The sequence below is a fragment of the Desulfuromonas acetexigens genome (assembly GCF_900111775.1).
Classification (GTDB): Bacteria; Desulfobacterota; Desulfuromonadia; order Desulfuromonadales; family Trichloromonadaceae; genus Trichloromonas; species Trichloromonas acetexigens.
In genome coordinates this window covers 1-55183 of sequence record NZ_FOJJ01000010.1, presented here as the reverse complement: position 1 = coordinate 55183, position 55183 = coordinate 1, and the positions used below count along the sequence as shown (strand labels likewise).

47 protein-coding genes and 1 tRNA gene are annotated in these 55183 nt (G+C 58.4%); 21 read left to right on the top strand and 27 right to left on the bottom strand.

The features are described 5' to 3' along the window. Positions 1–226: 226 nt before the first annotated feature. On the bottom strand, positions 227–1165 hold the full coding sequence (locus tag BQ4888_RS06360; protein WP_092055209.1) for a phosphate/phosphite/phosphonate ABC transporter substrate-binding protein: 939 nt from the start codon (positions 1163–1165) through the stop codon (positions 227–229). 284 nt (positions 1166–1449) lie between these two features. Between BQ4888_RS06360 and BQ4888_RS17320 the strand changes: the two genes are divergently transcribed. The 15 genes from BQ4888_RS17320 to BQ4888_RS06285 all read left to right on the top strand — a co-directional run bounded on the left by BQ4888_RS17320 (position 1450) and on the right by BQ4888_RS06285 (position 22139). Then, complete coding sequence (locus tag BQ4888_RS17320; protein ID WP_140396606.1) at positions 1450–2268, top strand: cytochrome c3 family protein; 819 nt, start codon at positions 1450–1452, stop codon at positions 2266–2268. 223 nt (positions 2269–2491) lie between these two features. After that, the gene (locus tag BQ4888_RS06350; RefSeq protein WP_140396605.1) at positions 2492–3496 is read left to right on the top strand and encodes an NHL repeat-containing protein; all 1005 of its coding nucleotides are present in this window, start codon (positions 2492–2494) and stop codon (positions 3494–3496) included. 382 nt (positions 3497–3878) lie between these two features. Beyond that, positions 3879–5006, top strand: a complete 1128-nt coding sequence (locus BQ4888_RS06345) for a hypothetical protein (RefSeq protein ID WP_092055201.1) — start codon at positions 3879–3881, stop codon at positions 5004–5006. Between the two features lie 251 nt (positions 5007–5257). Further along, positions 5258–6439 (top strand): cytochrome c3 family protein, encoded by a 1182-nt coding sequence (locus BQ4888_RS06340; protein WP_092055198.1) that lies wholly within the window; start codon positions 5258–5260, stop codon positions 6437–6439. 41 nt (positions 6440–6480) lie between these two features. Further along, complete coding sequence (locus BQ4888_RS06335; protein WP_140396603.1) at positions 6481–7911, top strand: YncE family protein; 1431 nt, start codon at positions 6481–6483, stop codon at positions 7909–7911. A 3-nt stretch (positions 7912–7914) separates the two neighbouring features. Then, on the top strand, positions 7915–10044 hold the full coding sequence (locus BQ4888_RS06330; protein ID WP_092055190.1) for a TonB-dependent receptor: 2130 nt from the start codon (positions 7915–7917) through the stop codon (positions 10042–10044). 91 nt (positions 10045–10135) lie between these two features. Then, on the top strand, positions 10136–10720 hold the full coding sequence (locus tag BQ4888_RS06325) for a GNA1162 family protein (RefSeq protein ID WP_092055188.1): 585 nt from the start codon (positions 10136–10138) through the stop codon (positions 10718–10720). Next, positions 10704–12161 carry a hypothetical protein gene (locus BQ4888_RS06320; RefSeq protein WP_092055183.1) on the top strand — a complete coding sequence of 486 codons (1458 nt, stop codon included), beginning with the start codon at positions 10704–10706 and terminating at the stop codon, positions 12159–12161. Before BQ4888_RS06325 ends, BQ4888_RS06320 begins: the two co-directional genes overlap by 17 nt. Before the next feature lie 46 nt (positions 12162–12207). Continuing rightward, positions 12208–14007 carry a peptidyl-prolyl cis-trans isomerase gene (locus BQ4888_RS06315; RefSeq protein ID WP_092055181.1) on the top strand — a complete coding sequence of 600 codons (1800 nt, stop codon included), beginning with the start codon at positions 12208–12210 and terminating at the stop codon, positions 14005–14007. A gap of 66 nt (positions 14008–14073) precedes the next feature. Next, positions 14074–16062: a cytochrome c3 family protein gene (locus tag BQ4888_RS06310; protein ID WP_092055178.1), complete on the top strand. Its 1989-nt coding sequence runs from the start codon at positions 14074–14076 to the stop codon at positions 16060–16062. A gap of 9 nt (positions 16063–16071) precedes the next feature. After that, a complete protein-coding gene (locus tag BQ4888_RS06305) occupies positions 16072–17346 on the top strand; it encodes a cytochrome c3 family protein (RefSeq protein ID WP_092055174.1) in 1275 nt (424 codons plus the stop codon). Between the two features lie 4 nt (positions 17347–17350). Continuing rightward, positions 17351–18250, top strand: a complete 900-nt coding sequence (locus BQ4888_RS06300; RefSeq protein ID WP_170232981.1) for an NHL repeat-containing protein — start codon at positions 17351–17353, stop codon at positions 18248–18250. Between the two features lie 197 nt (positions 18251–18447). After that, complete coding sequence (locus BQ4888_RS06295) at positions 18448–19281, top strand: cytochrome c3 family protein (protein WP_176374245.1); 834 nt, start codon at positions 18448–18450, stop codon at positions 19279–19281. Positions 19282–19329: 48 nt separating this feature from the next. Next, positions 19330–19890, top strand: coding sequence for a hypothetical protein (locus BQ4888_RS06290; RefSeq protein ID WP_140396602.1), 561 nt, complete (start codon positions 19330–19332; stop codon positions 19888–19890). Beyond that, complete coding sequence (locus BQ4888_RS06285) at positions 19803–22139, top strand: EAL domain-containing response regulator (protein ID WP_140396601.1); 2337 nt, start codon at positions 19803–19805, stop codon at positions 22137–22139. Before BQ4888_RS06290 ends, BQ4888_RS06285 begins: the two co-directional genes overlap by 88 nt. 103 nt (positions 22140–22242) lie before the next feature. Here BQ4888_RS06285 and BQ4888_RS06280 read toward each other — a convergent pair. The 5 genes from BQ4888_RS06280 to BQ4888_RS06260 all read right to left on the bottom strand — a co-directional run bounded on the left by BQ4888_RS06280 (position 22243) and on the right by BQ4888_RS06260 (position 25005). Beyond that, positions 22243–22338 (bottom strand) — tRNA-Sec (locus BQ4888_RS06280). Between the two features lie 54 nt (positions 22339–22392). Continuing rightward, on the bottom strand, positions 22393–23316 hold the full coding sequence (locus BQ4888_RS06275) for a GGDEF domain-containing protein (RefSeq protein WP_092055158.1): 924 nt from the start codon (positions 23314–23316) through the stop codon (positions 22393–22395). Next, positions 23316–23843 (bottom strand): V4R domain-containing protein, encoded by a 528-nt coding sequence (locus BQ4888_RS06270; protein ID WP_240746428.1) that lies wholly within the window; start codon positions 23841–23843, stop codon positions 23316–23318. The genes BQ4888_RS06275 and BQ4888_RS06270 overlap by 1 nt, the downstream gene beginning before the upstream one ends. Beyond that, positions 23840–24688, bottom strand: coding sequence for a DUF3014 domain-containing protein (locus tag BQ4888_RS06265; protein WP_092055153.1), 849 nt, complete (start codon positions 24686–24688; stop codon positions 23840–23842). Before BQ4888_RS06265 ends, BQ4888_RS06270 begins: the two co-directional genes overlap by 4 nt. A gap of 89 nt (positions 24689–24777) precedes the next feature. After that, entirely contained in the window at positions 24778–25005 is a 228-nt protein-coding gene (locus tag BQ4888_RS06260) for a hypothetical protein (RefSeq protein ID WP_092055151.1), read from the bottom strand. A gap of 203 nt (positions 25006–25208) precedes the next feature. On the opposite strand from BQ4888_RS06260, the gene BQ4888_RS06255 reads away from it, so the two are divergent. Further along, complete coding sequence (locus BQ4888_RS06255; protein ID WP_092055150.1) at positions 25209–25412, top strand: hypothetical protein; 204 nt, start codon at positions 25209–25211, stop codon at positions 25410–25412. On the opposite strand, the gene BQ4888_RS06250 is transcribed toward BQ4888_RS06255, so the two are convergent. Further along, complete coding sequence (locus BQ4888_RS06250) at positions 25400–26170, bottom strand: glucose 1-dehydrogenase (protein ID WP_092055147.1); 771 nt, start codon at positions 26168–26170, stop codon at positions 25400–25402. The two genes, BQ4888_RS06255 and BQ4888_RS06250, sit on opposite strands and share 13 nt — an antisense overlap. Before the next feature lie 185 nt (positions 26171–26355). Here BQ4888_RS06250 and BQ4888_RS06245 point away from each other — a divergent pair, with 185 nt between their 5' ends. Both BQ4888_RS06245 and BQ4888_RS06240 read left to right on the top strand, forming a co-directional pair. Next, positions 26356–27645, top strand: coding sequence for a DEAD/DEAH box helicase (locus tag BQ4888_RS06245; RefSeq protein ID WP_092055146.1), 1290 nt, complete (start codon positions 26356–26358; stop codon positions 27643–27645). A 96-nt stretch (positions 27646–27741) separates the two neighbouring features. Then, positions 27742–28185 (top strand): YqaA family protein, encoded by a 444-nt coding sequence (locus tag BQ4888_RS06240; protein ID WP_092055142.1) that lies wholly within the window; start codon positions 27742–27744, stop codon positions 28183–28185. A 10-nt stretch (positions 28186–28195) separates the two neighbouring features. Here BQ4888_RS06240 and BQ4888_RS17505 read toward each other — a convergent pair whose 3' ends face one another. From BQ4888_RS17505 to BQ4888_RS06180, 13 genes are all read right to left on the bottom strand, one after another. Beyond that, on the bottom strand, positions 28196–28342 hold the full coding sequence (locus tag BQ4888_RS17505) for a hypothetical protein (RefSeq protein ID WP_170232980.1): 147 nt from the start codon (positions 28340–28342) through the stop codon (positions 28196–28198). Positions 28343–28450: 108 nt separating this feature from the next. Then, entirely contained in the window at positions 28451–31078 is a 2628-nt protein-coding gene (locus BQ4888_RS06235) for a glycosyltransferase (RefSeq protein WP_092055139.1), read from the bottom strand. A 410-nt stretch (positions 31079–31488) separates the two neighbouring features. Beyond that, positions 31489–31656 carry an FmdB family zinc ribbon protein gene (locus BQ4888_RS06230; protein ID WP_092055135.1) on the bottom strand — a complete coding sequence of 56 codons (168 nt, stop codon included), beginning with the start codon at positions 31654–31656 and terminating at the stop codon, positions 31489–31491. A gap of 75 nt (positions 31657–31731) precedes the next feature. After that, positions 31732–32490 carry an NADH-quinone oxidoreductase subunit B family protein gene (locus BQ4888_RS06225; RefSeq protein WP_092055130.1) on the bottom strand — a complete coding sequence of 253 codons (759 nt, stop codon included), beginning with the start codon at positions 32488–32490 and terminating at the stop codon, positions 31732–31734. 20 nt (positions 32491–32510) lie between these two features. Beyond that, positions 32511–34037: a hydrogenase large subunit gene (locus BQ4888_RS06220; protein WP_092055127.1), complete on the bottom strand. Its 1527-nt coding sequence runs from the start codon at positions 34035–34037 to the stop codon at positions 32511–32513. Further along, positions 34034–35464 (bottom strand): proton-conducting transporter transmembrane domain-containing protein, encoded by a 1431-nt coding sequence (locus BQ4888_RS06215; protein ID WP_092055124.1) that lies wholly within the window; start codon positions 35462–35464, stop codon positions 34034–34036. The genes BQ4888_RS06220 and BQ4888_RS06215 overlap by 4 nt, the downstream gene beginning before the upstream one ends. A 1-nt stretch (position 35465) precedes the next feature. Further along, on the bottom strand, positions 35466–36104 hold the full coding sequence (locus BQ4888_RS06210; protein WP_092055122.1) for a hydrogenase: 639 nt from the start codon (positions 36102–36104) through the stop codon (positions 35466–35468). A 101-nt stretch (positions 36105–36205) separates the two neighbouring features. Continuing rightward, positions 36206–37120, bottom strand: coding sequence for a respiratory chain complex I subunit 1 family protein (locus BQ4888_RS06205; protein WP_176374244.1), 915 nt, complete (start codon positions 37118–37120; stop codon positions 36206–36208). Between the two features lie 2 nt (positions 37121–37122). After that, a complete protein-coding gene (locus tag BQ4888_RS06200; RefSeq protein WP_170232979.1) occupies positions 37123–39105 on the bottom strand; it encodes a proton-conducting transporter transmembrane domain-containing protein in 1983 nt (660 codons plus the stop codon). 2 nt (positions 39106–39107) lie between these two features. After that, positions 39108–41102: a proton-conducting transporter transmembrane domain-containing protein gene (locus BQ4888_RS06195; protein ID WP_092055117.1), complete on the bottom strand. Its 1995-nt coding sequence runs from the start codon at positions 41100–41102 to the stop codon at positions 39108–39110. Then, on the bottom strand, positions 41099–41785 hold the full coding sequence (locus BQ4888_RS06190) for a PTS sugar transporter subunit IIA (RefSeq protein ID WP_092055114.1): 687 nt from the start codon (positions 41783–41785) through the stop codon (positions 41099–41101). Before BQ4888_RS06190 ends, BQ4888_RS06195 begins: the two co-directional genes overlap by 4 nt. Positions 41786–41955: 170 nt before the next feature. Beyond that, a complete protein-coding gene (locus BQ4888_RS06185; RefSeq protein WP_092055112.1) occupies positions 41956–42342 on the bottom strand; it encodes a hypothetical protein in 387 nt (128 codons plus the stop codon). A 215-nt stretch (positions 42343–42557) separates the two neighbouring features. Then, positions 42558–43163 carry an acetate uptake transporter gene (locus BQ4888_RS06180; RefSeq protein ID WP_092055109.1) on the bottom strand — a complete coding sequence of 202 codons (606 nt, stop codon included), beginning with the start codon at positions 43161–43163 and terminating at the stop codon, positions 42558–42560. Positions 43164–43596: 433 nt separating this feature from the next. Here BQ4888_RS06180 and BQ4888_RS17315 point away from each other — a divergent pair, with 433 nt between their 5' ends. Then, positions 43597–43917: a hypothetical protein gene (locus BQ4888_RS17315; RefSeq protein WP_140396600.1), complete on the top strand. Its 321-nt coding sequence runs from the start codon at positions 43597–43599 to the stop codon at positions 43915–43917. Here BQ4888_RS17315 and BQ4888_RS17310 read toward each other — a convergent pair. From BQ4888_RS17310 to BQ4888_RS06165, 3 genes are all read right to left on the bottom strand, one after another. Beyond that, entirely contained in the window at positions 43896–44252 is a 357-nt protein-coding gene (locus tag BQ4888_RS17310) for a DUF5992 family protein (RefSeq protein WP_140396599.1), read from the bottom strand. The two genes, BQ4888_RS17315 and BQ4888_RS17310, sit on opposite strands and share 22 nt — an antisense overlap. Positions 44253–44277: 25 nt before the next feature. Then, on the bottom strand, positions 44278–45225 hold the full coding sequence (locus tag BQ4888_RS17965) for a thrombospondin type 3 repeat-containing protein (RefSeq protein WP_092055101.1): 948 nt from the start codon (positions 45223–45225) through the stop codon (positions 44278–44280). Between the two features lie 913 nt (positions 45226–46138). Further along, positions 46139–47248, bottom strand: a complete 1110-nt coding sequence (locus tag BQ4888_RS06165) for an RHS repeat-associated core domain-containing protein (RefSeq protein WP_240746431.1) — start codon at positions 47246–47248, stop codon at positions 46139–46141. A gap of 187 nt (positions 47249–47435) precedes the next feature. Here BQ4888_RS06165 and BQ4888_RS06160 point away from each other — a divergent pair, with 187 nt between their 5' ends. Further along, positions 47436–48776: an IS1380 family transposase gene (locus BQ4888_RS06160; RefSeq protein WP_092055096.1), complete on the top strand. Its 1341-nt coding sequence runs from the start codon at positions 47436–47438 to the stop codon at positions 48774–48776. Between the two features lie 58 nt (positions 48777–48834). On the opposite strand, the gene BQ4888_RS06155 is transcribed toward BQ4888_RS06160, so the two are convergent. From BQ4888_RS06155 to BQ4888_RS17305, 3 genes are all read right to left on the bottom strand, one after another. Continuing rightward, a protein-coding gene (locus BQ4888_RS06155; protein ID WP_092055094.1) for an IS3 family transposase occupies positions 48835–49994 on the bottom strand; the annotation gives its coding sequence in 2 pieces (ribosomal slippage) (positions 48835–49721 and positions 49721–49994; 1161 coding nt in all). A 450-nt stretch (positions 49995–50444) separates the two neighbouring features. Further along, the gene (locus BQ4888_RS06150) at positions 50445–51545 is read right to left on the bottom strand and encodes an RHS repeat domain-containing protein (protein WP_240746430.1); all 1101 of its coding nucleotides are present in this window, start codon (positions 51543–51545) and stop codon (positions 50445–50447) included. Positions 51546–51621: 76 nt separating this feature from the next. Beyond that, complete coding sequence (locus tag BQ4888_RS17305; RefSeq protein WP_140396598.1) at positions 51622–51963, bottom strand: hypothetical protein; 342 nt, start codon at positions 51961–51963, stop codon at positions 51622–51624. A gap of 452 nt (positions 51964–52415) precedes the next feature. On the opposite strand from BQ4888_RS17305, the gene BQ4888_RS06140 reads away from it, so the two are divergent. After that, positions 52416–53549: an IS4 family transposase gene (locus BQ4888_RS06140; RefSeq protein ID WP_092055084.1), complete on the top strand. Its 1134-nt coding sequence runs from the start codon at positions 52416–52418 to the stop codon at positions 53547–53549. Positions 53550–53880: 331 nt separating this feature from the next. On the opposite strand, the gene BQ4888_RS06135 is transcribed toward BQ4888_RS06140, so the two are convergent. After that, positions 53881–54870 carry an RHS repeat-associated core domain-containing protein gene (locus BQ4888_RS06135; RefSeq protein WP_240746429.1) on the bottom strand — a complete coding sequence of 330 codons (990 nt, stop codon included), beginning with the start codon at positions 54868–54870 and terminating at the stop codon, positions 53881–53883. Between the last annotated feature and the right edge of the window lie 313 nt (positions 54871–55183).

Genomic DNA, 55183 nt, shown 5'->3' with positions numbered 1-55183 from the left:
AAGAGTAAAGCGACACGCTGATGGTCAAAAAACGAATTAATTTGGTTCTGACATGAAACAGTCTCTGCTACACTCTGATCCAAAGCGTCATCTCCTGAGGGTAGATTGGTTGTTTGGCGACAACCCACTCTATTACAGTTGATGGCGCTTTTGTTCAATTATTTCATACATTTATTTGTTGTGCGTGCCTGCGAAAGTTGAGATATTAACACGGTCATGATGATGGTCATTGATTCCTGTAGTCGTATTCAGCCAGATTGATGCCGATGCTTGTCGCGTAATCGAGAACCGGCTGATAATCGGCAACGGTCGTTTCGATAAATTTTGTCGAGTTGATTTCTGCCAGGGCTTTTCTGCCGGCGGCGGACTGGTCCATGGTCAGCAATTTGTTGCGGAGAAGAATTTTGAAGTCGGCCGGGAAGGTGCTTTTCACGAGGAGGGCATTGGAGGGGACGGGCGGAGACGTTGCCAGAATTTCCAGCTTGTCCATGTGATTCAGGTCTTTTAAGACCAGATTCTCATAGACCGTATTCTTGGCGGCGCCGACATCCGCGAGCCCGTTCAGAACATCCATGATCGCATCTTCGTGGGTGCCGCTGAAGTAAAACTTGTCAAACCAATTTTCGTAATCGCTGATGCCGATCTTTTTGAAATACGCTAGGGGTAATAGATAGCCCGCCGTCGTTGCGCGGTCGACAAAGACCATCCGTTTCCCGCGCAGGCTCTCTGCGCTGCCGAGCCCGCTCCCCTTTCTGGCAAAGACCAGCCCGAAATAGGTTGAGGTTCCGTTCACATGTTGGGGCCGAACAAGGGGCTCAACCCCCAGTTTCTGGATCGCCAGCGCCCCGGTGAAACTCCCCATGAACGCCCCGTCCAAACCCAGTTCGTTGAAATTGTCGACAATGTTTCCGTAGCGGGAAAGTATGTGACTTTCAAAGACAACCCCCAATTCGGCGGAGAGATAGTCGAAGAGGGGGGCATAGCGTTTTTTCTGCTCGAACAGGTTCTGTTCGGGGATCAAGCCGATCTTGATTGTTGGACGTTTTATTTCCGGTGTTTCCTGGGCCAGGGCGCTATCCTGTCGGCCGCAGCCATGGAGAAAAAAAACGCACCCAATCACGAGAAGGATCAGATATTTTGCCGAAACATGTAGCTTCTTGTGCATCGATTTGTGCCTCCGTTTGGCTCAAGCCAAAGCGCGAACAATACATGAGGCTAAATAAATATCTAAATTATCGAGTCTTTTTTGCTCGCGATCAAAACCATACTACAGTTTTTTGTCGGATTAAAGGGGTGGTCGCAAAAATAGTTTTTATCAATTAAGCATTTCAAATTCACCCACAATATAATCAAGAACAGGATGTCGGCATTGGGAGGGGGGCAGGAGAGTTGTGGCGTCTGGCATGGTGGTTGCTAGATTTTTCGTTTTTTCCGGACAGGGGCCTTGCTATGAGCCGTTCTCGTTTTTTTGCTGCCGAATGTTTTCAGCCCTTATGCCGCCAGGGGAGAATCCTCCTGCTGGTTGCCTCTTTCTGCGTTTGTGCCATTGCTGCCGATGCGGCCGAACTGGAAAGGGGCGATTGCGGCAAGTGTCACAGTGAAAAAGTGCGGGTGTTAACGGTGGCCGGGGGACCGCATGCGACCGAAGTCGGCTGCCTTGATTGCCATCCCCAGCACCCGCCCCGGTCCGGGACTGCTTTTCGCGCCTGCGACGAATGCCACCAAAGCCGCCCCCATTATGAGATCGGCGGCTGCCGGCACTGCCACACCGATCCCCACCAGCCTTTGGTCTCGCTGCGAGATCCCTTGAAGCCGATGCGCCTGGAATGCCTTTCCTGTCACCCCGAGGTCGGTCGCCAGATGAATGAGAACCCCAGCCGCCATGGAGAACTCTATTGCACCCGCTGCCATAGCCGGCACAAGGAGGTCTCCACCTGCCTCGACTGCCATGAACCCCACCTGGCGAACCAGACCAATCCCGACTGCGGCACCTGTCATCCCACCCATGCGCCTCTGCGGATCGTGCCCGCCGGCCATGTCCCGAGCAGATTCTGTCAGGTATGCCATGCGCAAGCGGCGAGGGACCTTGCCGCCACCAAAACCAACCACGGCGGCATCAACTGCCTTTATTGCCACCAAGGGCCCCACCGGTCGATTCCCGACTGTCAAACCTGCCATGGCCTGCCCCACGCCCCATCGATTCATCGCCAGCATCGCGGCTGCCTCAATTGCCATGGTGGCGCACACCACCTGATCAGCAATCGCTGATCCCACTCATCGCCTTCCCAAGGGGGCTGGCCCGCAGCATGCCGGCTCTTCGAATTTGGGGATTTTCCCAGATCGATTTAGGAAAATTCCCAAATTTCGCACGTCCAGCCTTGCCGCGCATTCGATATGGGCGACTCTAGTCATTGACTTGACAGCAATATTTCACTCTTCGCGCCATGGCATGCTGGTTGCTAATCCCAAGGGCATGAATCGACTTTCTTTCTTGCGACCCCAATGTGCCCGCACCAGTCTTCTTGCCTTTGGCCTCACCCTCATCGCGGCTTTCCCCTGCTCCGCCGAACTGCAAAAAAGCCAGCGTTCCGGAACCAATCTGGACGTCAGTTTCGAGTATCTGCTCTCCAACTTTTCCGGCACGGTTCCTTCTCAATGGGCCCGACTCGATTTTGATTCGACGCAGCAGGAAATCTACACCCTCAACCAAGGCAGTAACGAGGTGCGGATTTTCAATCGCCAGGGGATGGAGATTTTCGCCTTCGGCGCCGATGGCGAGATCGTCTCCGCCGTGGATATTGCCTCCGCCGAAGACGGCCGCCTTTATGTGCTCGCCAGAAATTTCACGCAGCATGCCATCCAAATTCTCAATTACCGGGGCGAACCGGAAGCTGTCATCCGCATTCAGGGCCTTCCCGAAAGCGGGGCCGACTTTGCTCCGGATCGCATCGAAGAACGGGATGGCCGGTTGTATCTGCTCGATTCCTCCGCGGCCCGGGTGGTCGTGATCGACCAGGGCGGACTCATCCTGGCCGAGCACGATCTTTCCGCCGAGTTGGCCGAAGCGGCCAAGGAACTCGATCCGGAAAAGAAGAAGGCGACGGTCCTCGATGTCAGCGGTTTTTGTGTCGGGCCCGACGGCAGCCTCTATTTCACCACGCCGGCACTTTTCAGCGCCTTCCGTCTCGTTCCTGGCGGGGAGCTGGAGCCCTTCGGCATTCCGGGCAGCGGTCCGGGAAAGTTCGGGGTTGTCTCGGGCATCGCCGCGGACGCCCAGGGCAACATCTATGTCGCCGATCGTTTGCGCTCGGTGGTGATGGTCTTCGATCGCAACTTCAGCTTTCTCGGGGAGTTCGGCTATCGCGGTGACCGGCCCGAAGACCTGATCGTGCCGGACGACCTGGCGCTCGATCCGCAGGGCAACCGGCTCTTTGTCGCCCAGGCCGCGAATAAAGGGGTTGGTGTCTACCGCGTCGTTCTGGATGAACCCCGTTGACGACTCCTGCTCCTTGCCGTTTTCTCTGCATTGCCGCGAAAAGTCCCCGGCCCGACAGAACCGGCCGGACCAAAGATCGTTTTTGACGGATTGTCGAAAGGCCTATGGTGATACTTGGTTTTGCCCTCGAAAAGCTGACTGATTCCTGAAGTTGAATGTTGGGGAAATTCCCAAAGTCGTTTTGAGATATTCCCAGATCGCCGGCAGGTAAAAATCAGATCAACGGATGTGATCTTGATAAGTCTGCATAATTATACGGTTTTTTTCTCATTAAAATGTTGGCATGCCCATTGCTATTTCTTCTGGGTAACGAGGGGGAGAGGCTGTTGACGGCTCCGGTAACGTCCGCAGTGGCCCCACAACAACCAACAGGAGGAAGAGAATGAAAGTGAACAAGATGATGTTGGCCATGCTGGCTGGATTTTTCATGATGGGTGGCACGGCCTTCGCTTTCCACGGCGGCGGCGTGGCCCATTGCGATGGCTGCCACTCGATGCACAACTCGGCCGACAACCCACGCGCAGGCTCGGCAACCGCCGCCTCCCTGATGAAAGGTTCCGACGCCAGCTCCACCTGTCTGAACTGCCATAACGGAACGGCCGGTTACCACATCAACAGCGCCAATGGTGCCAACATGAACCAGGGCGGCGACTTTTTCTGGGTGAGCAGCAACGCCGGTCACGACCTTTTGGTGCGCGGTAATGTCGTGACGTTCGATCCAGACAACAAGGGGCATAACGTCATCGCCGCCGACTTCAACCTGGCGGTGGATGGCACCAACACCACCGCGCCGGGCGGGATGATGGCTTCCAATATGCTGAGCTGCACCAGCTGTCACGATCCCCACGGCCAGGTCGACGGTGGCACCTCCAATGGCGCGCTGCCGATTTCCGTCTCCGGTTCGTACCTGAACAAAGCCCAACCGGCCGCCGGCACCATCGCCGGCAACTACCGTCTGCTCGGCGACGCCGGCTTCAAGCAGATCACCGCTCCCGCCCCGGTGGCGACCTCCGACGGTTCTGGCGGCAAATTTGTCAACTACGGCCAGGGCATGTCCGACTGGTGCCTGAGCTGTCACCCGCTGTACAACGACAATGCCAACATGCACCCGACCGACGTTTCGGTTCCGGCGGCTTACAACTCCTACGTCAAGACCGGCGATTTCACCGGCGTTGCGGCCACTGCCTTTGACGCCCTCGTCCCCATCGAGCGCAATGTGGCCGATGGCAGCACGCTCGATCCGGTATCGACCGCAGGGGTTTCTGGGTCTGAGCAGGTCATGTGTCTTTCCTGCCACCGCGCCCATGCCTCGGCTTTCGACAACGCTCTGCGCTGGGATAGTTCCACTTCGGAATTTATCGCCGAATCGGCGATCTTGAATGAGAACTCGACCACTCTCATGGCCAACGGAGCGATCCCCTACTATGCCGGCGGCGTGGCCGTCGATGTCGCGACGAAGTACGGCGAATATCAGCGCCAGCTGTGCAACAAGTGCCACGCCAAAGACTAACTCGCAGCAAAGCCGCAACGGGGTAATTTGACCCGCGGTTGTTTTCAGGAGGCTGACAGTGTTACCGGACACTGTCAGCCTCCGCTATTGTTTTAGTATTTTAATCAAGTATATGGTTTTTTATTTACGGTGGTAGGCTATGGTAATATCTGTCGAATTTTTTGGTTGTCTCGTATGACATGCTCTCCGTTATCAATTCGCACGGCAGGTCGGCACTCAAGTACGGCGAATCCCGCCTGAGGCAGACACGCATGGTCAAGCTGGCAAAATCCTTTTTTTGGGGTAGCGCCCTGTGGTTGCTTCCGGTGGTCGCCATGACGACACCGGCTTTTTGCCTTTCCGGTGATTTTCACGCCGGCGGCGTCGGCAACTGCAGCGGCTGCCATTCCATGCATCAGGCCAACTCTGCCAGTGAATATCTGCTGCTGAACTCCGACCCCAGTTCCATCTGCATCAACTGCCACTCGGGCCTCGGCGGGCCGAACAGCCTCTCGGTCTTCAGTCCCGACGGCTCGGCCCTGACCCCGGGGGGCGATTTCTACTGGCTGACCCGCAGCTTCAGCTGGCTCGACGGCAGCAGCCCCGGCGACAGCCACGGCCATAACGTCGTCGCCCGCGACTTCAATCTCTTTCCCGATCGCCTCAAGACCCATGCCCCCGGCGGCACCTTTCCAAGCGCCCAACTGGGCTGCACCAGCTGTCACGACCCCCATGGCCAGGCCGGGGGGGATCAGCGCTGGCAAAATTATCCGATTTCCGGATCTGGCTCCTACGGCGAACTTCCCGAACCCGGCACCGTTCGCGGCAACTACCGCCTGTTGGGCGACGACAGCTATCGCCCCGCGCACGGGGTGGCCTTCAGCCAGGGCGCGCCCATTGCCCGGCAGAGCAGCATCAGCCCCTTTCAGGAAACGGACACCGCCCATGTCGACTACGGTTCGGGGATGAGCGAATGGTGCGGCAACTGCCATGGCGAACTGCTCCGCGGCAACCATGTCACGCCGGAAGGGTCGTTTGCCCATCCCGCCGGCCGGGATGCGCGCCTGGAGCAAGAGGTGATCGACACCTACAACACCTATCTGCGCACCGGCGATTACACCGGCAGCGCGGCAACCTCCTACCTGCAGTTCGTCCCCTTCGAGCGGGGTACGAGCGATCTCCTCGCCCTTGATCCGCACAGTACCCAGGGGCCCTCGGCCAGCGCCAACGTCATGTGTCTTTCCTGCCATCGTGCCCACGCCTCGGCCTTCTCCGCCGGCGGTCGATGGGATTTCACCGCCGCGCTGCTGGTCGATTCCCATCCCGCCGTCGGCGATACGGGTGCCACCGCCGGCGATGTCTATTTCAGCTATTACGGACGCAACCTGGCCACGGAGTTCGGCAGTGGGCAGGGATCGTTCTGTGAAAAGTGCCACGGCTCACCGATGCCTTGAGGGGGAAAATGCCGGAGTCGGTTTTGTCAAGAAGAGGTTGGTTGAAGCGGAGGAACCTGGCCGAATGCTGCGGGCGGTTGTGGACCGCCTTACTGCTGCTGCTGCTTACGGCGGGCTGTTCCGCCGAGCTGTCGCGCCCACTGCGACCCACCCTCCCTGCCGGCGCGATCTCCCTCTATCTGCAACCCCTGCCACAGGAAGCCCACCGGCTGACTTTCAGCATCGACGAGCTGGTCGCGGTGACCCTCGACGGTCGTGAAATTCCTCTGCTGCTGGCCACGGATTCTTTGTCTGGCGATGACCGGATCGGCCGGCAGCAGCGCCTGGCGCAGGTATCCCTGCCGCCTGGCCGCTACCTGGGAATCGCCCTGCGCATCACCCGGGCCAGCCTGCAAGGGGAAGAAGGGACGACCGATCTGCTGCCGCCAACGGAGCCCCTGCGGATCGAACACCCCTTCGTTGTCGCCGAGAACCAGGCGGATACCTTGCTGCTGAGCCTCTCGGGGGAACGACTGATTACCGATGGAGTCCTCTTCACCCCGCGCTTTTCCCTCTGGCAGGCGGAGCGGATGTTGACGACTTTCAAAGGGTTTGTCAGCGACAGCGAGGCGGGAAGTCTGACGATTTTCAACAAGCGCACGGCGCTGGTGACCGATTCGGTGCATATCGGCAAGTCCCCCCAGGATCTGGTCCTTGACCAGCGGCGGGGCTGGCTCTATGTGGCGCTGGCCAAGGAAGACGCCGTCGTGGTGTTGGAAATCAACAGCGGCGAGATTCTCGGCCGGGTCCGGCTGCGTTTCGGCGACGAACCGACGGAACTGGCCCTGACCGCCAGCGGTGACACCCTGCTGGCCCTCAACAGCGGCAACGATTCGGTCAGTCTCATCGATACCGCTGCCCTCTTTGAGCGGGGACGCATCCGCCTGACGTCCACACCTGCCGAACTCTTCGTCGGCCGGGACGAAAGCCGCGCCTACGTCAGTCAGAGTGATTCCAGCGTCCTCTCCCTTCTCGATCTGAGCGGGGGCGGGCGGGTACTCAGCTCCCGGGTTCTCGACCAGGTTCCGGGTCGGGGGGCGGTCAGTCCTGATGGGCAGCGGATTTATCTGCTCAGCGACTATTCCCCCGATTTGCTTGTCGTCAACGCCTCTTCCCTGGGGACCGAGCGGAAGATTCATGTTGGCCATGGCGCCCGCGACCTTCTCCTCGACGAGACCAGCGGACTGCTCTACATTGCCAAGGAGGACGGCGAGATCGCCGTGGTCGACCCGCGCTCCCTGACGGCCATCGATTTCTTCACTCTCCCCGGGCCGGTGCGGCGGCTGAGTATCGACCGTGAAGAGAATGCGCTCTTTGCCCTGATGCCGCAGAACGGATCCTTGGCCAAAATCAATCTGGTCAGCAAGCGGGTGCTCTCCCAGTTGGATGTGGGCTCGGGCAGCCGTGACCTGGCCGTTATGGGTGAACGATAGCGCATGCGGCGGCCGTTTCTCCATATCGCCTTTGTCCTGGCTCTTTTTGCCGGCGTCAGCTGGGCGCCCCGAGAAGGGCAGGCCGACAGTTTGCGGCTGATGACCGACCTGCAGTATGACCTCGGCGAGACCCGTACAACCGACAAGGCGACGAAGCTTAAAGAGGATGTGGAGCGGCGGGAGTTCTCCCAGATCTACAATCTGGAGATTCTCAAGGAAATTCTGCCGACCTTGTCGCTGAGCGCCGGCGGGCTTTTCGACCAGGAACGCCTCTGGACGGAAACCGATTCGGACGTCACCGTTGACAGCCGCAGCAAAGAGACCGCCATCCGTCCCTATCTGGAGTTGGCCTTTCGTACTCCGCTGCTGCGCCTCACCACGGGCTATCGAAAGAGCGAGGTGAAACAATCCCGCACCGGAATGATCACGGAACAGTTCTTCACCGAAGAATATTCCGCGCGCTTGAACTGGGAACCGGTCGACCTTCCCGAGGTGGATTTCGACTTCACCCGGAATTCTCTTTACGACGAACCTTTGACCAGCGAGGTCCAGACCGATACCTGGCAGTTCCGGAGCCGCTATCGCTATCGGGATTACCAGTTCAACTACGATCACACCACCAGTGACATGGACAATCTGACGACGGATTTCAACACCCTGACCAACTCGGATAACGCGTCGGTGCGTTTCAGTCGTCAATATGCCCAGGGGCGGGTTTCCCTCAACAGCGGTCTCCGTGGCCGGCGGCAGCAGGTGAATTTCTCGGGCACCGGCGTGCGTCTGATCGATGCGGCCTCGCCGGGAACCCCGTTCGGAACCTTGCCGGACGACAGCCCGGAAACCAGTGATCCCGATGCCGGTTTCAACTTGGGCGGGGTTGACCTTTTGCTCGATCTCACGGCGATTGCGCGGACGTTCAGCTTCGGTCTGGACTTCGATCTGCCGACCACCGTCGATACGCTGCTGGTGGAATTTGACGATCTCAACGGTCACGACATCGGTGAATTCCCCTGGCGGGTTCTGGTCCGCGACAACGACACCGATCTCTGGCGGGAGCTTCCTCTGACCCAGCGTCGAACCAACCTGCCGGAAAATCGCTTCGAGCTGTCTTTTCCGCAAACCCGAACGCGCTTTATCAAGGTCGTCACCCGGCAGATATTGGTCGAGGGCGAAGACCTCGTCATCCGTCGATTGACCGCCCAAAGAACCCTGCCCGAAGACGCTGCGGAATTCGTGACGACGGATTGGACGGCCGACACCACGGTGAGCTGGAAGATGAGTGAGCGGACGACGACGGGTTATGACCTTCTGTACCGGGAAGAACGCAGCAAGCCCTTTGACGATTGGCGCTCAGTCTTGAACACCGGCGTCCGACTGCGGCACCAGTTCAACGACGTTTTCACCGGCAACGTGCAGGGGCAACGCAGTGAAATTCGGGAAAACGACGGCGGCGGAAGCCTCGGCTATACCGCTTCGGCATCCCTGGCGGCAAAGTTTCTTGACACCTTCGACCAGAGCCTGACCTACAGCTACAGTCGGCAGAACGATAACGAATCCGGGACGAGTATTACCAATTCCATCTTTTTGCGCAGCAACCTCGATCTTTATCAGGGCTGGAGCCTCTTTCTCGATAACGGTCATAGCTGGCAGAGCCCGGCCCAGGGGGCGGACAGCCAAAGTACCTTTGTGCGGCTGGGCAGCAACATCATCCCCAACCGCTGGATGAACTTCACCCTGACCTATGGCGTCATCTGGGATGACGAGGAGAACGAGCCTCGCTCCCGGGATCAGAACGGACGACTGGTGGCGACCTGGTCCCCCTTCCAGTCCCTGAGCCTTTCCGCCGATCTTTCTTTTACCGATGACGACGGCCGGATCAAGGATTCCACGACGGAACAGCAGTATTTCGTCAACTGGTCGCCCTTTCGCAACGGGACCCTGCAGTTCTCGCTGGCCTACGGGGAATCGAAAACCTCGGAAATGGAATCGGTGCAGGTTTTATCGCCGACCCTGCGCTGGCAAATCAACCGGGTGACGATGTTGACCCTCGACTATTCCCGGGGAAACCGGGAGGACGAAACGGAAATCATCGACTTTGAAAGCGTCGGCCTGGGCCTGCGATTCTTTTTTTGAAAATGCGGCACAGGGGGGACGTACACCGCCCCCCGACATCACGGACAACCGGGGATTGCCTCTGATCCCGCAGATGACGAAGGAAGCGCACATGAAATGGAAAAAAACTTTTCCGGGCATCGTTCTGACCTGTTTTCTGCTGATCTTTCTCGCCAGCTGCGCCTGGTCGCCCGGTCATCCGGACTACACCAATGAGTCCATGGATTTCGGCGCGGTACGCTCGGTGGCCGTCCTTCCGTTCATGAACCTGAGTTCGGATGATCAGGCCGGTGAGCGGGTGCGGGACGCCTTTATGGGGATGCTGCTGGCGACGGAGGCGATCTACGTTCTCCCCCCGGGCGAAGTCGAGCGCGGGATCAGCCGGGTCGGCATCCGCATCCCGCAAACGCCGACGATGGAAGAGGTCACCAAATTGAAAGGTGTTCTTGAGGTTGATGCGGTGATCACCGGGGTGTTGCGGGAGTACGGCGTGGTGCGGTCCGGCTCGGCCGAGGCCAACCTGGTCTCGCTGAGCCTGCAGATGCTGGAGACCCAGACCGGTTCAACGGTCTGGGCGGCCTCCTCGACCAAGGGGGGGATCTCCTTGACGGACCGACTGCTCGGCAGCGGCGGCCGGCCCATGAACGATGTGACGATCCAAGTGATTGACGATCTTCTCGATGAACTTTTCGACTAAATTTCTCGCGGCCCTGCTCTTGCTGCTGGGGGCCTGCGCCGGCGTCCCCCCCGGTCCGGAGCCGCTCAGGATCGAGTCGCTGCAGATCTCCGCGCCGCCCGGGCTTCGGGAAAAAGCCGGGGCAGTGAGGTGGTCGGTGGTCACCACCGGCGGCGACGGGGATCTGGTTTGCGAACTGTACAGCCGGAAATTACGGGTCGCGTCCCTCGAATATGCGGGAACCCTTTTCAGCGGCCAGTGGCACGGGAACAAGCCAGGGCACTATGCCTTCAAAGCCATCGTCCGGGATCGCTCCGGACAGGTGGTCGACAGCGGCTGGACGCCGGAGTATCGGGTTGCCCCCCTGGTTGCGCGGGATGCCCGGTATGCCGTGCTTCCGCTGGAGAACCTCAGTGACAACCAGGCGCCTCTGGCGGAAATCCAGCAAGGGTTGCGGGAAGGTCTTTCCGCCCGGGGCCTTAAGTTGCTCGACAACACGGAGCTCCAAGCGTTCATGACCCGACATCGGCTACGCCACGTCGGCGGGATCACCCATGAGCTCGCCCGGAAGCTGCAAGACGAAACCGGAGTCGACGGGGTCTTCCTGACGGCTCTGGAAAGCTGGCGGGAGGTGCCGAGCCCACGGGTGTCGTTGATCATGCGCTTGGTTTCCGCCGGTGAGCGGGCAGAGATCGCCTGGATCGATAGCGTCGGACTGACCGGCGACGACAAGCCCGGGCTCCTCGGCCTCGGGCTGGTAAAAGATCCCCGCAGACTGCTGGCGAGGGCGACGGATCGTCTGTTCGACTCACTGGAAACCTACCTTCGTGAAGAGGAGCCGGAATTCCGCTACCCGACGACGGACGGCGCGGCGCAAGGGCGTTTGACCAAGGCGAAACTGTTACACCCTGGGCGGCAAACGGCGGATGAGGCCTTGGCGGCGAAAAGCCGCCGCCATCAGCCGCAATCCTTCTACCGGGCGTCGGCATTCGTCCCCTCGGCGCGCCAGACCGTGGCGGTCGTCCCCTTTCTCAACGTCAACGCCCGAAAACATGCGGGGGAACTCGTCGCCCTGCACGCCGTGAAACATCTGCACCGCTACGCCAATCTTCGGGTAATCGAACCCGGCATGGTGCGCGATACCCTGCTCAGCTACCGGATGATCATGCAGTCCGGCCCCTCCCTCGCCGCGGCTGATATTCTGGCCAGCGAGAGCATTCTCGCCGCTGACCTGATCGTCTCCGGCAAGGTCTTTGATTATCAGGGAGAGGTCGGCCAGAGCAAGGTCGACTTCTCCTGGCAGGCCATCGACGGTTCGCACCGGGAGGTTGTCTGGAGTTCCCGCAGCTACGGGGCGGGCAACGACGGTGTCTATTTCTTCGATTTCGGACGGGTGCCCTCGGCTCACGGCCTGGTCAACAGCATGATGCGGAGCTCCCTCGCCCGCATCGAAGAACCTTGACTCTGAACTCTAACCGCCCCCCCAACGTTTTATAACGAGGAGTGACATGAAAAAGATTCTTGCCCTGTTCGCAGCCGTTCTTCTGTTCCCCGTTATCGTCCCGCCGGTTTTCGGATTCGCCGGCGGTGGTGCGGCAACCGCCCCTGCGGCACCGGTCATCACGGAACCGATGAAGGAATTGACCATCCCTCTTCGGCAGGAAGGGTCGAAGGAGATCCTTCAGGTTCCGCTCTTCTCGGCAGAACACGCCAACCTCCCTGTCGCTACCGTCGATGGCGAAGCGATCAGCCTGCAGGAATTCGCCCTGGAGCTCGCCGCTATGCACACCGACATGGGCGGCGGCGAAAAACCCGGCAAACAGAGCTTCACCTCCCTGCTCGATCGGTTGATCTCGATCAAGCTGGCGGGGAAGGAAGCCATGAATATCGGCTTTGACCGGACTCCGGAGGTGCAAAACCAACTGGAGAACTTTGCCCTGAAAGCGATGATTCAGCAGTTGCTGGCGGCTCAGATCAAGGATCTTGAGGTTTCTCCGGAAGAGGTCGAAGAAATGTATCGGCAGATGGCCCTTGAAGCCAAGTTGCTGACCTATCGTTTCTTCGATGAGGCGGAGGCCGCAGCCCTGCTGACCACCTACCGTGAGGGCGGCGACTTCAAGAAGCTGGCGGACAAGGCGGTCGCCGCCGGCAAGGCCGAAGGGGGAGAAAAACCCGAATATACCCGTCTTAACGACCTCTTTCCGGCGGTGGCCAAAGCGGTTTTCGCGATGGAAAAGGGGGATGTCAGCGAAGTATTCAAGGCCGAAAAAGGGTTTCTGGTTTTTCGTCTGGAGGACCAGAGGGTTTTTGAAGATGCCGAAATCCGGACTCTGGCGGCGGAGCGTGTTTATCAGCGATTGTCGCAGAAGACGCAGATGGACTATCTGAAGTCCCTGGAAGAGAAGTATGTCGTCTTTTATCCGCAAGGGCAGGACGCGTTGAACTTCGCCCACATCGCCGAGGAAAAGCCCAACGCCAAGGGTACCGAGATTTTTGCTGTTCTGACCAAAGATCAAAGTCCGGTGGCCACCTTGAACGACGGCAAGGAAACGGTGACGATCACCGTCGGCGAGATCGCCAAAAAGCTTGAAGCGACCATGTACCACGGCACCGACCGCGCCATCGATGCGGCCAGCCTGGACAAACAGAAGGAGACGATTCTCTGGAACCGGCTGGTGGCGGTTTCCGGGCGCATGGAAGCGCGCGCCCAGGGGATCGACAAGTCCCCGGAACTGCAAGCGCAGCTGGAAAAGTTCAAGGAACGGGTGCTGTTCGATGCGTTCATGGCCAAAGCCGTGGTTCCGGGGATCAAGGTTCCCGAGGATGAGGTAAAAAAATACTACTACAACCATCTCGAAGACTATTCCTCGCCGCTCATGGTGAAACTGCAGAGTCTCGTCTTCACCTCGGAGAAAGGCGCCCGCGAAGCCATCAGAAAACTCCAGGCCGGCAGTGACTTCAAATGGGTCTCTGCCAACACCAGCGGCCAGGCCGATGCGGACGATAAGGAGCTGCTCAAGTTTGACGGCAACCTGCTGACGGTGACGGCCTTACCCGAATCCTTGCACCATGACGTCGAGGTGGCCAAGCCAGGGGATTCTTGTTATTACGCCGGCCCGGGCGACCTGCATTATGCCGTGATGGTCGAATCGATTTTCCCACCCAAGGCCCAAACCTATGAAGAGGTCCGTCAGGAAGTCGGCAAAATCGTTTATGCCCAAATGATCAATGACGCCTTGGCTGAGTGGGTAGAGAAACTCAAGGACGCCTACAAGACGAAGATCTATCTGGTTCAGGAAAACCTCTGATCGACGGTTGCGGCCGACGATTCATTTGGTTCTACGCTGTATGGATTCATCATTAATGGAGTTGCCATGATGACGAAAAACTCTCGATCTTTGCATTGTACCCGGGGAATTCTGCTGTTTTTCTGCGGCATTCTTGCCCTGCTCCTGGCCTCCCCCGACAACGCTCGGGCCGCTCGGGAATTCAAGAAAAAAGAGTGCGTCGACTGCCACGGTGATTTTTCAAAAAAATACCTGGGCATGAAATACCAGCACCCGGGCGTCAAAAACGGCGGCTGTCAGGACTGCCATCTGTCCCATGGCATTGTCGGCAAACTGTTGCTGGTCGAAGACGGAAGTAAGCTCTGCTTCCGCTGCCACAAGCAGGAAGATTTCAATCTCGACCAGAAAACCGGTGTCCATACCGCCCTGCGCCGGGGGAAGTGTGCCTCCTGCCACAACCCCCATGCCTCCGACTCGCCCAATCTCCTGGCGGCCGAGGGGACGGCGATGTGCTTCACCTGCCATGATCAGAGCCGTTATATGAAAAAGAATGTTCATGGTGTGATCAAGGAGAAGGGGTGTCTTGCCTGCCATCAACCGCATTATTCCGCGGAGGTGAATCTGCTCAACACCGCCCCGGATAAACTCTGTCTCGACTGCCACGACAGCAAGGCATCAGGATTCAAGAAGGCCCATGGCGCCTATCCCGTGGAAACTGCCGACTGCACGACCTGTCATGATCCCCACAGCTCAGAGGGTCTGCAACTGCTGCGGGGGAGTCTGCACAGCCCGGTGGCCGAGGCGGAGTGCGATTCCTGCCATCTGCCTGCCACGGGCCAGAATCCTTTTGCTCTGCAGGACACCGCGGAAAAGCTCTGCCTCAACTGCCACGATCAGGATTCTATGGAAGGGAGCGGCGCGGTTCAACATGCCCCGTTCCAAAAGGGCGAGTGCCTCTCCTGCCATGACCCGCATACCTCGGACCATAAGACTCTTCTGGCCGGCTCAGGCAATGACCTCTGTTTTCAGTGTCATGAAAACATCAGCAAAAACAGCCGCTTCCCCCATGCTCCGGTCGACAGCGAAACGGGCTGTCGTTCCTGTCACGCCGCCCATTCAGCGTCCTTCGCAGGGCTGCTGAACAGCCGCGAGGGGGATCTGTGCTACCAATGCCACGAAAGCACGCGCAAAAACGGGGATAAAAACAAGAATCAACACAGCCCCTTCACGGAAAGTCAGTGTACCAGTTGTCACAACCCCCACGGGTCGAGCGCGGAGCACATGCTGGCGGGGCGTCCCGACGCCGTCTGCTATGCCTGCCATTCCGGGCTGCAAGGGGAGTTTCTTCGTTCCAACGTCCATAAACCGGTGCAGAGCGGACAATGTACGGCCTGTCACCTGGGCCACGGCGCGGATAATCCCCAGTTGCTCAAATCCCAGGGGGAAAAACTCTGTGCGACCTGTCATGACAAGAGCCTGTTCAAGGAGGAATCGGCGACGATTCACGACCCTTATGCGGAAGGCGAGTGCATGACCTGTCACGATCCCCATGCCAGCAATCACGAAGGGATGACGACCACGCCGCAGAACGAGCTCTGCTCTTCCTGCCACAGCGACTTCGCGCAGCGGATGAATGCCGCCTCGGTGCAGCATGAACCGGCTCGTGCCGGTCAGTGCAGCGGCTGTCACAACCCGCACCAGTCCAAGCTCAAATCGCTGCTTCTGGCCAACAGTCCCGACCTCTGTCTGGCCTGCCATGACGAACTGAAAACCAAGATGGCCGCAGAAAAGAAACATTCCCCGGCGGAACGGGATTGCCAGCGCTGTCACCAATCCCACACCTCCAGCCTGGAGAAGTTGCTGACCCTGCCTCTTCAGGCCTTGTGCGCCGAGTGTCACGATGCCGGGGCCGACTCGTTCCAGAAAGCGCATCTAGGGATTGCCGCCGAAGTGATGAACTGCATGAAATGTCACGACCCGCACGCTTCGAAAGATCCTAAATATTTCAAACCGACTATGCATGCTCCTTTCGTCGCCAGATCGTGCGATGAGTGTCACATTGTTGGAAAGGAGTAAGGGGGAGCTATGAGACTTCGGAAGATCCTCACCATCGTATTTCTGGCCGGGCTGTGCCTTAGCTTCATTGCAACCGTTGCCGGCGCGGAAGGCCCGTTCAAGCTCAAGCCGGGGGCCGGCGGCAAACTCTGCCTGAGCTGTCATGCGGCGTTCAGCGGCAAGTTGAATGCCAAGCATGTTCATACCCCCCTGGCGAAAGGGGAGTGCTCGGGCTGCCATAACCCCCATGCCTCGAACCACGGCATGTTGTTGTCCGGGGATGCCAATGCGATCTGCTACAACTGCCACGACAGTGTGGTGCCGACCGGCGCGAAAAGCGTGCATCAGGTGGTCGGCGAAGGGAAGTGCGTCGCCTGCCACGATCCCCATTCGTCCGAGAATCCGGCGAACCTCCTCCGGGGCGGCAGCGCCCTCTGCTTCGAGTGCCACAAGGAGTTGGGAGAAAAAATCGCCTCCAATAAGTTTGGACACAGCCCGGTGAAGAAGGACTGCCTCGGCTGCCACACCCCTCACGCCTCGGCAGAGAATACCGGGCTGTTGACCAAACAAGACCCTGCCTTGTGCCTCGACTGCCACAAGACCGATGGCGCCACCTTCAAGAAAAAACACATGAACTACCCGGTTGAGCAGGCCCGGTGCAGCACCTGCCACGACCCCCATGGCTCCAATTCCGGAGCGATTCTGGCGGATCACGTGCATGCGCCGATCAAAAACCAGATGTGTTCTCAGTGCCACAACGAACCGGAATCCGCCCAGCCTTTCGCAGTGAAAAAATCAAGTTTCGAACTCTGCCAAGGGTGTCACTACGAGATGGTCAACACCGCCTTCGGCAAAAACCGCCTGCACTGGCCGCTGGTGGACAAAACCGGCTGCATCAACTGCCACACCCCCCACGCCTCGTCCGAGCCGGGGCTGCTCAAAGACAAGATGCTGGTCGTCTGCGGCCAATGCCATGCCGATACTTTGGCTCGGCAGGAACGGTCACAGACCAAACATCAGCCGATCCACGATGGGGAGTGCACGGTCTGCCATTCCCCGCACGCCTCGGACAATGTCTTTTTGCAAAAAGAGGCTTCCTCTATCGCCAGCTGTGCCCAATGCCACGATTGGCAGACCCATTCCAGCCACCCGCTCGGCGACGAAGTCGTTGATCCGCGGAATCGGAATCTCTCTCTCGATTGTCTCAGCTGTCACCGAACCCATGGCACGGAATATGTGAAGTTTCTTTACTATTCGGATGTCCAGACGCTTTGCGTTCAATGCCATACGAAGTATCGGAGATAAATCTATGCGCCAATCATCCATTCATAAAATCATTGTCTGTCTTCTCGGGGTTCTCGTTGCCGCGCCGGTCTCGGCGGCAAAGATCAAGCACCAGACAACCCTCTATGCCGATGGAGCGAATCTGGCCCTCAAGCTTCCCGAGGGGGTCGCTTGTAACGACAAATCGATTGTGGTCGCCGATACGGCCAACAACCGGCTCGTGCGTTACGCCCTGACCGCGCAGAGCCTGACCCCGGAGGCGGTCTTCCCCCTGCCGGAGATGGTGCCGCTGACGCTCCAGACCACCACGGCCGGTGACATTTATCTGCTGAACGGGAAAACCCGTGAGATCGTCAAGGTCGGTCGGAGCGGGGAAGTGCAAGGAAAGGTCGAACCCAAGGGGCTGCCCGCACCCAGCGCGTTTGTCCCGCGCAGCTTCAAGCTGGACAGCGCGGGGAATATCTACCTGCTGGACATCCTCTCGGAGCGGGTTCTGGTTCTCGACCCGAGTGCGAGCTATGTTCGGCACCTCCCGTTCCCCGAGGGCTACGGCTTTTTTTCCGATCTGGCTCTGAGTCCGCAGGGGGGCATCTATCTCTTGGACAGCGTGGCCGGGGCCCTTTACCTGGCGGCCCCGGACGCCCAATCCTTTGCGTTGTTGAATGGCGACCTGAAGGAATACGTGAACTTTGCGACCAGTCTCGCGAGTGACGGCCGGGGCGACCTCTATCTGGTCGATCAGTACGGCAGCGGCTTGGCCGTGGTCGGGGGGGATGGCAGCTTCAAGGGGCGGAAATTCGGCATGGGCTGGGAAGATGGACAATTTTTCTATCCGGCACAGATCTGCATCAACGAGCAGGGAACCCTGGTCGTCGCCGACAGGAATAACAACCGGGTGCAGGTGTTCAACATCCTGGAAGACTGAAGGCCATCGCCCCTGACACGTGTTCACAAACCTAGGCAGTGTTGACTATGAATTGGAAATATTGGGGCATTTTACTGGCGGCAGGGGCCGGGCTGCTGTCGTTTGACAACGTTCTGATTGCCGCTTTGAACAACCAGACAAGTGCCCTGCTCGGTCAGGAATGTATTCGCTGTCACGTCACGATTTATGAAGAAGGGATGAAGAACAAGCAGATGCACAGCCCGTTCTGGGAAAAGCAGTGCGTAGTCTGTCATCTCGCCGAGGGCGCGGTCTGGCCGGAGCCTTCCAATGGCACGGCCCGAGGTGCGATTACCGGAACCGCAGTCAATCAAAACAACCTTTGGCGCAAACTACAGAAGTTTTCGGTCGAGGGTGGCCCACAGCTGGATCATGTGATCAGCATCCCCTTTCTGAACATGAATTCCGCGTACCGGTTTCGCATCGTTCTCAGCCAACAGGAGCCCGATGGGAAGACCGGAGAATATGACGCCGGCCTCTGGCTGGGTCTGCTTCCAGATGAAATGGGGGAGGCGAAAAACGACGGTTCCCACGAAATTTCGCCGGCAGAATCGCCGGCGCTACGCGACCTTGTCAAAAATACCGCGGTCTTTCGCGACGGGAAAACCGTTTTTATCTCTTGGCAAACGACCGCGCCGGTCTGGGGGTGGGTTGAATTGCAGGCGTTGGAAGGGATTTCCCTTGAAGATGAAAAGCTTCGGGACGGGAAACTTCAGGCGGTAACCAAGCATCCCCCGCTCCGGTCCCGCGAAGACCTGGCGATCGGTTCCTGCTATGGCTGTCACCCGGAATCGACGCTGGGGGCGTCCCATCCGGTTCGTCTCTACGGCGGTAAAGATGTTCATATCCCCAAGGAGCTCCCGACCATTGAGGGGATGCTGACCTGCGTTACCTGCCATGCGCCGCACGGCTCCGTCGCGAAAAACCTGGTACGGGAAACGGTCAAGACCAAACTGTGCGTCGCCTGCCATTACAAATACAAAAACAGTTCACTTAGCACCATGTTTGATTGAGCCGGATTGCGCTGCCGTTGAACATCTTCTCTTTCCTGGAGTTTGACGATGCAAGACAAACGACCTTATAAGCGGAAACTATTGAATTTATCCGTAAACCGGAAGATTCAGTTCCGGATGATATTCGGCATCAGCAGCATTTTGTTTGTCTGTCTTTTTATCAGTAGCGCGGTCTATTTCCAGCTCGCCAACCAGGAGATCGAGTCTTCCTTTAAAATGTTCCACATCAAGGCGAGAAATTTTCTCGACTTGCTCCTCCCGGTGGTTGGTTTGTCTTTTGTTGTCAGCCTGGGCTGCGGTGTGCTCGCCAGTCTCTTTTTCCCGAAAAGCTACGCCGGTGCTCTCTATCGAATAGAAGCGGACCTGAAAAAAGTGGTCGACACCGCCGATCTGACGGTGCGGATCAAACTGCGTGAGGGAGATCAGGCGACCTTATTGGCAGCCCAGACCAATGCCTTGCTTGAAGATTTTCGCGGGAGAATCGCCCATGCCCAAACCGAGCTGGAAAAGCTTGAGGCCTTGTGTCAGCCCGGTACCGTCATTCATCAGCAGGATCTGAAGGGAGTCCACCAGCAGCTGCAGACACAGATCGGCAATATCAAGATTTGAGTCAGGTTGGAATGTCGTTATTTTTTCAGGAAATGGAGGGGAACATCATGTATGAGCCTGACAGTCTGGCCAAGAACCCTGCCATAGAAGAATTTTGCGAGGGATTTATCGCCAACTGCCTTCCGCCGTCGTCGTATCATTTGCCGATTCTGGTAGTCGATGATGAACCGCGATTGCGTGATACGGTCAATGAGATCCTTTCGCTAGCCGGATACCAGGTGGAATGTGCCGCGACCGGTCGTGAGGCTCTCACCCTTCTGGCCGAACACGACTTCAGTCTGGTTCTTCTGGATCTGAACCTTCCCGACATCTCCGGACAAAAGATATTGGATGAAATCGTTTCCCAAGATATCGATACCAATGTGATCATTTACAGTGGGGAATCCACCTTTGAACAGGCGACAAGGGCTCTGCGTAACGGGGCCAAGGATTTTCTTGCCAAGGGCTGTGCCCCGGAAGTTCTACTAGAGACCGTGGCGCGCACCTTGGATAATTGGCGCCGGCAAAAGCACTACCTGCGTGTTCAAAAACACATTCAATGCAGCGAGGTGCTTCACCGTTACCTTATCAACCACTCTCCCGACCTGATTTTCATGCTCGACGATCAGGGCCGGTTGATCTTTGTCAATGAGCGCGCTAAACACTATTTCGGCCTGGACATCCAAGAGCTGATGGGTGCGCCCTTCTTTGATTTCATCTTTGAAGAAGACCAACCCGGGGCCGCTCTTTTCCTGCAAAAGCTCAAAAAGGGAGAACATGCCGAGTCCCCCGTCGAACTGCGTTTGCGTACTCCAAGCGGAACGGTTCCCCGGGACGTTGAAGTCTGGGCTCTGCCCGTTGAGCTGCCGGACCCCAAGCCAATAATGGGGATCTATGGCATTATCCGCGATATCAGTGAACGAAAACAGGCGGAAACTCTACGCAATTACCATCTCAACCATGATCAGCTGACCAAATTGCCGAACCGGAATCTCTTCCATGACCGGTTGCAGGTGGCTCTCCGTCAGGCTCGCCGTCTTGATCAAAAGCTGGCGGTAATGTATCTGGATCTTGACCGGTTCAAGCTCATCAACGACAGCTATGGGCATCCGGTCGGCGATGAACTGTTGCAAAACGTCGCCTCCCGGGTCAAGAGCTGCCTGCGCGACTGTGACACGCTGGCGCGCATCAGCGGCGACGAATTCAATCTGCTCTTGCCGCACATCAAACACGTCAGAGATGCCAGAACCATCTGGTACAAAATCCAATCCCTGTTCGACGAGCCCTTTCAGGTGCAAGGGCATGAGATCCGGGTCAGCTTCAGTGCGGGCTGCGCCGTCTATCCGGATCATGGCGAAACCATGCAGCTTCTGTTAAGACATGCCGATTCCGCCATGTATCAGGTCAAGGAACGGGGGCGGAACGGCTTTTACTGCTATCTGCCGGAAATGGACTCCAGCCCCTGTTATCACATGGAGATTGAAAACGGCATCCATCGGGCGTTGGCCAATGACGAACTTCGCCTCTATTACCAACCCCAGATCGACCTGCAAAGCGGCCGCGTTCGCTCTCTTGAAGCCCTGATCCGCTGGGCGCATCCACGGCGGGGTTTTTTGCTTCCTGCCGAATTCATGCCGGTCGTCGAACAATCCAGACTCGTCTGTCGCCTTGGCACTTGGGTCATCCGTCAAATTTGCCGGGATGCGCTCGAGTTCAAAAAGCGTGGTTATGAAGATCTGCGCATCGCTATGAACGTTTCACCACAACAACTGGGAATGGAAGGTTTTACCCAAGGCCTTTTTGACACCATTCGCGAACATCGTCTCGATAGTTCTTTTCTCGAAATCGAAATTACCGAAAACAGTCTCATCCAGGACATGAATACGTCCATGCAAGCCCTCACACGGTTGGCCGAGGCCGGGGTCACCATTGCCGTGGATGATTTTGGCAAGGGCTATTCATCCCTGAGCTATCTGCATACTCTGCCGTTGCACACCGTCAAAATCGACCGGAGTTTTGTGACCAACCTTTCTGAAAGCAGCACCGACACGACCATTATTGACGCTATCTTATCCATCGCCAGGGGGTTGCGCCTTAATTTCATCGCCGAAGGGGTAGAAACCCAGTTCCAGAACGACTACCTGCTGAATGCAGGCTGCCGAACCGCTCAGGGCTATCTCTACGCACCCCCGCTCCCCCTTGATGACGCCCTTGCCTATGTGCGGTCGTCCCGCGCTCAGGCCTTTTCCGCAAACAGTTGCCGGCGATAACAAATCTGAGGGCAGCCGCGCTTTTACTCGGTTTGTTTTTCCGGTGGCAGAAATAAAAACAGGCAGCTATGCGTGTCGCGCATAACTGCCTGTTTTTATTGTTTGGCGGGAGCAAATGAGAATCGAACTCACCAGGGACGGGATACGCCCCCCACCGGTTTTGAAGACCGGGAGCGTCACCAGACTACTTCCTGCTCCCATGCGGGGAAGATGAGCGAAGGTAGCATATTTATCCGCGAAAGACAACCTTGGGTTAGGCGCATTCGACGCGGTTACGGCCCTTGTCCTTGGCCCGGTAGAGGGCCTGGTCGGCACGGTTGATCAGGGTGTCGCGCGGTTCGCCTTTTTCCAGTTCGGCGACGCCGAAGCTGGCGGTGACTCGGGGCATGGCGGCAAAGGGACAGTCGGCGACGGCGGCGCGCAGTTTTTCCGCACACTCGCGTCCGGCCGCAAGGGGGGAGTTGGGGAGCATGACGAGGAATTCCTCGCCGCCCCAGCGGGCGACGGCGTCGCAGGCGCGCAGGCTGGAGGCCAGGCGCTGGGCCAGCTCGCGCAGGACGTCGTCGCCGACCTGATGGCCGCGGGTGTCGTTGATCCGTTTGAAGTGGTCGATGTCGAGGAGGATGACGGCGAGGGGAGTGGCGTAGCGCTGCGCCCGGGTAATTTCGGCGTCGAGCAGGCTGCCGAGTTTGAGCCGGTTGAAGAGGCCGGTGAGGACGTCGGTGGAGGCCTGTTTTTCGAGAATCTGGTTGACCGTGTGCAGCTGCTCTTCGAGGCGTCGTTTTTCCCGTAAAGCGAGGATCATGCCGTTGAAGGCAGCGGAGAAGTCGCCGAGGAAATGAACCTGCTGATTGAGATCCCCGGCGGCGACTTGTTCGGTCTGCCAGAGGAGGTGCTTGAGGTCGGCCTGCAATGCCTTCAGGGGCATGGCCAGGATGTTGTCGCGGGCGGTCGTCGCCGAGAGATCGCCGTCGGCCAGGCGGACGGCGTAGCGCTGGGCCTCGTCGAGCATGGCCAGGAAGCGGGCCAGGCGTTCGCCGATGCCGGCCAGTTCCGGATCTTCCGGGGCATCGACCGCGAAGGTTCCGTACAGACCTTCCCGGGGCAGCCCTTTGCTCAGGGCGCGGGTCAGGGTCTCGTCGAGGCGGCGCAGCATCGCCAGGGCCTGGTTTTCCATCAGAGCGCCTCGACCGCGAAGCGGCAGGTGCGGTCGCCGGTGGCCCAGCAGTCGACCTCCCGGGCGGTGAAGGGACGGCCGACGTATTCCTCGAAAATCCCGGCGATGAAGCCTTCATCGTAATCGCAGATGGTATCGCCGAGCACCGGCAGACCGGAACAGTCGAGGTCCTCGGAGACGGTGAGGGTGAAGGTCAGGCGCTCGCGGTCGGCCTGTTCGATGCGCAGAATGCCAATCTTCATTTCGATAAGTTTCTGCTTGAGGGCGGCGATGAAGCCGTCGAGATCGAGGCTTTTGTCGAGCAGGTTGCGGCAGAACTGGCGCCCGGCAAGATGCCCGGCCTTGACGAAGAGATCTTTGGTCTTTTCGAGGCCATACTCCTTGGAGAGGGTGTCCTTGAAGGTAAAGACCATAAGCCGGTAGACGGCGAGGGAGACGCTGTCGCCGAGGTGGGGTCGGCCGGTTTTCGGATCACCCAGATCGTCCCAGTGAAAGTCGTAGCCGTGCGCTTCGTTGTTCATTTTCATGGTTCCGTTTTCTCCACGGCCGGGGCGATGACCCGGGTCAGCAGTTCGGCGCGCAGGCTTTGCAGCTTGGCCTTAAGTCGCGCGCGATTGTCGGCGCCGACACGCAGCAGGATTTTCTGTCCGGCGCCGCGTTCTTCCAGATCGGGGTCGGCGAACTGGTAGAGGATTTTGGGGCGGTGGAGACGAATCGGTTCCGTCGGTTCCGGCGTCGCCAGCAGGTGATCGATGACGGCGATCAGGCGGTCGTTGAAATAGGCCTTGGGCTGGCCGAGATTCTCATAGGCTTTTTGAAATTCGGGATAGAGGCGGACGTAGAGATCGACCAGTTCGCGGCTGTCGAGGGCTTCGGCGAGGGCCACGAAGGCGCTGTAGCGGCGGGCGTTGTCGGGATGGATCCCTTCCCCCTCGGCGCTGTTGTGGACCAGGAAGGGGCCGGATGCGCCCTTGACCGGCAGTTGCTTGCGCGACAGATCCTTGCCGGCGAGGTTGTCGACGGTGACGACGAAGCGCGGGATGAAGTGGTCGAGGATGAGCAGTTCGCCACTTCGCGCCTGCCCCCGCAGCAGCGCGAGCAGGCGGGCCATGACGACTTCCGAATCCTCGGTGGCGGCGACCTGGGGCGGGGCAGTTTCGTCGGCAGAGGGTTTCGTCGGTTGTTCCGTCGCGGCTTCCGGAGGCGGGGTCAGAGGGTACTGGGGTTCGGCGGCGGCGGGTTCCGCGGCCGGCGCCGTGACGGGCGCGACGACCGCGGTTCCCGGCTGGGGTTTGCGGGGAGCGAAGAAAAGAAAGATCGCCCCGAGCAGGGCGACGAACAGGGCGGCGGGAAGAAGGATGGATTTTTTCATGGAGGATCTCCCGTGCTGTTGACCGGATTAGTTATCGGCCATACTAGCACAGGCGGGGGGGATGAGAGCAAGCCAATAGGGTGTTTTGCCTACTTGTGCACGAGGTCGAGGGCGCCGCGAAACTTGGGGCGGCTGTTGCGCAGAAGGCGCCCGAGAAAGAGCGGGCAGCTGTCGTAGTCTTCCGTTTCGCAGTAGCAGAGTTGCAATGAGGCCCGGGGGCTGGTGGCGCAGCTCGGTTTGCCCTCACCCGGGGAGAGGGCGAAGAATGGGCAACTCTCTTCGAGGGCGAAAAGGTTCTCGGCGGTTGCATTGTTCATGGTGGATTCTCCTTTCGTCGCTAGGTATTTGAGACGGTAATCTAGGCCGGGACTGTTTGCGGGGAGTTAGGGTGATGCGAGATTTTCGTCGTTCATCCCGGGGATTTGCCTGTCCTTCCCATCAATTTCTAACGTTTCTCTGACCAGGCATTAAAGGTGCGGGTATAGTCTTCGACCGAACTCGAAGGAAGGAGATCAAAGGCATGGAAGTCTGGAAAATGGTGGAGCCGGTGGGAAAAGTGGCGAAAAGCTGGTTGCTGGAGTGGCTGCCGTCGCGGACGGGGACGGTCGCGACGGAGCCCGCGGCGGGACGGGACGAGCGGGAATGGGCGCGGCGCCTGGCGGACCTGCATGCCGAGTGCGACGCATTGCGCGGCAGGATGGGGCGGAGGTCTTACTCGGCGTAGATCATCTTGCGGGTCATGCCGCCGTCAACGACAAAGTTCTGGCCGGTGATGAAGCCCGCTTCGGGGCCGAGGAGAAAGGCGGCGAGAGCGGCGATGTCCTCGGGCAGGCCGACCCGGCCGACGGGATGCTGGGCGCGGTCGGCGTCGCTGTGGTTGACCGGGTGACGGGCCGAGGGCTTTTGCATCTCGCCGGTTTCGATCCAGCCCGGCGAGATGGCGTTGACCCGCACTTCGGGGCCGAGACTCAGGGCCATCGCGTGGGTCAGGGCGACGAGTCCGCCCTTGCTCGCGGCGTAGGCTTCGCACTCCGCTTCCGATTGCAGGGCGCGGGTCGAGGCGATGTTGACCACGGCCCCGTCGCCGACGGCGCGCAACAGGGGCAGGGCCTCACGGGTGACGAGGAAGGCGCCGGTCAGGTTGACCGCCAACACCCGGTTCCAGTCTTCGAGGGACAACGCTTCGAGGGGGCCGGAATGGGCATGGGCGAGGGCGGCGTTGTTGACCAGTCCGGAAAGGCTGCCGAAGCGTCGGTGGACCTCTTCGAGGCAGCGGCGCACCGCGATTTCGTCGGCGACGTCGGCGACCACCGTCAGCAGGCGCGGTGACGCCAGTTCTCTTTCGAGGAAGGCGCAGGCCTCGCCATCGATATCGGCGGCGACCACGTTAGCTCCGTGGGAAAGTAGATAGCGCACGATCCCCTGGCCGATCCCCTGGGCACCGCCGGTGACAAGAATGGTCCTGCCGCTGAAATCCGTCATGAATTTATCCTCCCGAGTCGGCTAAAAGCGGGAATTTACGGGATAAGCTTGACATTGTCGGGCATTCGCTGCTACTCTTCACCATATCAAACGCAGTTCCCGGATGACAACGAAAAGCTCGTAAACCCTGGAATTCCTCCGGGGTTTTTGTTTTTTTGGAACGCATGGAAGACAGAAGGACATACATGGATTTCAGCACATTCGCCTTTCATCCCCAGGTCGCCGAAGGCATCACCGCCGCCGGTTACCTGACGCCCACCCCCATTCAGGCCCAGGCCATTCCGGCAGTCATGGCCGGACGTGACGTTATGGGTCTGGCCCAGACCGGCACCGGTAAAACCGCCGCCTTCGCCCTGCCCATCCTCCACCGGCTCCTTGCCGGGGAGCGCGGCCGGGTGCGGGCGCTGGTCATCGCCCCGACCCGCGAACTGGCCGAGCAGATTCACGAAAACATCACCACCCTCGGCGCCCGCACCGGTCTGCGCGGCATGACCATCTACGGCGGCGTCGGCATCAATCCGCAGTTTGCCAAGCTGAAAAAAGGGGTCGAAATCGTCGTCGCCTGCCCCGGCCGTTTGCAGGATCACCTCGATCAGGGGACGATTGATCTCTCCCATCTCGAGGTGCTGGTCCTCGACGAAGCGGACCAGATGTTCGACATGGGTTTCTTTCCGGCGATCCGCAAGATCCTCAAGCGCTTGCCCGCCCAGCGGCAGACCCTGCTCTTTTCCGCGACCATGCCTGACGAGATTCGCGGCCTGGCGCAGGATGTGCTGAGGGATCCGGTGACGGTTCAGGTCGGCACCACCGCCCCGGCGGTGACCGTCAGCCACGCCCTCTATCCGGTGGCGCAGCATCTCAAGACGCCGCTCCTACTCGAATTGCTGCGGCACACCGATACCGGCTCGGTGCTGATCTTCACCCGCACCAAGCATCGCGCCAAGCGCCTCGGCGAACAGCTGAGCAAGGCCGGCCACCGGGCCGCCTCCCTGCAGGGGAATCTCTCCCAGAACCGGCGCCAGGAGGCCCTTGACGGTTTCCGCGACGGCACCTTTCAGGTACTGGTGGCGACCGACATCGCCGCCCGGGGAATCGACGTGAGCCAGGTTTCCCACGTCATCAACTACGATATCCCCGACACCACCGAGGCTTACGTGCACCGCATCGGCCGCACCGGCCGCGCCGCTCGTTCCGGCGATGCCTTTACCCTGGTGACGACGGAAGATGCCGTCATGGTGCGGGCCATCGAGCGGGTGCTCGGCAAGCCCCTGGAGCAGCGCAAACTCGTCGGTTTCGATTATGCGGTCCCGGCCCCGGTCAAGGATCGGGAGTTCGCCCGTCCCCCGCGTCAGCCTTCCCGGCCCAAGGCCAAGAGTAAGGCTCCGGCCGCCCCAACTCCCCGCCCGGCGGGCAAGGCCGCGCCCAACCGGCGCAATAGTTCCGGTCGACGTCCAGCCGGCGCCGCGCGCGGCTGATAGCAAAAATCAAAAGGGCCGCGTTTTTGGACGCGGCCCTTTTCTTCGTTCAAGTTCACTGCGTTCTGGTCACTGTCGGAAGGATTCGCCATCCCTATGGATGAGCTGCTGATCGCGCACGGCTATCCCGCGTTGTTTCTGGTCGCTTTTCTCGCCTCGACTCTGCTTCCCCTCGGTTCGGAATGGCTGTTGGTGGTGCTGGTACTCAATGGCTTCGATCCGGTCGCTTCGGTACTGACGGCGACCCTGGGCAACACCCTGGGGGCGCTCACCACCTATGGCATCGGCCTTTGGGGCGGTCCCTTCCTCGTTGAACGGGTGTTGCGCATCGACGCCGCTGCCCGGGCACGGGCCGAGGGTTTCTACGCCCGCTACGGACGCTGGTCTCTGCTTGCCTCCTGGCTGCCGGTGGTGGGCGATCCTCTGTGTCTGGTCGGCGGCATCCTGCGGGTCAGGCTGTGGTCCTTTGTGCTGTTGGTTGCGACCGGAAAGCTGGCCCGCTATGCCGTCGTCGCTCTCGCGGCGCTGGAGAGTGCTTGAATCCTTCCCTTTACCACTTGCTTCCTTCGCGGGTGATGGGGTGGGAATATTTCTGCGCCGAATCCCCCTGGGAGCGGCTCCACCAGTAGGCGCCAAATGCGATGGCGGCGACCAGGGCGAGCAACGCCAGCAGCTTGAGCAGGTCGTTCCCTTTCATGTGCACGTCCTTTCCTTATGAGTCGACACCCGCGCGGTCAGTCAGAACGGGAAAAGGCGAAACCCTTAGGTTTCGCCTTTTCTTTTATACGCCTATCGGTGCTTTTAATCAACCCAGCGGATTACGCCGGGCACGAGCGGTGAGCAGCCGGGGCATGGCGGCCAGTTTCGGCAAGACCAGATCCAGGCGGGGCATGCAACTGGCCATGGAGGTCGCCAGGGCGGCGCCGTAGGGAATCGACTGGACCAGCAGGAGCACGCCCCAGAGGGTTCCTTCGGGGTTGTGGGGGCCAAAGAACCAGAAGCTGGCGATCGCCGAAACGACCAGCAGCAGGAAAATCTGGGTCTCTTCCCAAGCCATGATGACGCCTTTGAGCAGCGCCTGGCGTCCCTCCCCCTTGGGGGTGCGCAGGAAGGGGTGGCTCGGCTGCAACAGCCCGGTGAAAATCGCCCGGGCGATGGTGTGGGTCAGGCCCATGCCGGCGACGGAGGCAGCCAGGCTCTGGAGGAAGCTGCACTTGACCCGCGCCCGGTAGAGAATCAGGGCGTGGGCGACCTTGAACAGAAACAGGCCCAGGGTCGGCACCAAAAAGACCGCCAAGGGGACTTCGAAATCCTGGGGGCGCAGCAGAATGCCGATGGTCCAAGCGACGCCGGCCAGGGTGAAGAGCAGATGCAGGGCGTCGGTGAACCAGGGCATCCAACCGGTGACGAAGTGGAACTTCTGCCCGGCGGTGAGGTTCGACTTGGTCCAGGGGAGGAGCGAACGCCAGTGGCCGCGCAGGATCTGCACCGCGCCGTAGGTCCAGCGCCAGCGCTGGCCTTTGTAGCCGGCGAAGCTGGTCGGAGTGATCCCCTCGCCGAAGTTATGGTTGACATAGACCGACTCGTAACCGGCCTTGAACAGCCGCAGGCCGAGTTCGGCATCTTCACAGATACACCATTCGCTCCATTTGCCGACCTGCTCCAGGGCATCGCGCCGCATCAGGGTCATGGTGCCGTGCTGGATGATGGCGTTGCGCTCGTTGCGATGGACCATGCCGATCTGGAAGAAGCCGTTGTACTCCCAGTTGATCATGGTCTGGAAGATATCTCCCCGCCATTCGCGGTTGTCCTGGGGTGCCTGGACAAAGCCGACTTCGGGCTTGTCGAAGTAGGGGACGAGGGCGCGCAGCCAGTCGGGGCTGACGATGTAGTCGGCGTCGATGACCCCGACCACCTGGGCGTCGGGATGGGTCTCACCAAGGGCGAAGTTGAGCGCCCCAGCTTTGTAGCCCGGCCATTTCGGCAGATGGAAGAAGCGGAAGTGTTTGCCGAGACGGGCGCAGTATTCCTCCACCGGCTTCCAAACTTCTTCGTTGACGGTGTTGTTGTCGATGACCAGCACCTCGAAATTGGGATAGTCGAGGGCGGCGAGACCGTCGAGGGTCTTGAAGACCAGTTCCGGCGGCTCGTTGTGGATAGCCAGATGGATCGAGGCCATGGGGAATTCCCGGTCCCGTTCCGGATTCTGCGGCGCGAAATAACGCTTCCAGCGCTTGACCCAGAGCATCTCGGTCATTTCCAGGCCGTTGGTCAGAATCACCAGCAGCAGGCCGAGCTGGGCCGGCAGCAGCAGGCCCCAGACGATCGTCCCGACCGTGCTCATTTCGACGGCCAGGGGAAGCAGCGCCGTCCAGGCGAAGAGCGAGGCGGTCAGCTGGATAAGGGCGGCGAAGAAGAGCTGGCCGCGGCGCTTGAGGTTATCCCAGTGGCGCAGGAAGAGGACCATCGGCACCAGCGCCAGCACCGTGGCCAGGCCGGCTTGCCAGGGCCAATGGGGAACGGCAGAGATGTCGCCGGTCAGGGGGAACTTGGCCTGGCGCTCGGCGTCGAAAATCCCCCAGTGAGCGCCGACGGCGCCTTCCAGGGCCTTCTTCCAGGGCTGGTCGAAGGCTTCCATGAGGAAGTAGTCGATCTGGTGCTGCTGGGCCAGGTGCAAGAATTCGCGGATAAAGACAGACTGATTAACCAGCGACGCCTTGGCGCCCATGAAGCGGCTGCCGGCGCTCGGCCAGCCGACCTCGCCGATCACCACCGGCTTGTCGGGGAAGGCGGCGACCACTTCCTGGTAACGGCTGAGGGCCCATTGGGGTGCTTCTTCGGCGGTTACCCCTTCCCAGTAGGGGAGGATATGTACGGCGATGAAGTCGACGGCGGCGGCCAGTTCCGGATGCTCGAGCCAGACGTGGGGCGGCTCGGCGCTGCCGACCGGCACCCGGGTCGATTTACGGACCTGGTCGATATAGGCGCTGAGCTGGGCGACGGTCAGGTCGCCGCGTAGCACCGCCTCGTTGCCGACGATGACCCGCTCGATGCTCGCCCAGCGGTTGGCGTTGGCGACCAGGTGCTCGATCTCCGCGCGGTTGTTGGCTTCATCCTGGTCGAGCCAGGCGCCGGCGGTGACCTTCAGCCCACGGGCCTGAGCCATTTCGGGAATCTGCCCGAGGGTGTCGAGGGAGGAATAGGTCCGCACGCGCAGGGTTTTATCCTGGACCAAGGCGAGGTCCTGATCGATCTCCGCGGCGCTGGGCAGCTCGTCTTTCATAGCGTCCTGGCCTTCACGGAGGGGGCTGAAGGAGAGGCCGTTGTAGGGTGCGGTCCAGTCGGGAGCCGTCGCCGGGCGGTTGAGCAGGGTCCAGGCGGCGAGGTTGGCGAGAATAACCAGAGCGATGATCAGAAATCCGGTTTTGCGCATTTTTTAATGTCCCTTCGAAAACTGGTTCGAGGTGAACTTTGCCCTGACAGGCAAAAGCCCTCCGATACAAGGGAGGGCGTGAAGCTTCGATGTGTTGTGAATGGGGGATGTCGATTTGGCCCGGCAGGGCCGTGAACATAGCGCAGATCCAACCAAGAAGGTCGAAAGAGTGGGGAAAGACAACGCTTGGCAACGAAATTGTGTCAGCGCTCTGGACATCCTTGGACATAAAAATCATCCACGTCCATTCTTGAGACTATTTTTATCATGATTCGGTTAGGGAGTCAATAAGATTGTCAGGATCGCGTGAGGATCGGGTTGCCGCCCCTGATCTTGATTCGGGGGCGACAACCCGGTTACAGGCGGGGATTGAAGCAGTTCGTGGTGGACACGCCACCACCGGATCAGGCTCAGGTGAAGCCGCCGCTGCCGCAGTTGGCGGAGGTGGCCGCCGGGCGGGAAACGGCGGGTTGGCCAGCGGCGCCACATTTCGGGCAGGGCTGCTCGGCGCTACGCTGACGTTGGATTTTCTCGAAACGGTGGCCACAGGCCGGGCAGGCATATTCATAAATGGGCATGGCGTTCTCCTTCGCAAAAGTGCCATGGCAATATATATGAAAAACCGAATACGGTCAACCCCGCCGTCGGTCCGCCTACTTCAGGCGGCCGAGCAGGCGCAACATGCCGTCGAGGCTGGTATAGGGATGAGGGGGGCACCCGGGAATGTAGAGATCGACGGGGAGCAGATCGCCGATGCCGTGGTGGATTTCCGGGCTGCCGATGAAGGGGCCGCCGCTGATCGCGCAGGCGCCGGCGGCGATAACCAGTTTCGGCTCGGCGACGGCGGCGTAGGTGTCGAGCAGTGCGCCCTTCATGTTTTCCGTGACCGGGCCGGTCACCAGCAGGCCGTCGGCGTGACGGGGAGAGGCGACGAACTGGATGCCGAAACGCCCAAGATCAAAGACCAGGGTGCCGAGGACGTTGAGGTCGGCCTCGCAGGCGTTACAGCCACCAGCGGAGACCTGGCGCAATTTCAAGGAACGGCCGAAAAGGCTTTGCATGCGGGCGTTGAGGGCGGCGACTTGCGGCGCCTCGTTCTCTTTTTGCCGCAGGTCCTCGCGGCGGGAGGCGGCGAGATGGTAGTTGCCGGTCAGGCACAACCTTTCTGCGGGGCAGGCACGGGCGCAGTCGCCGCAGAAAAGGCAGCGCCCGAGGTCGATGACCGGTCGACCCTCTCCGAGGCTGAGGGCGTCGGTGGGGCAGACCTCGGTGCAGGCGCGGCAATCCTTGGGGCAGGCCGTTTCGGGGAGACGCGGCAGGCCGCGAAAGCGTTCCGCCAGCACCGGCTCGACCTTGGGAAATTTACCGGTGCGGTAGCCTTGCCGCCAGCGTTCACGGATGATTTTCAGCATGGCGCGATCCTTTTGACTCCCTACAGATCGAATCCGCAATAGGAGAGATTGAAGCTTTTGTTGCACAGGGGAAAGTCGGAAATCTGCTCGTTGCGCAGGGCCATAGCCAGCCCGCTCCAGTTGTGGAAGGAGGGGTCGACGATCTTGTAGCGGCGGAAACGCCCCTGGTCGTCGGTCAGGGCCACATGCACCAGTTCTCCGCGCCAGCCTTCCACCAGAGCGGCGGTGAAGAGATTCGCGCCCGGTTTCCCCGGCGGAATGAGGTGCGGACCTTCGGGAAGCTTTTTCAGCTGCTTCTTGACCCAACTCAGGGCGGTGTAGAGCTCGCGGCGGCGGATCTGGGCGCGGGCGTTGACGTCGCCGTCCGTCTCCTGGGGGATGGTGTCGAAGTGGCCGCGCCAGGCGCCGCTCGGGTGGGTCAGGCGGATGTCCCGGCGCAGGCCGCAGGCGCGGGCCGCGCCGCCGACCAGGCCGAGCTGCTCGGCGGCCTCCAGGGAAACGAGGCCGACCCCTTCCATGCGCCCGAGGACTGAAGGGGTGTCGAACATCAGCTCGATCGCTCCCCGGGTATTGTATTCCACCGACTCCAGCCTTTTCAGGATAAGGTCGGCCAACTCCCGGCCGCAGTCGATCAGGGTGCCGCCGGGGCGGACCAGGCCGCGGCTGAAACGGTTACCGCAGAGTTCGGAACTGAAGTTGAGATAGTCCCCGCGCAGGCGGCCGCAATAGGCGGAGGTGGGCAGAAAGCCGACATCTCCGGCGATGGCGCCGAGATCGCCGACGTGATTGGCCAGCCGTTCGAATTCTTGGCCCACGGTGCGCAGCGCTTCCCCACGGGGTGGCACCTCGGCCCCGGCGAGGGCTTCGATGACCTGAGAGTAGGCGGTCATGTGGCCGGTGCTGGTGTCGCCGGCGGCGGTCTCCATCTGAAAGGGGGTCGACTTGTGCGGGCCGCCGACGAGCAGGCGTTCGATCCCGCGATGCTGATAGCCGAGGGAAATTTCCAGATGCATGACTTCTTCGCCGTGACATTGGAAGCGGAAATGCCCCGGTTCGATGACCCCGGCATGGACCGGCCCGACCGCGACCTCATGCACCTCGTCCCCGTCGATCCGGTAGAAATCCATCTCCCCGACGAGGGGGCGGCGGTCGCTGGGACGGTTCCAGGCATCCTTCCCCCGACGCCATGTCTGATGAAAGCGCACCGGCTTGAACCAGGGATGGCCTTCGGCGACGACACCGTACTGCTCGGCGATCTCCCGTTCGAAGAGATGCAGTTGTGGGCAATCCGGGGTCAGGGACGGGAAGCTCTCGCCGATGGCGGTCTTGAGCAGAGCCAGATCTCCCTGCCGATCTCGGGCGATCAGGGCGTAGAGATCGAGCTTCGCGGAGCCGTCCGCGGCATCGGCGAAGCAGGCGGAGACCCGGCCGTCGGCCGCGACCAGATCGAGCAGCGCCTGGGCGTAGTCGGCATAGGGCAGGGACGGAATATCGGCGATTTTCAGGGTTTCACCGGGGCGGAAGGTCAGGCAGCCGTTGGGTATCATGGTTTCGCCTCCAGCAGGGCGGCGGCCTGCTCGAGACCGACACGCAAAGGCTCGGGCAGATAGAGGCCGAGGACCAGAACCAGGGCCAGCAATATCAGCGGCGGGCCGGCGAGCATAACCGAATCCCGATGCTCGGAAGGGGGGGTGTCGGCGGGGACCTCCCCCTGGGTTGCCATCAGCACCGTGCCGCCCATGCCGATGAAGACGATGGCCAGCAGCAGCAGAAAGACACCGCCGAGCCAGGGGTGCCCTTCGCCGAAGATCCCCCGGAGGATGGTGAATTCGCTGATGAAGGGGCCGAAGGGGGGGCTGCCGGTGATGGCGAGGAAGCCGGCGATGAAGATCCCCGCCGACAAGGGTACCCGGCTCAGGGCGCCGCGTACTTCGCTGAGATGTTTGCTGGCGTAGGCGCGCTGGATATTCCCGACGGAGAGGAAGAGCGCCCCCTTGGTCAAGGAATTGTTGACCAGGTGGAGCATGGCGCCGAAGGTCGCCAGTCCGCCGATGCCGACGCCGAGGGCGAGAATCCCCATGTGCTCGACGCTGGAGTAGGCGAGCATGCGCTTGACGTCCGGCTGTTTGACCACAAAGACCGCCGCCAGGGCCAGGGAAAGGAGGCCCATGATGATCAGGGATTGACGGGCTAGGGCGAGATCGCCGGCGGCGGCCATGAGCTGCACTCCGCGCAGGATGCCGAGGAAGGCGACGCTGGTCAGACCGCCGGCGAGCAGGGCGCCGACCAGGGCCGGCGCTTCGCCGTAGGCATCCGGTTTCCAGCTGTGCAGGGGGGCCAGGCCCATCTTGGTACCGAAACCGACGAGCAGAAAAACGAAACCGGTGTGCAGCCAGGGGCGGGAGGAGTTGCTGACGGTGGCGAGCAGTTGATCGAATTGCAGGCTGACCGGCTGGCCGACATGGAGGACGGCGTAGGCGGTGCAGAGAATGCCGAGCATGGCGAGGGCGATGCCGACCGAACCGAGCAGCAGGTATTTCCAGGTCGCCTCGATGGAGAGCCGGTTGCGGTTGTAATAGATGAGGGGCGCGCTCGCCAGGGTCGTGGTCTCCACCGCCACCCAGAGCAGACCGAGATGATGGGCTACGGTGGCCAGAGTGAGGGTGCCGAGAAAGAAGAGCAGGCACGGCACCATCGCCCGGTTGTCCCGCTGCTGCTCGTGAAAACGCAGGTAAGCCACGGCATAGATGGAGCAGAGGAGAAAGAGCAGGCTGGTCACGATCAGCACCAGGCGGCCCAGGGGGTCGAGAAGCAGCCATTCGCCGGTCCCGGCCGGAGACAGAGGGGTGGCCAGGGCCAGGGCGAAATGAGCGGCTGCGACCAAGGGCAGCAGCCATCCGCCCAGGCGCAGGGGGGGAAGCAAGGCGGCGGCGACGGCGGCGACGAGCGGTAACAGGATCAGCGCGGTAATCATGTCATTCCTTCAGAGCGGAAAGGCGTTCGGTATTCAGGGTAGAAAATTCCCGGTTGATCTGGTTGATAACGATGCCCATGACGAAGGTCGCTACCAACAGGTCGAGAAGCACGCCCGCCTCGACCATCAGCGGCATGGCTTCGGCGAGAAGCACGCCGAGGATGAAGATGGCGTTCTCGAAGATCAGGTAGCCGAGTACCTGGGTAATCGCCTTGCGTCGGGTGCTGAGCAGCAGAAAACCGGTAAAGAGCGTGGCCAGGGCGGTGGGGATGAAGAGGCTGTCCCGGTGTTCCGCTATCAGCGGCAGGTGCTCGGCGAAGATGAAGGCGGCCGAGGTGCTCAGGGCGCCGATGAGCAGGGTCGGGATGTAGCCGATCAGCGGTTCGACCTCCCGCCGGATGCGGACCTCGCGAATGGCACGGAAGAGCAGCCAGGGGATAAAGATCCCCTTGAGGGCGAGGGCGCCGACGCCGAGGAGCAGGCTGTGCCCAGTCGCGCCGTGCACCGTCACCGGCAGAAGCGAGATGATCGCTCCCTGCAGGGCGACGACACGGATGCAGGCACCAAGACGGCTGCTGCCCAGGGTGAAGAAGTTGCAGAGGATAACGGACAACAGCAGCAGGTTGTTAAGGTCGTGCATGGTTTTTACTCCAGTTTATCAGTGACGTGTAACTAGTGACGAGTTTCTGGGCTTCGAATTCGGGACGGAGGGTTTTCATCACTCGTCACTCGTCACTGCTCCTACTGTCTCAACAACAGCACCATGGCGAAAGCCGAGAGCAAGGTGGTGCCGACCAGAACCTGGGGGACGCGGATCAGGCGCAGTCGGGCCATGATCGATTCGACTACGCCGATCACGATCGCCAGAGCCAGCATGCCGGCGATGAAGATCGCCAGGTTGAGCCCTGGGCTCGAGTAGGTCATGGGCAGGGCCATGCGCACCAGGATCGCCCCGAGCACAAAGAGCTTCATCGCCGCGCCGTAGAGGATGAGGCCGAAGGCCGGGCCGCTGTGGTCGAGGACCATGACTTCGTGGATCATGGTCAGTTCCAGATGGGTGTTGGGGTCGTCAAAGGGAATGCGCGAATTCTCCACCAGCAGGACCACGAAGAGGCTGACCAGAGCGAGGCCGAGGGCCGCGCCCGCCTGATGCCAGGAAAGGTGCAGCGTGGAGCCGAGCATGGCGCCCAGGGAGAGGTCGCCGGCCAGGCGCGCCAGGACGATGAGGACGAAGAGCAGGGTCGGTTCGGCCAGACAGGAAAAGGTCACTTCCCGGGCCGCCCCCATCCCCTCGAAGCTGGAGCCGGTATCAAGGGCGGCGCTGGCGGTGAAGAAGCGCGACAGGCCGAAGAGGTAGACGAAGAGAATCAGGTCGCCGTTGAAGGAGACTGGTGCGGAGAGGGCGCCAAAGGGGATGAAGAGGGCGGCCAGGGGCGGCACGGCGAAGCCGATCAGCGGCCCGGCGAGAAAGACCCAGGTGGTCGTTTCGCTCAGCACCATCTCCTTGCGCGCCAGCTTCCACAGGTCGAAGTAGGGTTGCAGCAGGGGCGCCCCCCAGCGGCCGGCGAAGAGCGCCTTGGTCTTACCGATGACCCCGAGCAAGAGTGGGGAAAGAAGAAAAAGGAGCAGCAGGTGCAACAGGGCTTTGCCGATCATGTTCAACCTCGCGACAAGGTGGCCAGGGTCAAGAGCCCGAAGAGGGCCAGGGCCACATAAAGAAGATAAAAACTGGTGCTGCCGTTCTGGATAAGCGCTCGCAGTCGACTAAAGACGCGAATCGCCCCGCGACAGACGGGGATCACCCCCCGGTCGAGGATGGTATCCGGGGTGTGGCAGGAAAATTCCGTGGCGGCGGGGAGCAGCCCTCGGGCTTTCCCCCCGTGCTGGTCCGGGCGCAGTCCCCAGCGAAAGAGGTCGACCAGCAGCGCGCCGAAGGAGGAGGCGGTGTATTGCATGCGCGCCGTCGGCAGGGGATAACCGCAGCCCCAGGTCGCTGTCCGCGGGGGAGCTTTGCGCAGGCCGAGGCGCAGCGCACCGGCGGACGCAGCGAGCAGCAGCAACAGCCCGAAAGCGCTCCAGCTCAGAGCGGCGGCCGGAGCCTGTGCCGCCAGCAGGGTGGTCGGCGCGGCCATTCCCGACCAGAGGGACGCCGCTGCGGCGAGCAGAGGGAAGAGCGCGCCGGGCCAGAGACCGATTAACAGGCAGCAGGCCAGAAGTACGCCCATGGGCCAAAGCATGCTCGTGGGGGCCTCATGGGCCTGGGCGGCGGCGGGGGTGCGGGGCGCCCCGAGAAAAGCGATGCCGAAGACCTTGACAAAGCAGGCCAGGGCCAGTCCGCCGATCAGCGCCAGGGCGGGAATGGCGAAAAGGCTCAGGTGCGGGCCCAGGGTCTCACCGCCCAGGGATTGGAAAAGGCCGAGGTAGATCAGCCATTCGCTGACGAAACCGTTCAACGGCGGCAGGCCGCAGATCGCCACGGCGCCGCCGAGAAAAGCGATGCCGGTCAGCGGCAGGCGGCGCAGCAGCCCGCCGTAGTGCTCGATTTCCCGGGTGCCGGTGGCGTGAATCATCGCTCCCGCCCCGAGAAAAAGCAGCGATTTGAAGAGTCCGTGGTTGATCACATGGAGCAGGGCGCCGGCCAGCCCGAGGATCGTCAAGAGGGGCAGGTCGTAGCTTTTACCGAGGAGCGCGGCACCGAGGCCGATGGCGATGATGCCGATGTTCTCTACGCTGTGATAGGCGAGCAGGCGTTTGATGTCGTGCTGGGCGATGGCGAAGACGACGCCGAGGACCCCGGAAACCACCCCCAGGATCAGGATGGTCGAGCCCCACCAGGCCGGCGGCGCGGCAAAAAAGCCGCTGACGCGCACCAGGCCGTAAATCCCCGATTTGATCATGACCCCGGAGAGGAAGGCGGAAACGTGACTCGGGGCGGCGGCATGGGCGCCCGGCAGCCAGATGTGCAGAGGCGTCAGCCCCGCCTTGACCCCGAAGCCGAAGAGGGCGAGAAGAAAGATCGCCGAGGCCAGCCCGCTGCTGGCGTTGAGGCTGGAGGGGGCAGGGAAGGCGAAGCTGCCGAGGCCTTGTTCGAGCAGAATGAAGAGGGCGAAAAGGGCGAGAGTACCGGTGTGGGCGCAGGTCAGGTAGATGAAGCCGGCGCGGCGGGTTTCCAGGTGTTTCTCCTCTGTGGTGATGAGAAAGAATCCGGCCAGGGCCATGATTTCCCAGGCGGCGAGAAAGAGCAGGCCGTTGCGGGCGGTCAGCACCAGCGTCAGGGAACCGGCGATGAGGCCGTAGAAGAGGCGCAGGCGCCGGCCGGTTTTGGGGTTGGTCCGATGGGGCCAGTAGCCGAGGGCGTAGATGGCGCCGAGGGCTCCGATCAAAAAGACGGGAAAGAGGAAGCAGGCGGAGATCGGATCGATGGCCAGGGCGAAGGCGCCCCCCGGTACGGCCCAGGGGAGGGCGATGCTCGCCTCGGCCGGATGTTTCAGAGCGGCGACCGTCCCTCCCGTCCCCAACAGGGCTCCGGCCAAGAGCAGCACGAGTGCCGTACGCTCCCCGCCGTTGGCGCAGCCCCGCCAAACGAGACCCGGAAGACCGGAGCAGAGCAGCAGCAACGTGCCCGCCATGAAGACCGTCATGATCATAGGATTCCCTTTTCGACCAGGACTATCCACCCCAGCAGCAGGGTGCAGGTGAGAAAGATATAGAGCAGGTAGATGTGCAGTCGCCCCTGCTGCAACCAGCGCAACTGGCTGAAACGTTCGGCGATGGCCTGGAAGCCGGGGGCGAACCAGCGATGCAGGAAGGGATCAAGAGAGCGTTGCGAGAGTTCGGCGGCTGCTGGAAAGAGCTCGCGGGACGCGGGTTTGTGCAGTTCCGGCTGGAGCAGCGCGGGAATCGCCCGGGTCTGGATCATCTCTCCGTAGCCGGTGGCGGTATAGGACATGCGCGCTGTCGGTAGGGGATAACCGCAACCCCAGGTCGGGCGGCGGGGGGATTTGCGCCGCGTCAGAATCCCGGGGATCAAGGTAAGCGCCGCCAGAATCAGCAGCCCCGTCAGGGTGACCCGCTCCAACGGCAGCACGGCCAGGCCGGGGAGGGAGGCGGAGAGTTCGGGTTGGCGCAGCAGTTTCCCGGCCAGGGGGCCGATAAAGCGCAGCAAGGCGCCGGGGAAGAGTCCGGCGAGCAGACAGAGGGGGAGAAGCAGGGCCATGGGCCAAAGCATCCAGCGGCTCGCTTCGTGGGCCGCAGCGGCTTCGGGGCTGCGCGGCGCGCCGAGCAGGGCGATGCCGATGAGACGGGTGAAGACCGCCAGCGCCAAACCGCCGACCAGGGCGAGAAGACCGACCAGCAGCAGCGGCCCGAGGGCATAAAGGGCAGTGCCGGCCGCTCCGGCCTGAAGCAGGCCCCGATAGATCAACCATTCGCCGACAAAACCGTTAAAAGGGGGGAGGGCGCAGATCGCCAGGGCGCCGCCGATGAGCAGGGCACCGGTCATCGGCATGCGTTTGAGCATCCCCCCCATGCGGTCGAGATTACGCGTCCCGGCGCTGTGCAGAAGGGCGCCGGCGCCGAGAAACATCAGGCTTTTAAAGAGGGCGTGATTCCAGAGATGGAGCAGCCCGCCGGCCATGGCGAGCATGGCGACCGTCGGCAGGTCGCGGGCGGCGGCGAACCAGGAAAGACCGAGGGCGAGAAAGATCAGGCCGATATTTTCCACCGTCGAATAGGCCAGGCAGCGCTTGATATCCTGCTGCAGCGCGGCCAAGGCGATGCCGATAAGGGCGCCGGCGATCCCCAGAACCATCAGCAACTCGCCCCACCAGGCCGGGGCGGGGGGGAGGAAGCCGACGATGCGCAGAATGCCGTAGATGCCGGTCTTGATCATGACCCCGGACATCAGCGCCGAAACGTGGCTGGGCGCGGCGGGATGGGCGTCCGGCAGCCAGACGTGCAGAGGGAAGAGCCCCGCCTTCGAGCCGAAACCGACCAGCGCGAGCAGGAAGAGGAGGGCGGCGGGGCCGGGCGCCAGCTGCCCAAGGGCCGTGAAGGCGTTGAATTCGGGGGAACCGCTCCAGTATGAGGCGAAGAGGAAGAGGGCGAAGAGCGCCGCCGCGCCGAGATGGGTCGAGAGCAGATAGAGCCAGGCGGCTTCGCGAACCTCTTTTTTCCGGTGGTCGAAGGCGACCAGAAAGAAGGAAGTCAGGGACATGCACTCCCAAGCGGCGATGAAGAGAACCGCGTTGGCGGCGGTCACCACCAGGATCATGGCGGCGATCAGGAGGGTGTAGAAAAACCAGGCGGCGCCCAAGGGGCGGTTTGCTGCCTGGTCCTTGAGATAACCATGACCGTAGATGGCGCAGAGCAGAGCGAGCAGAAGAATCGGGACGAGAAAGAAGGCGGCCAGGGGATCGAGGGTCAGGGTGAAGCTGCCGCCGGGAACCGGCCAGGGGAGACTCAAGGTCTGGGATCGTTGTTCGAGAAGAGTGCGCCCCGCCGCCGTCAGGCCGAGAAGGGCGGCGATCAGGGTGGCGGAGATGCCGAAGAAGGCCGCAGGTGCCGAGCGCCGCCCGCAGCAGAGGGCGGCGAGTCCGCCGGAAAGCAAAGTGAGAAGCGCCGGCAGGATCAGGTTCATGGCCGACTCGCCTCCAACTCCGTTTCCGCCTGGCGCAGCGCGGCGAGAATTTCCTCGCGGCTTCCCTCTTCGGTAAGAATTTTCTTGAACTGGGAATTTTTCAGGGCGAAGCCCAGTTGCGAAAGAAGATGCAGATGACTGCGCAGCGTCGGGGCGATGACGGTCAGCAAAAAACGCACGGGCAAGCCATCAAGAGCCTCGAAGTCCACCGGCTGTTCGAGAAAGCAGAGGGTGACGGTCGATCGGGTCAGATGCAGCAGGGCGGGATTGCGTGGGTGGGGGATGGCGATCCCCTCGCCGATGCCGGTCGAGGCGATCCGTTCTCGGGCGAGCAGAACCTGTTGCAGGTGGGCCCGGTCCACTTCTTCGGGCAGTCGCAGGTGCTGGGCGACCTCGGCCAGCACCCGTTCGCGATTGTCCCCCTCTACCCGGTAGAAGATACCCCCGGCTTCGAGGGCTTCACTCAATAGGGGCAGGGGGGCGGCGTCGGACTCGGGTTCGTCGAGCAGTTCGGCGGCGACCCCCATCCGCCGAGAGGTTGCCCATTCGAGCAATTCCGCGCGGTTGAAGCGGTACTGTTCATGCACCCGGTAAGCCGGCACGACGTCCTGCTTGATCCAGCGGTAAATGGTCTTTTCCGAGACGCTCAACAGTCGGGCCGCGTCTTTTACCGATAAGTTCATTTGTACCCCATGTGTGACATGATGGTCTATCGTTGGACATTTATGGACATTAGTTCTTTCTCCTGGATTTTGTCAAGGGGGATTTTTTCGGCAGGGGGCGAGATTTTTGACAAAAAAAAGCCACCCGGAGGTGGCTGGAGGAAGGGAGAGTTTTTTAGTGTAAGGGTTTTCTAGGGGATGGTGTGCAGCACCTGATGTTCCTGACTCTTGGTCTGGTGCAGGGCATCCTGAAAGCTCAGGCCCATCGGTTTCATCAGGATGATGGCCATAACGCCGAGAATGAGAAAGGCGGCGCTCCAGTTGAGCAGGGTCGTCAGCCAAGGCCAATCGAGGTCGAGGCGTTTGGCCGTCGCCTTGGCCTCTTCCTCGTCCTCGTCACGGGCGGTGGCGCGGGCGGCCTTGCGCATGAAGTGCCCCGAACTCATAAAGATGATGGCCGAGACGACGAACTGGGGCATGACCTCAAGGGGCAGTTTTCCCGAGACGAGCATGACGGCGTAGAAGATCAGGGCGCAAAGCCCGAGGAGAATCATATGCTGGCTGATTTTGGCGTTCATGGCGCCCCCCTTGTTCAGATCGATATGATTCAAAATTAACCGCTGTTCTAAAATATGTCAAGCTCAAAGTCTATGCCGAGGCAGGAATCGTCGTTATCCTTTATGGTATAAATTATTTATGCGGCAGGTTAAGAAACTTTGTTCTATTTTTTCCGTCAGGGCAAAAAAAGAAGGCTCCCGAGGGAGCCTTCCGCTGTGGCGATGCAGGGTCGATCTTATTTTTTGACCATACCCAGGGGGGCGACGGTGCGGCCGTAAACTTCGTTGAGAACCTGGGCCAGGCCGGTGTAGATAGCGGAAAGGCCGCAGATGATCCCTTCCCAGCCGGCGATGGTTTTAATGGTGTGGTTGCCGGTGGCGTCACCGATGGCGAGCAGGAAGAAGAGAATGGTCAGCGAGCCGAAGACGAACTGTAGGGCGCGGTTGAGGCGTAAGGTACCGATGAAGAGGACGGCGGTGAAGAGACCCCACATCGTGAGATAGGCGGTCATGGCCGCGGCGTCGGGAGCTTTGCCGAAGCCGGTCTGGGGCAGGATGATGAGCGCCACCAGGGTCAGCCAGAAGAGTCCGTAGGAAGTGAAGGCGGTAGCGCCAAAGGTGTTGTTCTTTTTCCATTCCATGATGCCGACGATGATCTGGCCGAGGCCGCCGTAGAAAATCCCCATGCCGAGGATCATGGCATCGAGGGGGAAGAAGCCGGCGTTGTGCAGATTGAGCAGGACCGTGGTCATGCCGAAGCCGAGGAGTCCCAACGGGGCGGGATTGGCGGTGGTGTCGTTCAGGGCGAGGGTGTTGCTGGTTTGCGTAGTGGTTGTGCTCATGGGGTGTCTCTCCTCTGGCGGTGAACTGGGACAATAAATATCGGGGAAACGGGTCGTCCCCGATGAAAAGCGAATAAAATATTACATATGATAAACGCGAGGCGTTAAAAAAGCGGAAAAGCACCCGGAACCGGCCCTCGACGATTCCGGGTGCTTTTACCGTTCTTAGGAGTAACGCTCGTTAAAATTAGCAAAGCCTGTGCCAGAGCCCTAGCCAAGGAGCGTCTTTTTGAATATGAATAATAATTACAGTGATTTGAGTCTTATTGTAGGGCTGGATTCGGCGTTAGCAGTAAAACGAGGTTTTCGCGAAATTGCGAAAACCTCTTGCGTGGAGCCAGCATTCGACACCGCATCGGGCCTGGAAAGGCTCATTTAAGTAAGCTAATTTCCGTTGTTTTTACCAGGTTCGAAGCGATTGGTGAAGGGTTTGATGCGCTATTTCGAAAAGCGGGAAAAATTTCGCATTCGCGCAAAACATTCGATCAATCCCCCCCGCCGTTTACAGGCCCGTCGATTCTGCTTTGGTGGCGCTGGACTGATCGGTACCGGTTTATCGACCGGCGCAAGAAAAATAGAAGTCCCACGCATGGTGGCAATCGATCAAGACAAAGCAGCCGCTCCCGGGTTTGTCTCCCGCGAGCGGCTGCTTTGTCTTGAAAACATCTTGAGCCCTGCCCGATTTCTGGCGCATGGCCTCGGCGAACCGGTGGGAGGTAACCGCATGGGCTATTACTTTATAATTCTTATATAAGAGGCAGTCCAGCATTCGTCTGTTTCCTGATAGGAATGAACCGTCACTTTCATGCCTGTGGTTAAAGCCGTTAATGCTGCGGTATAAGCACGTTTATGTGTCTCGGGGGAAGCTGCGGACCATATCGGGAAACCAATGTTCCCACTGGGACAGATACTGTTTTCGGCGGATACTTGGATTTCGAATGCATCCTCGTTCCAGAGGGTATTATTGACCGCTATTACTGTTGCATTTGTCGCAACTTCACCAGCGCTCGCAGAGAAAACTAGAGCTAAGTAGAAGGTCAGAAAAAAACTTATTTTGGTAGAAAGACTAATGTTGGTTTTTTTTCTCATTTTTATCTCCTTTAAGTTAAATGGTTTACAGCCCATCTATTATCGGCACCATTACGCCACCGATATAAACATTCCAATCAGGAACGCCATCTCCATTACTATCGGAATTCCAAGGGTCAAGGCCGGATGAAAATTCTTGAAAATTGGTCAGACCGTCATCGTCAAAGTCATCTATGGCATCATTTGCATTTAGTGGATCGAGACCGTAACTCAGTTCCCAAATATCGGGTAACCCATCGTTATCATCGTCTGCATCACAGGCATCTCCAAGGCCATCGCTATCGGTATCTGTCTGTTCAGGATTGAAGATGTCGGGACAATTGTCTGCCTCGGTCGCTATGCCATCACCATCCCCATCGTTAGTGAATTCACTACGTATTGCAAAAGAAGCTCCGGAAAGTACCATCCCGGTTGGCAAATACAGGCAATCAACCCCATCACAGATCCTGTTCCCCTGAATGGTTCCATCGATATAGGGGATCGCCAAATAATTGAGATGAATGTCTCCGTTTGGGAACAAAATAGCTTCATAGTTGTTGATCCGACCGTACCCGGCATGTTCTGCGGTTTCGGTTTGCCATTGTACAACCACACGTTCGGGTAAGGTTTTATGTTCGATGAACACACCTCCTGCATAATAGGAACTCTGGTCAGTGTTCAAGACGGCAATGTGGGGACCTTCTCCTGGGGCGGAGAACCAGATGTTTCCGTCGGTGTCAGCGGTCAGTTCTGTGTAATCTGTGCCGTAAAAGGGGAACGCCCAAGGGAGATCAAAAGTCAATGTGGCATCTTCGCCATAATCGAATTGATAAAGCCCGGAAACTTCCGGTTGTAGCCGATCTGCTTTTGTGTTTTGCCACTCGGCGGACGGCAGTTGATTCACCTGGTATTCAGCGGCAGAGATAGAGGGTGTCGTGAATAAAAAAACGAAAAACAGCCCCAGGGAATACAGACAGCGTTTAGGTGGGAGCATATGCCATCCTTTTCATGTGTTTAATGGCCATATCATTTATTATCTCTATTTTTTTTCATCTCAGGCCTCGCAGTAAAATAACGGGTCGAATCGTTACCCACTCGAAATAGTGACGAGTGTTAGCCTGCAAGAAAACGCCACCAATTCCCATCATGGTGGGGGCAACTGGTTATTGCCCATTTTCACAGCAAAATTGACATGTCGGGGCCACCTGCTGTAAGAGCGGGTAAGGCCAGACAACAAACAGAGGAGTCACAATATCGGCCTTCTAAATTCTCCTGCCTAAATGGCTATAATCATTGAGAGGAGCAGGGAATGCTCACATCCTAAACCGATACGGTAATGGCTTTCTACGGGTGTGCCCGATTTTCATCTTTTTGCTTTGATTTCGCCCCCACCATGACGGGAATTGGTGGGGGCGAAATCATGATTGCCAACAACGAGCCGAAAAACGGGCCAACGAGTCAAAAACAAAGGACGAAAACCCGAGAATCAAAGACCGGAACAGCAACTAAGACTGAAATTTACCCGCTGAATGCTCTCAAAAACCTCATCCGGGGAGGCGAACCGGAAGGTTAAGGAAGTTTTTTAACGACCTGTTAAGGCTTCTCACTATGTGATTCATTTGACATCTCTCGCACCCATTTCTCAATATGCTTTGGAAAATAAGCCTTCGAATTGATTATGAGGAAACCTAAAAACACAAATACTAGAGGGGCAATTATAGCTATCGATTGAAATATAATATCATCTGATGACATAGAAGTTGTTGTTGTTTTAGAACGTATAAATTGAATAAAATTCCACACGCTAACTATACAACCTATTATGAAAAATAAAAAACCAACAAGGCGTATGAAAATATTAAAAAATCTCCAATAGTAATACTCGATTTTCTTATAATCCATCTTTGTTACCACAAGGCAGGCGTTGAAAAAATAGCAGTTTGAGACGCTCCGCCTCCAAGCATCACACCAAAACCTAGTCCTCCTTTCAAACCCTTAGACCCCGATATTGACCCATTATTAGTATCTACAGAATAACCACCAGATGGACCCCATCCAGCGTTTCCTTCTACGTGGCCATATCTATCAACACTGTATGCAGGTAAATCTTCACACGAATGGCTAACCGATGCAGAACCTCCAATCCCTGCAAAATAACCAGCACCCGTCATTCCGTTTGCTTGAAATTGAACAAATAATTGTCCACTCGATGATAATCCGACACTCATCCCGCCACTAACGTAGACACCAGGAAGGGTCGGGAATATTTGTCCGCCCAAGGTGCCACTAACCCCTAGACTGCCTGTCCACAACAATCCAAGTGGGTCCGTGTAGTTAATCGGATTATTCCCCACATACCCATACGTATTCACATCCCCCCCAGCAAACCCAATCGGATCTCTTGAGATAAACCGCCCCTCCATCGGGTCATAATACCGCGCTCGGTAGTAATACAGCCCCAACTCCCGATCCCACTCCCGGCCGGTGAAGGCATAGAAATTCCCAAACTCCGGATTCTCCGCCGTCACCATCCCGAAGGAATCATACCCATACCGCTGGATGACGTTCTTGGCGGCATCGGTCAGGGCGACGATGCTGCCGAGGCCGTCGGCGTGGTAGTAGGAGCTTTGGCCGTTTACAACCATCGCCAACGGTTCGTCGATGCCGGGTCCGTGGACGTAGTTGGTGGTCGTGGTGTTGGTGCCGTCGTTGACGGTGGTGAAGACGATGTCCTCGCCGTCGTAGACGTAGGTCGTGGTGACGGTGCTTGCGGTGTCGCTCACCTGTTTCTCAATGCGGCGACCAAAGGGATCGTACTTGAAGTTGAGAGTGCGCACCACCTGGCCGCCGAGGGTCAGCGCGGCCTGACGCAGACGATTTTCGCCGTCCCAGGTGTATTCCCAGAATTTGCTCCGATCCGCCGAGAGGTAGCGGTAGCGTTGATTGCCGCGAACGTCGTAGGCGTAGTCGAACTTGCGCCCTTTGAGCATCCGGGGAAATAATAAGGGGACAGGCACCAACTACTTTTTCCTTTTCCTTTACCTCAATTTGGTGACTGTCCCCTTATTCCCTTGCTGAATCATTAACCTGAATCCGTAAGATCATAATCAGAAAAGTTCTTGCGAATGCGCATAAAATACTGATTTTATTCACTTCTTGTGCTAAGATTCAGCCCGTCGAAAACTCACTTGGCGGGTGAATTCTATGAAACGCTTGATCATTGAGAAGTCCAAAGATGAGTTTTACACCTCCCATTCCGGGCTGGCGCTCATCGGTTTGTGCCTGAATCGTTTTACCAGTTTGACCTCGCGTCTGGGGGCCGTTTCCCGCTTGAAGAAGGGGGCCATCGCCCATGCCGATGTCATCCGGAGCTACATCGGTCTGCTGTGTCTCGGCAAGAGTGACTTCGAGGCGATCAGCGGCTTTCGTCAGGATCGCTTTTTCCGGGAATCCCTGGGCCTGAAGGAGGTTCCCTCCGAGCCGACCTTGCGGCAGCGGATGGAAGAGCAGGCCGAGGTATTTCGAACCATTGTGAACTTTTGCGCCACCGAATTCCTGCGTAAGTCGCAGGCGTTGATGTCGGCGCTGCCGATGGGACATGTTCCCCTGGATATCGACGTCTTCACCATGGACAACTCCGGCACCAAGAAAAAAGGGGTGTCGCGTACCTACCAAGGATACGACGGCTACGCTCCGATCGCCGCCTATCTGGCCCTGGAAGGGTGGCTGCTGGAGATCGAGCACCGCGAGGGCTCCCAGCACAGCCAGAAGAACTTCGTCCCCTTCCTCGCCCGGGTCTTACACAAAGCGCTGGCGCTCACCGCCGCGCCCTTGCTGGTGCGGCTCGATTCGGCCCACGATGCCTGGGAGACCCGCATCGAGCTGGCCCGCCACGAGCGAACCGACTACATCTTGAAGTGGAATCCTCGGGGGCAGAGCAAAAGCCACTGGCGGCAACGGGCTTTTTCCGAAGGATCGGTCAGTGATCCGCGACCGGGGAAACGCGTCGCAATCCTGAATGTTCGGGAGAATCATGTCTGGACCGACGAAAACGGCGTCAAACAGGAACTGACCTGCCGTCGGGTCGTTCGGGTCATCGAGCGCTCCACCGACAAAAAAGGCCAGGGGCTGCTGGAACCCGAGATCGAGTTGGAGGGCTGGTGGACCACTCTGAACCTGCCCGCCGAAAAGATCATCGCCCTCTATCAGGATCACGGCACCAGCGAGCAGTTTCACAGCGAACTCAAAACCGACATGGATCTGGAGCGCCTGCCCTCAGGCAAATTCGAGGTCAACAGTCTGGTCATGAGCTGCGCCGCGCTCGCCTACAACGTCCTTCGCTACATCGGACAACTCGGCCTGCTCGGCGACAAGACCCCGGTACGACACGGCGCCAAACGGCGGCGGCTCAAGACCGTCATGCAAGAACTGATGTACCTCGCCGCCCGACTGATCGAGACCGGCCGACGCTTGCGACTGCGCTTCAGTCGCCACAGCGGCCTGAACTTCGAAGCCTTTGCCGGAGTCTACCGGCGCCTGGGTTAAGGTGGCCCCGGTTGTTAGGACAGGTCGGCGGCGGGAATAAGGTGGGTAGCCTTCATGATTATGCCGCCAGTTGGAGAGCCGGGCCAGCGTAGCCGGGTCGGGGTTTTTGCCAATATGCCTCATCCGGAGTTCTGTCGTCCAGACTGGAGTGAGGGCGGCTTGTATTGTACTGGTCGATCCAGTGCCTGAGCCCTTGTCGCACCTCGCTTCCGCCCTCATAGGCATGGAGGTAAATGCTTTCGTATTTCAGTGAGCGCCAGAGTCTCTCGATCATGACGTTGTCCATCCAGCGCCCCTTGCCGTCCATGGAGATGCGGATCTCGGCGCCCTTGAGCGCATCGGTGAAGGCGTCGCTGGTGAACTGACTGCCTTGGTCGGTGTTGAAGATTTCGGGCTTGCCATAGCGGGCTAATGCATCTTCGAGCGCGTCCACGCAGAAGTCGGAATCCATGGTATTGGACAAGCGCCAGGAGAGAACCTTGCGGCTGGCCCAGTCCATGATGGCGACCAGATACAGAAAGCCGCGCCGCATGGGGATGTAGGTAATGTCGGCGCACCAGACCTGATTGGGCTTCTCGATTGTCAGTCCGCGCAGAAGATACGGGTAGATCTTGTGTTGCAGATTCGGTTTCGAGGTGTTCGGTTTCTGATAGATGGCACAGAGGCCCATGAGCCGCATCAGGCGACCGATCCTCTTGCGGCTAACCCCATACCCTTGACGGCGCAGATGTCGGGCCATTTGCCGGGCTCCATAGTAGGGCGTTTCGAGGTGCTGCTTGTCGATCAGGCGCATCAGTTCCAGATTCAGCGCCGTTTCACCGCTTGGCCGATAGTAATACGAGGATCGATTGACGGTTAACAGTTCGCATTGACGCACAATGCTGAGTCGGGGATGGTCAGGTTCGACCAGGTTCTTCCTTCGAGAATGACTCAACGACCGAAGGCTTTGGCCAAAAAATCCCGTTCCACCGTGAGTTGCCCGATTTTTGCGTGCAAATCTTTGATCTGGGCATCATCTGCGGTTCGCGCCCGTTCGGCTTTACTGGAAAAAGCCTCGGCCATGTTGTCGATGGCCTGCCGTTTCCAGTTGGTAATCATGTTGGGATGCAGCCCATAGCGGCTACCCAGCTCGGAAATTGTCTGCTCGCCCTTGATCGCTTCCAGGGCGACCTTGGCCTTGAACTCGGCGGAGTAGCGCGTACGTTTCGTTTTGCTCATCAGGTGGTACCTCCTTCGTCGGTGTGCGGCTACCCACCTTACTACACTGTCCGAATTTTGGGGACCACCTCACAGCCCCAGGGAATACAGGCAGCGTTTAGGTGGGAGCATATGCCATCCTTTTCATGTTTAATGACGATTCTGGAAAGACGCATTTTACCTCCGAGTGGCAATCAACATTTCAGGGGCTGGCTCCTTGAGATACATCCAATGGGCATGTTTTCTCTGGAGCCATGTTATTTGATTTTTGTAGATCTGCCACTTTGCTTTCTCACCTTGCTTTTTAAAACAGCTTATTAAATAAAAAGACTATAACCCCTAGCACAAAACATACTAAAACAATAATTAATAAAATAACATCTACAGAAGTTAAAGTTGTGTTAAAAAAGCCAAGGATCTTCAAGATGATTTCTTTAATTTTTGCCATTGAACCGACCTCTATATATGTACTTAATCAAATGCAAAAAAATCTTTAATTGCCCCTTTTGCAGCATTATATGGATCAGCCACAATCTTATCCCAAACACCTGAAAAATATTCTATAGGACCTGGCTCACAAGGATCGTCAAATTTTTGTCCAAATGGTGCCAAACCCAATAAATTTTTCCAAGAAGCCTCATCCATGTTTTCTGAATATGCCTCACTTGCCTGCTGCATACCTCTATTGAGATTTGCAAATCCAAGCGCAATTTGAGCAGCCCCAATCGTGTCCGCAGTTGGGCCTGAAATACCGCCAGTGAAAGGTATTGCAATTGTACCGGCAGCAATTGTGCCTACCCCTTTTGCTATGCTTTGTATTCCCCTTGATGCATTTATAAGTCCGACAGATGTTTTTGCTGGGTTCAACAAACCATAAGGATCTGAAAAATCAACCGGCTGATTCTGGACGTATGCGTAGATGTTCACATCCCCCCCAGCAAACCCAATCGGATCTCTTGAGATAAACCGCCCCTCCATCGGGTCATAATACCGCGCTCGGTAGTAATACAGCCCCAACTCCCGATCCCACTCCCGGCCGGTGAAGGCATAGAAATTCCCAAACTCCGGATTCTCCGCCGTCACCATCCCGAAGGAATCATACCCATACCGCTGGATGACGTTCTTGGCGGCATCGGTCAGGGCGACGATGCTGCCGAGGCCGTCGGCGTGGTAGTAGGAGCTTTGGCCGTTTACAACCATCGCCAACGGTTCGTCGATGCCGGGTCCGTGGACATAGTGGCTGGTCGTGGTGGCGGTGCCGTCGTTGACGGTGGTGAAGACGATATTCTCGCCGTCGTAGACGTAGGTCGTGGTGACGGTGCTTGCGGTGTCGCTCACCTGTTTCTCAATGCGTCGACCAAAGGGGTCGTACTTGAAGCTGAGGGTGCGCACCACCTGGCCGCCGAGGGTCAGCGCGGCCTGACGCAGACGATTTTCGCCGTCCCAGGTGTATTCCCAGAATTTGCTCCGATCCGCCGAGAGGTAGCGGTAGCGTTGATTGCCGCGAACGTCGTAGGCGTAGTCGAACTTGCGCCCTTTGAGCATCCGGGGAAATAATAAGGGGACAGGCACCAACTACTTTTTCCTTTTCCTTTACCTCAATTTGGTGACTGTCCCCTTATTCCCTTGCTGAATCATTAAAACTACCTTAATATCTTTCACTTACCGATTCTACCTGCCAAGTGTTACTAATTTTTTTTAGTTTAATATTTAATTTATGTTTTCCGGTGTTTGTAAATATGGTGACATTTAAATTCGCATCTCCAGATATCCCTCTCTCCTTAATACTTATACCAAATGGGTTTAACCACACCTTTTCTAGGTAACCATATTTTTCATAAATATCTTTATTATTAGAAATGTAATCTCTTGCAAACAGAAAAGCTTTACTTTTGTATGAACCATAATAAACAAAACTACAAACAGTGATAAACAATATCAAAAATATTAAAATGCTTTTTATTTTAAGATGTCTACTTAATGCTTCCACACGAAACCACCTTCTATACCGATAGAAGCGCCCAGTCTCGCCCCTTTGGTACCAGGAACAACAACACCCGGGTCAACGAAATTATTCTCTCTATATGGATATGCCTCGACCATGTCTTTGCTGTGCAATCCATCCTGTTTTCCCGCACCAATTTTTCCTGGGCCCAATTCGGCCGCAGCTTCAGCAAAAAACCCAAGATACGCATTAAAATCTTGATTGGTCTGGCATGGGTCATACCCAGGAGACCCGCCGGTTGGGGAATAAGAGAGACCTCCGCCTTTCCCAATCCCACCCCTGGCCGTCAGGAACACACTCCCATCATCGTTTTGACCAAATACAATTCCACCACCCACTGCTGTCTCACAGTTTGAACAGAAAATAGAAGGCCCGGAGGCTCCTTTGCGTTATAATGTGTTCGCCAAAACCATTATAAAACTAAGGAGTTCCGAGCCATGCCGCATTGTAGCACCGTTCTTTCGCAAATAGTACGAATTTTCCCGAGACATGAATTTCAGTCCCTGGCCAATAAGCATCACACCGGGCAGAAGTTTCGTTCGTTTACCCGCTGGACTCAGTTCGTCGCCATGCTGACGGCGCAGCTGTCCGGCCGATGCAGCCTGCGGGATGTGGTGGATAACCTCGCCGTTCAAGGTCAAAAGATCTACCACCTGGGCATCAAGGCGTTCAGCCGGGCAACCCTGGCGCGCTGCAACGAGAATCAGCCCCATACGCTCTATGAGGAGCTGTTCCGGCGGTTGCTGGGGCGCTGTCAGTCGATGGCGCCACGGAACAGGAAATTCAAGCTGAACGGGAAGATCTATCTGCTGGATGCCTCCCTGCTCGACCTGACCCTGTCCCTGTTCCCCTGGGCCAAGTACCAGAAGACCAAGGGCGCGGCCAAGCTTCATGTCGGACTCGACGCCGACGGCTATCTGCCCGCCTTTGTCGATTTGACCGCGGGCCGGGAACACGAAATCAATCTGGCCCGGACCCTCGCGCTCCCCAAGGGCTCCTACGTGGTCTTCGATCGCGGCTACACCGACTACGCCTGGTATCGGGAACTGTGCGACGACGGGGTGTTCTTCGTCTCCCGCCTCAAGAGCAACGCCATCGTCACGCCCGGCAAAAAGCGCCGGGGCCGTAAAAGTCCGGGAGTGACGGAAGACCGCGAAATCCGGCTGGGGAATCTTTCCGAAACCTTCCGGCTGGTGACCTATCGGGACGCGGAAACGGACATCGTCTATCAGTTCGTGACCAACGCCCTGGACCTTCCGGCGCAAACGGTGGCCGATCTCTACAAGGAGCGCTGGCAGATCGAGCTCTTCTTCAAGTGGATCAAACAGAACCTGAAGGTGAAGAGCTTCCTCGGCACCTCCATGAACGCGGTGAAGACTCAGCTCTGGATCGCCCTGTGCGCCTACCTGGTGCTGTCGTTTCTGAAGTTCCAGTCGAAGATCGGCGCCTCGTTACAACGGATGTTGCGGATATTGCAACTGAACTTGTTCGAGCGACGGGATTTGACGGAACTATTTAACCCGCCAACGCCGGAAAACGGCTTGCAGAACGGTCAGTTATGCCTGCTGTGAAACTGTGAGACAGCAGTGTCCACCACCAAATCCAGTGTAGAAATCAATTGTGACAGACCATAATCCCCACGGATCAGCCCAGTTAAATGGGTTATTTTGGACTTACGCATAGTCATATAATTTTGTTATAAATCAAATATAAATACAATTTACCTAATACAAATATTGTCTGAAAAAAAATTGAAGCACACACTAGAAGTACAATTTTTTTTACAATTTTATCTATAATATTATATTTAGCCTTTACTTTTGATATTAATATCAATGCAATTGTCTCTATTAAGAGACTAGCCAAAATAAGACCAAAACCATCCATAGTCACCCCCAATATCTATCTTCTATCTGTAGCTTTTCCGTAAAAAATACTAATAGTGTCTTTTCCAAGACCTAACCCAATCCTTGTTTGTTGTAGGGCATTTGCTTTTATTGCTTCATTTAATAAATTTATTTTTTGAATATCTTTGCAATCAGTTTTTTCCAAGTGAACCTTAAGCAATTTTTCTTGTTCTTGCAGGTGCTTTAAAATAATACTATTGTAATATACGCTTGTTACATAATCGACTCCCTCTAAAACACCATAAACAGTTCCAATTATGGCTAAAACAGGGAGAATGGCGAACCTTCCATCAGGGTCAACCAGGTTAACTGGGTTGTTTTCAACGTAAGCGTAGACGTTTATTCCCCCAGCAAACCCAATCGGGTCCTTACTCACAAACCGCCCCTCCATCGGGTCATAATACCGCGCCCGGTAGTAATACAGTCCGAGCTCCTTATCCCACTCCCTTGCCGTAAAGGCATAGCTGTTGGCAAAACTGGGGTCGGTGGCGGTCGGTAGGCCGAAAGCGTCGTAGGTGATGCGCTGCACGATCTGGCCAGCGGCGTCGGTCAGGGCGACGATGCTGCCCAGGCCGTCGGCGTGGTAGTAGGTGCTGGTTCCATTGGTGATCTGGGCCAACGGTTCGTCGATGCCGGGGCCGTGGATGGTGTGGCTGGTCGTGGTGTTGGTGCCGTCGTTGACGGTGGTGAAGACGATATTCTCGCCGTCGTAGACGTAGGTCGTGGTGACGGTGCTTGCGGTGTCGCTCACCTGTTTCTCAATGCGTCGACCAAAGGGGTCGTACTTGAAGCTGAGGGTGCGCACCACCTGGCCGCCGAGGGTCAGCGCGGCCTGACGCAGACGATTTTCGCCGTCCCAGGTGTATTCCCAGAATTTGCTCCGATCCGCCGAGAGGTAGCGGTAGCGTTGATTGCCGCGAACGTCGTAGGCGTAGTCAAACTTGCGCCCTTTGAGCATCCGGGGAAATAATAAGGGGACAGGCACCAACTACTTTTTCCTTTTCCTTTTCCTTCACCTCAATTTGGTGCCTGTCCCCTTATTCCCTTCCAGGGGCGTGAACCGCTAATGAGCAAGAACTTTATATTTTTTTCTGAGTAAAGAGGCTGTAGAAAAAATAAAAACAAGGGATGTAAAAATAATTACAATTCCGTGCTTTTCTTTTCTTTTTTCTCAGTGGTGTCCGGTTAGGTTTTTGCAGCTCGTGTCGCAAATCGATAATCTTGATGAAAAACTATAAAAATCGACAACTTACCACATTTTTAGCTTGACAAACGGCCGCGAGGGGGTCGGCGAATTT

Bases quoted from the DNA above. Each gene is read 5' to 3' on its own strand.
- BQ4888_RS06230 (WP_092055135.1), bottom strand. From the start codon at position 31,656: ATGCCCATTTATGAATATGCCTGCCCGGCCTGTGGCCACCGTTTCGAG.
- BQ4888_RS06210 (WP_092055122.1), bottom strand. From the start codon at position 36,104: ATGCACGACCTTAACAACCTGCTGCTGTTGTCCGTTATCCTCTGCAAC.
- BQ4888_RS17315 (WP_140396600.1), top strand. From the start codon at position 43,597: ATGCGCTATTTCGAAAAGCGGGAAAAATTTCGCATTCGCGCAAAACAT.
- BQ4888_RS06240 (WP_092055142.1), top strand. From the start codon at position 27,742: ATGGATGAGCTGCTGATCGCGCACGGCTATCCCGCGTTGTTTCTGGTC.
- BQ4888_RS17965 (WP_092055101.1), bottom strand. From the start codon at position 45,225: ATGCTCCCACCTAAACGCTGTCTGTATTCCCTGGGGCTGTTTTTCGTT.
- BQ4888_RS06345 (WP_092055201.1), top strand. From the start codon at position 3,879: ATGAAAGTGAACAAGATGATGTTGGCCATGCTGGCTGGATTTTTCATG.
- BQ4888_RS06330 (WP_092055190.1), top strand. From the start codon at position 7,915: ATGCGGCGGCCGTTTCTCCATATCGCCTTTGTCCTGGCTCTTTTTGCC.
- BQ4888_RS06360 (WP_092055209.1), bottom strand. From the start codon at position 1,165: ATGCACAAGAAGCTACATGTTTCGGCAAAATATCTGATCCTTCTCGTG.
- BQ4888_RS06235 (WP_092055139.1), bottom strand. From the start codon at position 31,078: ATGCGCAAAACCGGATTTCTGATCATCGCTCTGGTTATTCTCGCCAAC.
- BQ4888_RS06265 (WP_092055153.1), bottom strand. From the start codon at position 24,688: ATGAAAAAATCCATCCTTCTTCCCGCCGCCCTGTTCGTCGCCCTGCTC.
- BQ4888_RS06190 (WP_092055114.1), bottom strand. From the start codon at position 41,785: ATGAACTTATCGGTAAAAGACGCGGCCCGACTGTTGAGCGTCTCGGAA.
- BQ4888_RS17310 (WP_140396599.1), bottom strand. From the start codon at position 44,252: ATGAGAAAAAAAACCAACATTAGTCTTTCTACCAAAATAAGTTTTTTT.
- BQ4888_RS17320 (WP_140396606.1), top strand. From the start codon at position 1,450: ATGAGCCGTTCTCGTTTTTTTGCTGCCGAATGTTTTCAGCCCTTATGC.
- BQ4888_RS17505 (WP_170232980.1), bottom strand. From the start codon at position 28,342: ATGAAAGGGAACGACCTGCTCAAGCTGCTGGCGTTGCTCGCCCTGGTC.
- BQ4888_RS06180 (WP_092055109.1), bottom strand. From the start codon at position 43,163: ATGAGCACAACCACTACGCAAACCAGCAACACCCTCGCCCTGAACGAC.
- BQ4888_RS06340 (WP_092055198.1), top strand. From the start codon at position 5,258: ATGGTCAAGCTGGCAAAATCCTTTTTTTGGGGTAGCGCCCTGTGGTTG.
- BQ4888_RS06305 (WP_092055174.1), top strand. From the start codon at position 16,072: ATGAGACTTCGGAAGATCCTCACCATCGTATTTCTGGCCGGGCTGTGC.
- BQ4888_RS06300 (WP_170232981.1), top strand. From the start codon at position 17,351: ATGCGCCAATCATCCATTCATAAAATCATTGTCTGTCTTCTCGGGGTT.
- BQ4888_RS06160 (WP_092055096.1), top strand. From the start codon at position 47,436: ATGAAACGCTTGATCATTGAGAAGTCCAAAGATGAGTTTTACACCTCC.
- BQ4888_RS06295 (WP_176374245.1), top strand. From the start codon at position 18,448: ATGAAGAACAAGCAGATGCACAGCCCGTTCTGGGAAAAGCAGTGCGTA.
- BQ4888_RS06320 (WP_092055183.1), top strand. From the start codon at position 10,704: ATGAACTTTTCGACTAAATTTCTCGCGGCCCTGCTCTTGCTGCTGGGG.
- BQ4888_RS06195 (WP_092055117.1), bottom strand. From the start codon at position 41,102: ATGAACCTGATCCTGCCGGCGCTTCTCACTTTGCTTTCCGGCGGACTC.
- BQ4888_RS06225 (WP_092055130.1), bottom strand. From the start codon at position 32,490: ATGCTGAAAATCATCCGTGAACGCTGGCGGCAAGGCTACCGCACCGGT.
- BQ4888_RS06290 (WP_140396602.1), top strand. From the start codon at position 19,330: ATGCAAGACAAACGACCTTATAAGCGGAAACTATTGAATTTATCCGTA.
- BQ4888_RS06245 (WP_092055146.1), top strand. From the start codon at position 26,356: ATGGATTTCAGCACATTCGCCTTTCATCCCCAGGTCGCCGAAGGCATC.
- BQ4888_RS06220 (WP_092055127.1), bottom strand. From the start codon at position 34,037: ATGATACCCAACGGCTGCCTGACCTTCCGCCCCGGTGAAACCCTGAAA.
- BQ4888_RS06185 (WP_092055112.1), bottom strand. From the start codon at position 42,342: ATGAACGCCAAAATCAGCCAGCATATGATTCTCCTCGGGCTTTGCGCC.
- BQ4888_RS06260 (WP_092055151.1), bottom strand. From the start codon at position 25,005: ATGAACAATGCAACCGCCGAGAACCTTTTCGCCCTCGAAGAGAGTTGC.
- BQ4888_RS06255 (WP_092055150.1), top strand. From the start codon at position 25,209: ATGGAAGTCTGGAAAATGGTGGAGCCGGTGGGAAAAGTGGCGAAAAGC.
- BQ4888_RS06310 (WP_092055178.1), top strand. From the start codon at position 14,074: ATGATGACGAAAAACTCTCGATCTTTGCATTGTACCCGGGGAATTCTG.
- BQ4888_RS06315 (WP_092055181.1), top strand. From the start codon at position 12,208: ATGAAAAAGATTCTTGCCCTGTTCGCAGCCGTTCTTCTGTTCCCCGTT.
- BQ4888_RS06205 (WP_176374244.1), bottom strand. From the start codon at position 37,120: ATGATCGGCAAAGCCCTGTTGCACCTGCTGCTCCTTTTTCTTCTTTCC.
- BQ4888_RS06200 (WP_170232979.1), bottom strand. From the start codon at position 39,105: ATGACGGTCTTCATGGCGGGCACGTTGCTGCTGCTCTGCTCCGGTCTT.
- BQ4888_RS06270 (WP_240746428.1), bottom strand. From the start codon at position 23,843: ATGAAAATGAACAACGAAGCGCACGGCTACGACTTTCACTGGGACGAT.
- BQ4888_RS06325 (WP_092055188.1), top strand. From the start codon at position 10,136: ATGAAATGGAAAAAAACTTTTCCGGGCATCGTTCTGACCTGTTTTCTG.
- BQ4888_RS06275 (WP_092055158.1), bottom strand. From the start codon at position 23,316: ATGGAAAACCAGGCCCTGGCGATGCTGCGCCGCCTCGACGAGACCCTG.
- BQ4888_RS06140 (WP_092055084.1), top strand. From the start codon at position 52,416: ATGCCGCATTGTAGCACCGTTCTTTCGCAAATAGTACGAATTTTCCCG.
- BQ4888_RS06250 (WP_092055147.1), bottom strand. From the start codon at position 26,170: ATGACGGATTTCAGCGGCAGGACCATTCTTGTCACCGGCGGTGCCCAG.
- BQ4888_RS06215 (WP_092055124.1), bottom strand. From the start codon at position 35,464: ATGATTACCGCGCTGATCCTGTTACCGCTCGTCGCCGCCGTCGCCGCC.